The organism is Campylobacter concisus (assembly GCF_002165815.1).
Taxonomy (GTDB): Bacteria; Campylobacterota; Campylobacteria; order Campylobacterales; family Campylobacteraceae; genus Campylobacter_A; species Campylobacter_A concisus_BH.
This window is the reverse complement of sequence record NZ_NDYN01000006.1, coordinates 1-57671: the sequence shown is the minus strand read 5'-3', so window position 1 is coordinate 57671 and position 57671 is coordinate 1. Positions and strand designations below refer to the sequence as shown.

General features: G+C 41.0%; 43 protein-coding genes and 1 pseudogene (1 of these 44 running past the window's edge). 34 read left to right on the top strand and 10 right to left on the bottom strand.

All coding sequences use genetic code 11. The features are described 5' to 3' along the window. The 4 genes in view from B9N65_RS06930 to rsmA are tightly spaced (at most 9 nt apart) and all read right to left on the bottom strand, a layout consistent with a single transcriptional unit that may run on beyond the window. On the bottom strand, window positions 1-578 hold the 5' portion of the coding sequence (locus B9N65_RS06930; protein WP_087583340.1) for a pseudouridine synthase. Its footprint begins 196 nt before the window's first position; the window shows 578 of its 774 coding nt (coding positions 1-578); its start codon is at window positions 576-578; its stop codon lies off the left edge, out of view. A gap of 1 nt (window position 579) precedes the next feature. Further along, window positions 580-1533 carry a KpsF/GutQ family sugar-phosphate isomerase gene (locus B9N65_RS06925; RefSeq protein ID WP_087583339.1) on the bottom strand — a complete coding sequence of 318 codons (954 nt, stop codon included), beginning with the start codon at window positions 1531-1533 and terminating at the stop codon, window positions 580-582. A gap of 9 nt (window positions 1534-1542) precedes the next feature. Next, window positions 1543-3696 carry a ribonuclease J gene (locus tag B9N65_RS06920; RefSeq protein WP_180385136.1) on the bottom strand — a complete coding sequence of 718 codons (2154 nt, stop codon included), beginning with the start codon at window positions 3694-3696 and terminating at the stop codon, window positions 1543-1545. Next, window positions 3662-4504, bottom strand: a complete 843-nt coding sequence (gene rsmA / locus B9N65_RS06915; protein ID WP_087583461.1) for a 16S rRNA (adenine(1518)-N(6)/adenine(1519)-N(6))-dimethyltransferase RsmA — start codon at window positions 4502-4504, stop codon at window positions 3662-3664. The genes B9N65_RS06920 and rsmA overlap by 35 nt, the downstream gene beginning before the upstream one ends. Before the next feature lie 106 nt (window positions 4505-4610). On the opposite strand from rsmA, the gene B9N65_RS06910 reads away from it, so the two are divergent. The 4 genes from B9N65_RS06910 to rlmN are packed head-to-tail and all read left to right on the top strand — an operon-like array spanning window position 4611 to window position 10469. Continuing rightward, entirely contained in the window at window positions 4611-7889 is a 3279-nt protein-coding gene (locus tag B9N65_RS06910; protein ID WP_087583338.1) for a DEAD/DEAH box helicase, read from the top strand. Window positions 7890-7891: 2 nt separating this feature from the next. Next, entirely contained in the window at window positions 7892-8647 is a 756-nt protein-coding gene (gene hisF / locus B9N65_RS06905) for an imidazole glycerol phosphate synthase subunit HisF (RefSeq protein WP_021087091.1), read from the top strand. After that, on the top strand, window positions 8647-9327 hold the full coding sequence (locus B9N65_RS06900; protein ID WP_087583337.1) for a purine-nucleoside phosphorylase: 681 nt from the start codon (window positions 8647-8649) through the stop codon (window positions 9325-9327). Before hisF ends, B9N65_RS06900 begins: the two co-directional genes overlap by 1 nt. Continuing rightward, entirely contained in the window at window positions 9324-10469 is a 1146-nt protein-coding gene (gene rlmN / locus B9N65_RS06895) for a 23S rRNA (adenine(2503)-C(2))-methyltransferase RlmN (RefSeq protein WP_087583336.1), read from the top strand. The genes B9N65_RS06900 and rlmN overlap by 4 nt, the downstream gene beginning before the upstream one ends. Before the next feature lie 293 nt (window positions 10470-10762). Here the strand turns inward: rlmN and B9N65_RS06885 are convergent, their stop codons facing one another. Then, window positions 10763-11686: a pseudouridine synthase family protein gene (locus B9N65_RS06885; RefSeq protein WP_087583334.1), complete on the bottom strand. Its 924-nt coding sequence runs from the start codon at window positions 11684-11686 to the stop codon at window positions 10763-10765. Between the two features lie 187 nt (window positions 11687-11873). Here B9N65_RS06885 and purB point away from each other — a divergent pair, with 187 nt between their 5' ends. From purB to B9N65_RS06865, 4 genes are all read left to right on the top strand, one after another. Then, window positions 11874-13205: an adenylosuccinate lyase gene (gene purB, locus B9N65_RS06880; RefSeq protein WP_087583333.1), complete on the top strand. Its 1332-nt coding sequence runs from the start codon at window positions 11874-11876 to the stop codon at window positions 13203-13205. A 349-nt stretch (window positions 13206-13554) separates the two neighbouring features. Continuing rightward, window positions 13555-15930, top strand: a complete 2376-nt coding sequence (locus B9N65_RS06875) for a ribonucleoside-diphosphate reductase subunit alpha (RefSeq protein ID WP_087583332.1) — start codon at window positions 13555-13557, stop codon at window positions 15928-15930. Beyond that, window positions 15921-16568: a hypothetical protein gene (locus B9N65_RS06870; protein ID WP_141083841.1), complete on the top strand. Its 648-nt coding sequence runs from the start codon at window positions 15921-15923 to the stop codon at window positions 16566-16568. Before B9N65_RS06875 ends, B9N65_RS06870 begins: the two co-directional genes overlap by 10 nt. Window positions 16569-16677: 109 nt before the next feature. After that, window positions 16678-17136 carry a hypothetical protein gene (locus B9N65_RS06865; RefSeq protein ID WP_257640039.1) on the top strand — a complete coding sequence of 153 codons (459 nt, stop codon included), beginning with the start codon at window positions 16678-16680 and terminating at the stop codon, window positions 17134-17136. A gap of 99 nt (window positions 17137-17235) precedes the next feature. On the opposite strand, the gene B9N65_RS06860 is transcribed toward B9N65_RS06865, so the two are convergent. Next, window positions 17236-17475 (bottom strand): hypothetical protein, encoded by a 240-nt coding sequence (locus tag B9N65_RS06860; protein WP_087583330.1) that lies wholly within the window; start codon window positions 17473-17475, stop codon window positions 17236-17238. 291 nt (window positions 17476-17766) lie between these two features. Between B9N65_RS06860 and B9N65_RS06855 the strand changes: the two are divergent. The 11 genes and pseudogenes from B9N65_RS06855 (at window position 17767) to B9N65_RS06805 (ending at window position 28608) form a co-directional block, all read left to right on the top strand. Further along, window positions 17767-20049: pseudogene (locus tag B9N65_RS06855) on the top strand (ribonucleoside triphosphate reductase). A 100-nt stretch (window positions 20050-20149) separates the two neighbouring features. Beyond that, entirely contained in the window at window positions 20150-20824 is a 675-nt protein-coding gene (locus B9N65_RS06850) for an anaerobic ribonucleoside-triphosphate reductase activating protein (RefSeq protein WP_087583328.1), read from the top strand. 83 nt (window positions 20825-20907) lie between these two features. Then, window positions 20908-22053: an iron-containing alcohol dehydrogenase gene (locus B9N65_RS06845; protein ID WP_087583327.1), complete on the top strand. Its 1146-nt coding sequence runs from the start codon at window positions 20908-20910 to the stop codon at window positions 22051-22053. Window positions 22054-22082: 29 nt separating this feature from the next. Continuing rightward, entirely contained in the window at window positions 22083-22724 is a 642-nt protein-coding gene (locus B9N65_RS06840; RefSeq protein WP_087583326.1) for an NAD(P)H-binding protein, read from the top strand. Continuing rightward, a complete protein-coding gene (locus B9N65_RS06835; protein ID WP_087583325.1) occupies window positions 22721-23491 on the top strand; it encodes an SDR family NAD(P)-dependent oxidoreductase in 771 nt (256 codons plus the stop codon). Before B9N65_RS06840 ends, B9N65_RS06835 begins: the two co-directional genes overlap by 4 nt. A 70-nt stretch (window positions 23492-23561) precedes the next feature. Then, a complete protein-coding gene (locus B9N65_RS06830; RefSeq protein WP_087583324.1) occupies window positions 23562-24998 on the top strand; it encodes a subtype B tannase in 1437 nt (478 codons plus the stop codon). A gap of 16 nt (window positions 24999-25014) precedes the next feature. Further along, the gene (locus tag B9N65_RS06825) at window positions 25015-25518 is read left to right on the top strand and encodes a hypothetical protein (RefSeq protein WP_257640038.1); all 504 of its coding nucleotides are present in this window, start codon (window positions 25015-25017) and stop codon (window positions 25516-25518) included. Between the two features lie 13 nt (window positions 25519-25531). Continuing rightward, window positions 25532-26212, top strand: coding sequence for a putative quinol monooxygenase (locus B9N65_RS06820; RefSeq protein WP_087583323.1), 681 nt, complete (start codon window positions 25532-25534; stop codon window positions 26210-26212). 8 nt (window positions 26213-26220) lie between these two features. Further along, the gene (locus B9N65_RS06815) at window positions 26221-27792 is read left to right on the top strand and encodes a tannase/feruloyl esterase family alpha/beta hydrolase (RefSeq protein ID WP_087583322.1); all 1572 of its coding nucleotides are present in this window, start codon (window positions 26221-26223) and stop codon (window positions 27790-27792) included. 28 nt (window positions 27793-27820) lie between these two features. Then, window positions 27821-28381, top strand: coding sequence for an NAD(P)H-dependent oxidoreductase (locus B9N65_RS06810; RefSeq protein ID WP_087583457.1), 561 nt, complete (start codon window positions 27821-27823; stop codon window positions 28379-28381). Further along, the gene (locus tag B9N65_RS06805; RefSeq protein WP_012140638.1) at window positions 28378-28608 is read left to right on the top strand and encodes a DUF2798 domain-containing protein; all 231 of its coding nucleotides are present in this window, start codon (window positions 28378-28380) and stop codon (window positions 28606-28608) included. The genes B9N65_RS06810 and B9N65_RS06805 overlap by 4 nt, the downstream gene beginning before the upstream one ends. A gap of 38 nt (window positions 28609-28646) precedes the next feature. On the opposite strand, the gene B9N65_RS06800 is transcribed toward B9N65_RS06805, so the two are convergent. Together B9N65_RS06800 and B9N65_RS06795 are read right to left on the bottom strand one after the other, a co-directional pair. Then, on the bottom strand, window positions 28647-28937 hold the full coding sequence (locus tag B9N65_RS06800) for a DUF5339 domain-containing protein (RefSeq protein ID WP_012140637.1): 291 nt from the start codon (window positions 28935-28937) through the stop codon (window positions 28647-28649). A gap of 112 nt (window positions 28938-29049) precedes the next feature. Then, window positions 29050-29694 carry a ferritin family protein gene (locus B9N65_RS06795; RefSeq protein ID WP_002940712.1) on the bottom strand — a complete coding sequence of 215 codons (645 nt, stop codon included), beginning with the start codon at window positions 29692-29694 and terminating at the stop codon, window positions 29050-29052. A 136-nt stretch (window positions 29695-29830) separates the two neighbouring features. On the opposite strand from B9N65_RS06795, the gene B9N65_RS06790 reads away from it, so the two are divergent. The 11 genes from B9N65_RS06790 (at window position 29831) to B9N65_RS06740 (ending at window position 43289) form a co-directional block, all read left to right on the top strand. Beyond that, entirely contained in the window at window positions 29831-30028 is a 198-nt protein-coding gene (locus B9N65_RS06790) for a hypothetical protein (protein WP_012140635.1), read from the top strand. Then, window positions 30021-30290, top strand: a complete 270-nt coding sequence (locus B9N65_RS06785) for a type II toxin-antitoxin system YafQ family toxin (RefSeq protein WP_087583321.1) — start codon at window positions 30021-30023, stop codon at window positions 30288-30290. Before B9N65_RS06790 ends, B9N65_RS06785 begins: the two co-directional genes overlap by 8 nt. Before the next feature lie 134 nt (window positions 30291-30424). Further along, the gene (locus B9N65_RS06780) at window positions 30425-31081 is read left to right on the top strand and encodes a thiol:disulfide interchange protein DsbA/DsbL (protein ID WP_087583320.1); all 657 of its coding nucleotides are present in this window, start codon (window positions 30425-30427) and stop codon (window positions 31079-31081) included. Between the two features lie 8 nt (window positions 31082-31089). Continuing rightward, window positions 31090-31710 carry a protein-disulfide oxidoreductase DsbI gene (gene dsbI, locus B9N65_RS06775; protein ID WP_087583319.1) on the top strand — a complete coding sequence of 207 codons (621 nt, stop codon included), beginning with the start codon at window positions 31090-31092 and terminating at the stop codon, window positions 31708-31710. 47 nt (window positions 31711-31757) lie between these two features. Beyond that, window positions 31758-33407 carry a sensor histidine kinase gene (locus B9N65_RS06770; protein WP_087583318.1) on the top strand — a complete coding sequence of 550 codons (1650 nt, stop codon included), beginning with the start codon at window positions 31758-31760 and terminating at the stop codon, window positions 33405-33407. A gap of 3 nt (window positions 33408-33410) precedes the next feature. Further along, window positions 33411-34100 carry a response regulator transcription factor gene (locus B9N65_RS06765; RefSeq protein WP_087583317.1) on the top strand — a complete coding sequence of 230 codons (690 nt, stop codon included), beginning with the start codon at window positions 33411-33413 and terminating at the stop codon, window positions 34098-34100. A gap of 60 nt (window positions 34101-34160) precedes the next feature. Continuing rightward, entirely contained in the window at window positions 34161-34343 is a 183-nt protein-coding gene (locus B9N65_RS06760) for a hypothetical protein (RefSeq protein ID WP_087583316.1), read from the top strand. A 270-nt stretch (window positions 34344-34613) separates the two neighbouring features. Beyond that, entirely contained in the window at window positions 34614-37511 is a 2898-nt protein-coding gene (locus B9N65_RS06755; protein ID WP_087583315.1) for a retention module-containing protein, read from the top strand. Window positions 37512-37641: 130 nt separating this feature from the next. Continuing rightward, the gene (locus B9N65_RS06750; RefSeq protein ID WP_087583314.1) at window positions 37642-41781 is read left to right on the top strand and encodes an Ig-like domain-containing protein; all 4140 of its coding nucleotides are present in this window, start codon (window positions 37642-37644) and stop codon (window positions 41779-41781) included. Between the two features lie 149 nt (window positions 41782-41930). Continuing rightward, entirely contained in the window at window positions 41931-42467 is a 537-nt protein-coding gene (locus tag B9N65_RS06745; protein ID WP_087583313.1) for a hypothetical protein, read from the top strand. A gap of 87 nt (window positions 42468-42554) precedes the next feature. After that, entirely contained in the window at window positions 42555-43289 is a 735-nt protein-coding gene (locus tag B9N65_RS06740; RefSeq protein WP_087583312.1) for a hydroxymethylpyrimidine/phosphomethylpyrimidine kinase, read from the top strand. A 35-nt stretch (window positions 43290-43324) separates the two neighbouring features. On the opposite strand, the gene ilvD is transcribed toward B9N65_RS06740, so the two are convergent. Beyond that, entirely contained in the window at window positions 43325-44998 is a 1674-nt protein-coding gene (gene ilvD / locus B9N65_RS06735; protein WP_087583311.1) for a dihydroxy-acid dehydratase, read from the bottom strand. A 92-nt stretch (window positions 44999-45090) separates the two neighbouring features. Beyond that, a complete protein-coding gene (locus B9N65_RS06730) occupies window positions 45091-46125 on the bottom strand; it encodes a type II asparaginase (protein WP_087583310.1) in 1035 nt (344 codons plus the stop codon). Between the two features lie 361 nt (window positions 46126-46486). Between B9N65_RS06730 and B9N65_RS06725 the strand changes: the two genes are divergently transcribed. The 4 genes from B9N65_RS06725 to B9N65_RS06710 all read left to right on the top strand — a co-directional run. Beyond that, window positions 46487-49687, top strand: coding sequence for a retention module-containing protein (locus tag B9N65_RS06725; RefSeq protein ID WP_087583309.1), 3201 nt, complete (start codon window positions 46487-46489; stop codon window positions 49685-49687). 173 nt (window positions 49688-49860) lie between these two features. Then, entirely contained in the window at window positions 49861-51267 is a 1407-nt protein-coding gene (locus B9N65_RS06720) for a hypothetical protein (protein WP_087583308.1), read from the top strand. A 160-nt stretch (window positions 51268-51427) separates the two neighbouring features. Then, complete coding sequence (locus tag B9N65_RS11005) at window positions 51428-55879, top strand: hypothetical protein (protein WP_087583307.1); 4452 nt, start codon at window positions 51428-51430, stop codon at window positions 55877-55879. A 315-nt stretch (window positions 55880-56194) separates the two neighbouring features. Then, window positions 56195-57671 (top strand): retention module-containing protein (locus B9N65_RS06710; protein ID WP_141083840.1); only part of this gene is annotated, 1477 nt, incomplete at its 3' end.

Below are 57671 nucleotides of genomic sequence, written 5' to 3'. Positions count from 1 at the left end.
ACCTTTAGTTTTGTGTAGCCACCGCTTGAGCCAAAGACTTTATAGGCTAGAAATGGCTTAAATTCCATTGATTTTATAGTAGTTTTTGCGTGCGCGCCTTTGGTTGCGTTCTTGGCGAAAAAGCCATTTGTCATCGCCTCTATCACCTCTTTTGAAATTTCGCCCTTTACCTTTAGGTAGTATTCGCGCTCTAAGTCGCTATTCATGAGTGCTGTGGCGATCGCTGGAGCGTCAGTTAGCAAAAGTAGCCCCTCGCTTGCGTAGTCTAAGCGTCCCACGCTAACAAATTTTGCAAATTTCTTATCTAACGTGTCGTAGATCGTCTTTCGTCCGCGGTCATCTTTTTTGCTAACTAGCTCGCCCTTTTGTTTGTGATAAACGATAACAGTAAATTCTTTTTTTAGCTTTATCAAACGGCCATTTATACGCACTTTGTCATCTTCATCCACGCTTGTAGCAAGGTCGCTAACCACACGCCCTGCTATGCTAACCTTGCCAGCTTTTATCAGCTCATCTGCCTCACGGCGTGAGTAGTTTGTGTTATGTGAGATAAATTTATTTAGTCTTGTTTTTTCCATTTTATAGTCCTAAATTTGCAAGGTCGTGGATGTGTAAAACACCCACAGGCACGCCATTTTCTACGACAGCTAGAAGCTGAATTTTATACTTTTCTATTAAAGCTAACGCATCTACGGCTAACATCTCTTTGTCATTTATCTCTTTTGGATGCAAGGTTGCAAATTTCATCGCTGGCTCTTCTAAATCAAAGTCCTCTCTCATAAGCGCACGCCTAAGATCGCCGTCACTTAAAAGAGCGTCTAGCACGCCATCTTTATCGACGATGAGAACCGTGCCAAGCTTGCCATGTGTCATAGTATCGATCGCACTTTTTAGGCTTGCATTCCAGCGGACTATCGGTAAATTTTCGCTTCTCATCACGTCTTTGACCTTTAAAAATAACCTCTTGCCAAGGCTGCCACCTGGATGAAAATTTGCAAAGTCCTCTTTTTTAAAGCCGCGCTTTTGCATCAAGCAAACAGCTAACGCATCGCCAAGAGCTAACGTTAGCGTGGTTGATGCCGTTGGGGCGGCATTTAGTGGGCACGCCTCTTTCTCTACATTTATATCTATAAAAGCGTCGCTAAATTTACCAAGCGAGCTTGTCTTGCTTCTTGCCATGGCGACGATTTTTACGCCAAAGCGCTTTACATGAGGCAAAATTTTGATAAGCTCATCGCTCTCGCCACTAAAGCTAATGGCTAACAAAATGTCGTCTTTTTCTATCATGCCAAGGTCGCCGTGCATGGCCTCTGTCGGGTGTAAGAAAAAGCTTGGCGTGCCAGTGCTTGCAAGCGTAGCAGCGATCTTTGCGCCCACGTGACCGCTCTTGCCCACGCCTGTGACTATGACTTTGCCTTTTGCGTTATATATCAAATTTACAGCATCTTCTATCTCTACGCTTTTAGCGTGTCTTAAAAGCTCGTTTGCCTCTATCTCTAAGACTTCAGCGGCGATTTGGTTGGCTTTTTGCATAAATTTTCCTTACATTAGATAGATGATCGGCACGATAGTTGGGTACTTTTTGACCTTTCTAAATATGTGCTTTCTGATCACTTGGCGCACTTGTGACTCGAGTAGTCTGCTATCTTTTAAAAGCTCCTCTTTGACGTTGCTTAAATACTGCTCTAGCACGCCCTCCATCTCTTTTCTAAACTCGGCGTCTTGCTTGTCGCCCACAAGGCCGTAGCTGATGACGCGAGGCTTGTTGATGAGTTTTGCGCCGTGACGTGAAATTTGAGCGATTATCATGACGACGCCTGCTTCGGCAAGGTTTTGTCTGTCGATGACGACGTCGTCTGAAATTTGTTTATTTATTTGATTATCTATGAAGACTTTGCCAGTTTTTACAGTTTTTACACGTTTTAGGTATTTTTGACAAACCTCCATCTGATCACCGTCGCTCATTAGATAGATATTTCTCTCATCCACACCACAGCTAATGGCCGTCTCTTTATGCTTTGCGATGTGGTTGTACTCGCCATGCACTGGCAAGAAAAATTTTGGCTTTATGAGGCGAAGCATCAGCTTTTGCTCTTCTTGCGCTGCGTGACCGCTGACGTGGATCTCGCTAAAGTCTTGGTAAGCGACGCTCGCACCTGATTTTAGTAAGAAATTTAGCACCGTTGAGACGCTGTTTTCGTTGCCTGGGATCGCTTTTGAGCTGATTATGATCTGATCGGTCGGCTTTATCTTTATATATTTGTGCTCATCTGTCGCCATGCGGTAAAGCGCGCTCATGGTCTCGCCCTGGCTGCCTGTGGTGACGATAAGTACCTCATCATCTTTAAATTTACCAACCTCGTTTGCGTCGATAAAAATTTTCTTATCAAGCTTGATGTAGCCAAGCTCCATCGCGGTGTATAAATTTCGCTCCATTGATCTGCCGATGACACAGACTTTGCGGTTGTATTTTAAACCCCATTCGATCGCTTGATAGACGCGGTGGATGTTTGAGCTAAATGTGCTCATGATGACGCGGCCTTTTGCTTTTGAAAATATCGCATCAAAGGTCTTGCCAACGCTACTTTCACTCTTTGTAAAGCCCTCTTTGTAGCTATTTGTGCTATCGCTCATCAGACAAAGCACGCCACGCTCGCCATAATACGCTAGTCTGCCAAGGTCTGTTGGGTAGCCATCTATCGGCGTGTGGTCGATTTTAAAGTCGCCTGTGTGGATGATCGTGCCAGCCTTTGTCGTGATGGCAAGTGCAGAAGCATCGATGATAGAGTGCGTTATATGTATCCACTCGACTTCAAAGTCGCCTATGAGATATGGCTTTCTCTTTTCAACTGAGCGAAAGAGTGAGCGCTCTTGCTTTAGGCCGTGCTCTTCAAATTTATTATTTATCATGCCAAGCGGTAACGGTGTGGCGTAGATAGGAAATTTAAACTCTTTGTAAAAATAAGGCACCGCACCGATGTGATCCTCGTGTGCGTGAGTGATGATGACGCCTTTTATCTTATCTTTTATCTTTCTAACGTAGTCGAAGTCTGGGATGAGGATATCCACGCCGTGCATGCTCTCGCTTGGAAAGCTCATGCCGATATCAACGATGATAGCGCTAGTTTCAGTCTCAAAGACAGTCATATTGCCGCCGATCTCGCCAAGACCGCCAAGTGGTGTTATACGAATTTTATGTTCGCTTGAGTTTAGATATTTTAGTGGCTCAAGTCTTAGCTCGTGAGTGGCTTTATTTGCCTCCATCGCGCTTGCGATATCTTGCTGCCACTGCTCGTTGCCATTTAGCTTTGCTGGTAAATTTTTCTTTGGTTTTTTAGCCTTTTTTGGCTTTTCTTTTGGCTCTTTTGTCTCGTTTTTAGCTGAAGCTTTTGGCTCTTGCTTTGGCTTTTCTTTTTGCTGTTTTTGCTCTTTTGGCTTATTGTTTTCGCCAGTTTTGTTTTGATTTTTGTTATTTCTTTGCTTTTTTGGGCGAGGATTTTGACTTTTTGGCTCGGCATGCGTTTTGGCTTCAGCCTGCTCTGCTGCAAAGAAGTTATCTATCACGCTTTTGCTTGCTAGTGATGTTTGCTCGGTAGTTTCGCCCTCTTGTTTTGGCTTGTTTTTTGGTCTAAATCTTCGTCTTTTGTTGTTTTTACTTTGATTAGTTACAACTTTCTCTTCGTTTTTGTCGTTCATTATCTTCCTTTAATCTTTCAAATACTTTTAGATAAGAATCGACATCTAGTTCGTGTGGACGTAAATTTTGAGCTAAGTCTAGGTCTTCAAAAATTTCTTCTAACGCCTTTTTGTCAAAATTTGTGGATAAATTTTTCAAAAGCGTCTTTCTTGGCGAAGCAAACGCAGCTCTTAAAAATGCTTTAAAAGCCTCGTATTGTTTTGCATCTTTGAAAATCCCGTCTTTGCCAAAAATCTTTTTTGTTTTTTGTAGTTTGATGACTGATGATGTGACCTTTGGAGGTGGATTGAAAAGCTTTGCATCCACGTCAAACAAAAGCTCGCACCTGCCTTGAAGTGAAGCGAGGATCGATAAAGCGCTAAATTCTTTATCCTTGCTCTTTGCACTAAATTTAAGAGCAACCTCTTTTTGTATCATCACAATAAGCCCAAGGCATTTTTCGTCATCTATCGCATTTAGTATCATCTTCGTAGCAACGTAATAGGGCAAATTTGCGACTAAAAAGTAGTTCTGGCTACTTAGTCCGCCCTCTTCTTGCCACTGCTCTAAAGCATCTTTACAAAAAAGTTTTAATTGTCCATTTTGGATCTCATTTGCAAATTTGACCTTTAAAATTTGAAACAGCTCACAATCTATCTCAAAAGAGGTCGTCTTGTAAATTTGCAAAAGTCTAAATGTCAAATCACCTAAGCCAGGCCCAATCTCAACGACGTTTTCTACGTCCTTGGGTATCGCTTGGATGATCTTATCTAGTGTCGCTTTGTCTTGTAAAAAATTCTGTCCAAAGTGCTTTTTTGCCTTTATCATAGCCGCGATATTAGCCAAAGATTACTTATACTATGATTACAAGTTTAGTTTAATCATATATAAAATGGACTATAATCACTAAATAACAACAAAATAAGGCGTAAATTTGAGTAGGGCAAATACCTTAAAATACTTTTTATTATCACAATATTTAGAGCCAAAAACCTTAGACGAGCCAAAAAAGACAAATAGCAAATTTAAAAAATCAATGGACCTTGAGATCGCAAATTTTGATGAGAAATTTATGCAAATTTTAAGGGCATTTGATAGGTCACTTTTAAAAAATGGCGTAGAAATTTCGATTTATGGCGGCATTTTTGAGACAGACTTGCTCGCCCTTGCGATATCAAAGCTAGCAAAGGTGAAATTTGAAAAAGAGCAAATTTTAGAGGAGCTACGCTCTGAGCAAACGAGCTTTGAAAAGGCATTTTGCTATAAGCTTAAGCTCTCTGGCGATCTACTCTTTTGCAAAAATGAGCAAAATTTTGCTCTAAAAGATGCAAATTTAGATGATGAGCTAAGCCTATTTTTCACGCCAAACTCATCAAATGAGCTCTTTATTCCAACGGCTCCTTGGGCGATGGTGCGCCTAAACCACCTAAAAGAGATCAGCCAAAACGACTTTAACAAAGAGTGCGAGCACATCAAGGATAAAATTTCTATCCATAAAGAGAAAATGCGGCTTAGCGACTATGTAAAAGCGGTGCATGAGGAGCTAAAAAGCTCGCTAAAGACGCCATTTTGTAAAGACGTGATCAGGCTTGAAGTAAGGATCGCTGACCCAAATTTTAAAGAGAACGACGCCCTTTTAAATAGCTTTTTTATAGATGATATAAATTTACTTATCAAATTTTACGAGTCAGGCAGGACGCACGAGCTGACGGATCAGTTTTTAGACGAGGGCAGTGAGAATAAATTTGAGAGGCTTGATGTTAGAGATGAGCTAAATCAAAGGGCGGTGAGGGACTTTTTTAAGGCTGAGCGCTACCCAAGATCGGCTTTTGCAAGTGATTTTGCCCTAAATTTCTCACAGCAAATGGCGCTAAATAACATCATAGAGAAATTTAAAGAAGGTAATGGCGGGATTTATAGCGTAAATGGCGCTCCAGGCACGGGTAAAACGACGCTTTTAAAGGACGTGATGGCTGAAGTGGTGACGCTTAGGGCGATGAAGCTTGCGCAAATGAGCAGGCACGATATCTTTGAGCCAGTTTATGACAGCGATGAAAAGGCGCTTTATTTTAGACTAAATGACGAGCTGCAGGGCTACGAGATGGTCGTTAGCTCTTGCAACAATGGCGCGGTTGAGATTTTGAGCAAGGAGCTAAGTCAGCTAAAGAGCATAGGGGATTATGCGGGCGAGATTGATTATTTTAAATTTATAGCCACAAGGTTGCTCTCGGCTGATGAAAAGAGCAAATATGGCGAGAAATCCTTTGTCTCAAAGCCAGCTTGGGGGCTATTTTGCGTGGCGCTTGGCTCAAAGCAAAATAAGTCAAATTTTGTTTTTAACGCAATTAATGGCGTAAAGATCGAGCCAACTCACAGCCAGTTTGACAAGATCGCAAGCGAATACGGCGAGTTTTTGGAGCAAGATGGCTTTTTGATGGGGCTTGGCAAATATCTGGCAGCGGGCGATGGGGGCCATGATTTTGACGAGGCAAAGGAGAAATTTAACCTTGCGCTTCACGAGGTAAATTTGCTTTTTAGTGAGATCAGGATCAAAGAAGAGGAGCTAAAGAGCCTAAAAAGTGAGCTAGCTGACGTCGATAGAAGGCTTGAGAGCTATAACTCAGCCAAGCAGATAGAGGAGCTTTTATCTCCGCTTGAGAGCGAGCTTGCCAGTGTTAGTGACGAGCTTGAAGATAAAAAGGCAGAGGCAGAGGAGCTAACAAGGCTTGTTAGTCAAAATGAGGCCTTGCAGGAGTATCTAAATTTACCGCAAAAGCCAGCATTTTTTGCCTTTCAGCAAATTTTTAAGACAGAGGCCTTTGAAAAGTATAATGACGAGGCGCTAAAGGTTGGTGAGATAAACCGCCAGATAGCCGAGCAAAATTTAAAAGCAAGCAAGCAAAATGGCGAGAGCAAAGAGAAAAATGAGACAAGGCTAAATGAGCTAAAAAACGAGATAGCAGAGCAGCAGAGCAGGGCGGCAGAGCTTGGTACTAAGATAAATCTTTACAAAAGGCTACAAAGTGACTTTGCTAGACGCCAAAAGATACTTGGTAGGAGCGAGGAACTAGATGGCTATCTAAACGGCAGCTTTAGCGAGAGTAATGACGAAATGCAAAAGAGTATGCCATTTATGATGGAATTTGGCATAGACAAAAAATTTCACAAGACAAAGCTTTTTAGAGCTAGGATAGAGCTTTTTAAAGAGGCACTAAATTTACACAAGGCAGCGATCTTTGCCTGCAAAGAGGCTGTTAGGACAAATTTGCGTGCCCTTAGTGTTATCTTTAACGATGAAAAGATGGCTGAGAAAAACGGCTTAGAGGCAAAGCATAGACGTGAGATCATCAAGGGGCTATTTTTACTAACGCCAGTTGTTAGCTCGACTTTTGCCTCGTTTAATAACACTTTTAAAGACCTTTTAAATGGCGATATAGGCATGCTTTTGATAGATGAAGCAGGGCAGGCAAATTTGACTAACGCGTTAGGTGCACTACTTCGCTCAAAGATGGCTGTGGTAGTAGGCGACCCGCTTCAGCTTGAGCCCGTCGTAACACTACCTGTTAGTTTAAATAATGCGATCATTAGCTACTGCGAGGCAAAGGAGGAGTTTAACTTGCTTAAATCCTCTGTGCAACTAAGAGCCGACAAAGCTCAAAAGATCGGCACATATATAAAAGGTAGCGGCGAGAGTATTTGGGTTGGCTCGCCACTGATTGTGCATAGAAGGTGCGCTAACCCTATGTTTGAGATATCAAACGAGACTACATACGATGATATGATGATACTTGGCAGAAGTGCGGCTAGTAAATTTGCAAACACTAACGTGCAAACAAAGTGGATAGACGTTAGAAGTGAAGAGTGGATAGGCAACTACAACAAAGCCGAGGGCGAGGTTGTTAAAGAACTCTTGACAGGTGAGCTAGCTGATGAGAAAAATAACATCAGGATAATAACGCCATTTAAAGATGTTTGTAGAAATTTAAAAGGTGCTGGCACTATCCACACTATGCAGGGCAAAGAGGCTGATGTTATTGTCTTTGTGTTAGGCGGTGCGACAAAGGGCGCTAGAGCGTGGGCTGCTAGCAAGCCAAATTTACTAAACGTGGCGCTAACAAGGGCAAAAGAGGTTATTTATATAGTTGGAAACCGAGAAAATTGGGCGAGTTTGCCATATTTTGAGGTGGCAGCTAGAAAGATAGACAAAGGATAAATTTGAATCATTTTGCAAAACGCATAATCCCATGCCTCGACGTAAAAGACGGCAGGGTCGTAAAAGGTGTAAATTTTGTTGGACTTGTCGATGCTGGAGACCCAGTCGAGATAGCTAAAAGATATAACGACGAGGGCGCTGATGAGCTTTGCTTTTTGGATATCACAGCCTCTCACCTTGGTCGTGATACGATAGTTGATGTGGTAAAAAAGGTCGCAAGTAAGCTTTTTATACCGCTAACCGTTGGCGGTGGCATACGCACGATCGACGACATCTCTCGCCTTTTAAATGCAGGCTGCGATAAGGTGAGCCTAAACTCATCGGCGATAAAAGATCCAAATTTGATCGACGAAGCGGCTAAGAAATTTGGCTCGCAATGTGTTGTCGTGGCGATTGACGCTAAAAAGATCGAAAATGGTTATAGTGTTTTTATAAATGGCGGCAGGATCGATACGAAAAAAGATGCCTTTGCTTGGGCAAAAGAGGTCGAGTCGCGCGGAGCAGGGGAAATTTTACTAACATCTATGGATAATGACGGCGTCAAACAGGGCTTTAGTCTGGAGCTAACAAAGATCTTTAGTGCGCTTTCTATACCGACTATCGCAAGCGGAGGTGCAGGGAAAATGGAGCATTTTAAAGATGCTTTTGAGGCCGGGGCTGATGCGTGTCTCGCTGCTTCGATCTTTCACTTTGGTGAGATCGAGATAAAAAAGCTAAAAGAGTATCTCAAAGCAAATGGCGTTGAGGTTAGGCTCTGATGTTAGTTATCTCAGCTGGAAAAAATGAAATTTTTGACTTTGCCTTGCCGATGGGGGTTGGGCTAGTCGATATGGCGATAAATTTGACAAAGTTTTTGCAAAAAAGATCGTGCGTGGAAGCAGATGAAAAGAGCATAAATTTAAAAAATATTGACCCGCGCTATCTCGCAAAGATCGAGGCTAAATTTGCAAACTCATCAAACCCAGAGCTACAAAATCTAAGCCAAAATTTGTCAAAAAATCCTGATCAAAATTTATACCAGATGCCAGAAAAGATAGTTTTTGTTGGCTCGGCAGGTCTATATAAAGATGGTGAAATTTTGCAAATTTATGAAAGCTCAGTTGGAGCAAATGTTGAAATTTCTAGCATAGAAAATAGATCTTATTCGCCTATCGAGTGTGAAATTTCTTCTATCGTTTCACGTGGAACTATCAAAACAAATTCATCAAATTTTATAACAACAGATAAAAATTTGGCTTATAAGATGTTTGAAAAGGGATATTTTTTAGAAAATATGGAGTTTTTTTCTGTTCTAAAAGTGGCTCAAATTTTTAAAATTCCAGCTTACGGAATTTTTGTAGCGACAAATTTTTGCGATAAAAATGCGCATGCTGATTTTATAAAAAATCACTCTGCGGCTAAAGAGCTACTAACAAAATATGTAAAGGAAAATATGTGAAAAATTTGCTTGATCTTAGCATCGAAGAGTTAAAAGAGCTTGTCTCTCCCTCTTTTAGAGCGACGCAAATTTATGAGTGGGTATATAAAAAAAATGCGACTGAATTTAGCCAAATGCTAAATTTACCAAAGGATATGCGTCAGGATCTAGCTGAGAAATTTTATCTTGATCCTATAAAATGTGTGAAATTTGAGCAAAGTAGTGATGGCTCGATCAAGTATCTTTTTGAGCTAAAAGATGGTCTAAAGATAGAGAGCGTTTTGTTACCGATGAAAGAGGAGATTAGCGACGAAGATGGCAAGATCAGTCGCCATGCTCGTTATACTGTTTGTGTTAGCTCGCAGGTTGGTTGCAAAATGGGCTGTGCTTTTTGCCTAACAGCAAAGGGCGGGCTTGTTAGAAATTTGACTGCTGGCGAGATCGTAGGGCAAATTTTGTGGATAAAAAGAGAGAATAACATACCATACGAGAGGCGCATAAATGTCGTTTATATGGGTATGGGTGAGCCACTTGACAACCTTGCTAACGTTAGTAAAGCGATCAAAATTTTAGCTCTAAATGAGGGTCTAGCCATATCGCCACGACGTCAAACCGTTTCAACTAGCGGCCTTGGTAGTCAGATAAAAAAGCTTGGCGAGATGGACCTTGGTGTCTTGCTGGCCATATCGCTACATGCTGTTACTAACGAGCTTAGAAGCCGCTTGATGCCGATAAATAAGGCGTATAATATCGAGGCTGTTATGGATGCTGTTAGGGGATTTCCTATCGATATGCGAAAGCGTGTGATGTTTGAGTATCTTGTTATCAAAGACTTAAACGACAGCGTTAGTGATGCGAAAAAGCTGGTTAAACTGCTGCATGGTATCAAGGCAAAGGTAAATTTGATCTACTTTAACCCGCATGAAGGTAGTGAATTTGGACGGCCTGAGCTTGCTAGTATGCTAAAATTTCAAGAATATCTAAGGGATCATGGTGTCACTTGCACGATCAGACAGAGTAAAGGGCTTGATATAAGTGCTGCTTGCGGACAACTAAAACAGCGAAATGAAAATCCAAAATTCAGAGCTAACGTTAGCGATAAGAACGCAGCTAAAGCAGAAGAAAAACCGACTAACGATAAAACTAACGTGAGTAAAAAATGACAGCTCTTGATATCGCTGAGATAATTTTTATAGTGCTGGTTGCTGGCATTGGACTTGGGCTGATCATAAAAGTTTTGAAAGAGGAAAATAAAACTTCAAAATAAATTATAAAATTTGGCATGAAATTTTGTGGGTTAAAAACTAAAACACAAAGTTGATTGCCAAAATTTAATTCACAATGCGGCGACACTAAAAATCTAATTCTACTTTTCAATAAAAACTCTATTTCAAATTTAAAAGCAAAATTATGAAATTTTTTATAGATTATTTTCACTAGAAAGATTTTTTGAAATTTAAATAGTTTGATTATTTGCTTCTCTCGCAAATTTATAAAACTCACTTTCGGCGTCAAATTTGCTTTTTATCTTGTAAAAAAATTCATCAAATTTAAATGAAATTTCGTCCGAGTGAAGTAAGAGCCTTTTTGCTCCAGTTAAATTTATCCGTTCACGCTCGCTCATCTCTTTGTCTAAAATTTTCTCGATCTGCGGACGTGACAAACCATAAAGTGGTTCGCCAAGGATCTTGTGTTTCACATGAAACAAATGCAATCGAATTTGATGCTGCCTGCCAGTGAGTGGGATAGCTCGAATTAAAGTCGTATCGATATCGTCAAAATACTTTATAGGCAAAATTTTAGTCACAGCACTTTTTCCATTTTCACAAATTTGCATTCGCATTTTCACATCGTCGTAGTTGTTTGCCAGATCCATCTTAGCATCTATCGTGAATTCTCGCTCGATCTTGCCTTGCACCATCGCGACATAGCTTTTAGAAACCTCTCTGTTTTCAAAGATTTTCTTTAGCTTTATCGTAGAATTTCTATCTTTGCCCACGACTATCACGCCACTTGTTTCGCAGTCTAGCCTATGTGCCACGCTCGCTTCTCGCCCAAAAAGTGTGTAAATTTCATCATTTAGCGAGTAGTCGCAGTGCCTGCCATTTGGATGACTGAGCACGCCGCTTGGCTTGTCAAATACCGCAAAGCTCTCGCACTCAAAGATGGGCTTTAGTCCCTTTGGATTGGCCTCATAGTCGATCAAAAAGACATCGCCACACAAAACGGCATTTTTCTCGCTCACGACATTGCCACCACAGATCAGCCTGCCTTTATCGATGAGGCGCTGGGTTTGGCTCATATTAAAGCCATTTTGCAGTAAAATTTCGTAAGCTTTTTGATGATCTGCAGTAATGATAAATTTATTTACATAGGGCAAAAATGATCCTTTTGAAAAATGAGCGAGCTATCTTAAGCCCAAATTTATAAGCGTATAACCGACATTTCAGCCCGGATTTTATATAATCAAAACTTAAATTTAGAGAAATTGCACGACGTGATTTCTGGCCCAAAAAGCCAAATTTATACTTTCAGGACAAAAGCAAACTAACACAAAAGGTTCAACAATGGTCGAAAGATACTCACGCAAAGAGATGGCTGAAAAGTGGAGCATACAAGCAAAATACGACGCTTGGCTCAAGGTAGAAAAAGCTGCCGTTAAAGCTTGGAATAAGCTTGGCTTCATAAGCGACAGCGACTGCGAGAAAATTTGCAAAAACGCTAAATTTGAAGTGGCTCGCATCGACGAGATAGAAAAGACGACAAAGCACGACGTCATCGCATTTTTAACAAGCGTCAGCGAGAGCCTTGGCGAGGAGAGCAGGTTCGTACACTACGGCATGACCTCAAGCGACTGCATCGACACAGCCGTCGCACTTCAGATGAAAGAGAGCCTAGAGCTCATCATCAGCGACGTAGAGGAGTTCATGCAGGCGGTCAAAGACAGAGCAAACGAGCACAAACACACGCTCATGGTCGGCAGAAGCCACGGCATCCACGGCGAGCCGATAACTTTTGGCCTTGTGCTTGCCGTCTGGTACGACGAGATCGCAAGGGCGCTTAAGCTCATCAAAGACGCAAAAGATACGATCAGCTACGGCAAACTCTCAGGCGCTATGGGAAATTTAGCCCACGCTCCGATGGAATTTGAAGAGCTAACGTGCGAGGAGCTAGGTCTGAAAGCTGCCCCAGCGTCAAATCAAGTGATCCAGCGCGACCGCTATGCCCACGTGGTGAGTGCTATGGCTATCTTAGCTTCTACTTGTGAGAAGATCGCAGTTGCCATTAGGCACTACCAAAGGACTGAAGTTTATGAGGCGGAGGAGTACTTTAGCCCAGGACAAAAGGGCTCAAGCGCTATGCCACACAAACGCAATCCTGTCCTTAGCGAAAACATCACCGGCCTTTGCAGGGTGCTACGCTCATACGTCACGCCTTCTCTTGAAAACGTCGCACTTTGGCACGAGCGCGACATCAGCCACAGCTCGGTTGAGAGATTTATCCTGCCAGATATGTTTATCACGGCTGATTTTATGCTGGTTCGTATCAAAAATTTGATAGCAAATTTAGTCGTCTATCCAGAAAATATGATGAAAAATTTAAATTTAACAGGCGGTCTGGTCTTTTCACAGCGCGTGCTTTTGCAGCTGCCACAGCGTGGAATCTCTAGGGAGGACGCCTACAAGATCGTTCAGCGCAACGCCATGAAGGTCTGGGCGGACTTGCAAGAGGGCAAAAAAGCGATTGACGAGCAAGGTCACAGCCTATTTTTACAAAATTTGCTAAACGACGAGGACCTAACTAAGAGCCTTAGCAAAGATGAGATCAAAGAGTGCTTTGACTACAACTACTACACCAAAAATGTAGATAAAATTTTCGCCAGAGTTTTTGGCAAATAAATTTAAACGCAAGGGGTAAATTTAGCCCCTTGCAAATACTCTAACACAAAATCCACCTTAAATTTAGCTCGCAAAATTTATTAGCTAAGGGCGGCACTTTTCAAGTAGCTTTTACAAGTGCCAGCAAAATTTAGTGGCAATTTAAATTTTGATCTTCAAAGCTAATCCAAAAGCTCATCACGTTTAACGCCTTCGTCGCTCTCTCGCACTAAAAATGATAGTTTTAAAAGCCTTTATCTTTCTCATTTTGGCTCTGAATTTTATATTTATTGAGTAGTTTTTGGCAAAGAGAATTTTTATCTCTTTTTGGATAAAATCTCAAATTAAAATTTAAAACGGAGAGACATTTTTGAAAGTTATAAAACGTAATGGCAGAACAGAAGAGCTTGATATCAGCAAGATCAAAAAATACACAAACGAAGCGGTCCTAGGCCTTAGCAACGTAAGCCTTAGCGAGCTTGAGGTAGACGCGAAAATTCAGTTTAGAGATATGATAACGACTGAGGAAATTCAGCAAACTCTTATAAAAACAGCAGTCGATAAGATCGACATCGACCGCCCAAACTGGACATTTGTCGCTGCAAGGCTATTTTTGTTCGACCTTTATCACAAAGTGACTGGCTTTAACGGCTACAACCACCTAAAAGACTACCTCGCAAAGGGCGAAAAGGTAGGCCGCATCATCCCTGGGCTAAAAGAGAAGTACGACTTAGAGGATCTAAACGCATACATCAAACCAGAGCGCGACCTTCAGTTTGCATACCTTGGTATCAAAACGCTTTATGATCGCTACCTCATCAAAGACAAGAGCGGTATGCCTATCGAGCTGCCACAGCACATGTTTATGGCGATAGCGATGTTTCTTGCGCAAAACGAGCTAGATAGTCAAGGCTGGGCTAAGAAATTTTACGACCTTATCTCTAAATTTGAAGTGATGCTAGCCACGCCAACGCTCTCAAACGCAAGGACTACACGTCACCAGCTAAGCAGCTGCTACGTAGGTAGTACGCCTGATAATATCGAGGGAATTTTTGATAGCTACAAAGAGATGGCTCTGCTTTCAAAATTTGGCGGCGGTATCGGCTGGGACTGGAGCAAGGTGCGTGCGATGGGCGGCAGTATCGACGGACACAAAAACGCAGCTGGCGGTATCATACCATTTTTAAAAGTGACAAACGACATCGCAGTAGCAGTCGATCAGCTAGGCACTAGAAAGGGCGCGATCGCTGTTTATATAGAGCCTTGGCACATGGACGTGAGTGATTTTCTCGATCTTCGTAAAAACTCAGGCGAGGAGAGACGCCGTGCGCACGAGCTTTTCCCTGCGCTTTGGATAAACGACCTATTTATGAAGCGTGTCAAAGAAAATGGCCGCTGGAGCCTCTTTGACCCAGCTCAAGTAAGCGACCTTTGCGACCTTTATGGCGAGGAGTTTGAGAAGAGATATTTGGAGTATGAAAACGACGAAAATATCCAGAAAAACACCATCCTTGCAAAAGAGCTTTGGAAGAAAATTTTAACTAGCTATTTTGAAACTGGCATGCCATTTTTGTGCTTTAAAGACAATGCCAACAAGGCAAATCCAAACGACCACGATGGCATCATCAGAAGCTCAAATTTATGCACCGAAATTTTCCAAAACACAGCGCCAAACTACTATAAGATCAAGATCACTTATGAAGATGGCGGCGAGGAGCTATTTGACGAAGAAGAGGACGTCACTGTAGATAGTGGCATAACCAAAAAAGCCAAAAAGCTTAGCGCGCTTGATAGCCTAAAAGGCAAGCAAATTTTCATCGTAGAAAAAGAGAGTATCGAGGGCAAAACTGCAGTTTGCAACCTTGCAAGTATAAATTTAAGCAAGATAAACAGCAAAGAGGACATCGAGCGCGTCGTGCCGATAGCTATCAGGATGCTTGATAACGTTATAGATCTAAATTTCTACCCGCACAAAAAGGTAAAACACACAAATCTAGCTTCTCGCTCGATCGGCCTTGGCGTCATGGGCGAGGCGCAAATGCTAGCTGAGAAAAACGTAAAATGGGGCAGCTATGAGCATTTGGCGCTCATTGATAGCATAATGGAAAACATAAGCTACAACGCGATCTATGCTAGCTCAAATTTAGCCGTAGAAAAGGGCATCTATCCAAAATTTGAAGGCTCAAAATGGAGTAAAGGCATCATGCCGATAGACACCGCAAACGAGAACGCAAAGGCTCTTTTAAACGACAAAGGCGGACTATTTGATGAAAATGTCTGCGACTGGGACAAGCTAAGAGAAAAAGTCAAGCGTGACGGCATGAGGAATGGCTACCTAATGGCGATCGCACCAACTAGCTCGATCTCGATCCTTGTTGGCACTACTCAGACCATCGAGCCAGTCTATAAACGCAAGTGGTTCGAGCACAACCTAAGTGGTATGATCCCAAATGTCGTGCCAAATTTAAGCCCTGATACTTGGCAGTTTTACACGCCAGCATATGAGCTTGATCAGAGGATTTTGATAAAAGCAGGCGCGATCCGCCAAAAATGGATCGATCAAGGTCAAAGTCTAAATATATTTATGAGCTTAGACAAAGCAAGTGGCGGATATCTAAGCGAAATTTACACGCTTGCATGGGAGCTTGGACTAAAATCAACCTACTATCTACGCTCTGAAAGCCCAGATAGCGAAAAACTAAACGACGTAGCTGACCGCTCGATCGAGTGTGAGGGATGTCAGTAGTTAAATTTAAGATGGTCTTTTGCTTTGGCAAACTAGCCAAGGTAAAAGACCTATTTGTAAGCGAAAAAACAGAGAGAAGCTCACGAGGCATCTCAGGTCTTATCGGCTACGTAAGTGCATCATACCTATATAAGATAGTTCTAGACTATATGCCTTTTACGGTTGGCATTGTAGCTGGAGCACTAGCCTTTATAAGCTATGTTATAGAGCTAGCTAAGTTTTACTACATCTCACCATTTGTTACAGCTTTTGCTGTCACTATGGGTAAAACAAACAAGATAGTTGACTTCTTAGTGGGGGCACTATCTATATTCTTTAAACCTATCTTGATAGTTATATTTATCTACTTTGGTCTATTTGTCTATGGTATATTTAAAGATATATTCTTACTCTATGCCGAAGAGCAGATGAATATGATGTATGAACTTCAAAGCCAGTTCTTCTTAACAATTATGCTTCATATATTTATGGCACTACTACACATCATAGGTGCAATAGGTGGTGCTTATATGCTTTGGAAGATCATACTTCATGCACCAACATGGGTTTTAAAGATGGTAGGTCTAAGTGATAGTGGAGCAAGCTTCGCTTCTCAAGAGCTAGCACGCAACCTAGAGAAATATACCTTCCACATGTAACAAAAATGAAATATTTATCTAAAAAAGCTACAATGCTTTGATACCAAACTAGAAAGGAAAGAGATGAGTACAAAAACTTTACACCAAACAAGAAGAAAGGAAAAATAAGATGAGAAATAAAGCATTACTCTATGTTTTACTACTTAGTCTGTTTTCATCTATTAGTTTTGCAGCCGTTGACTGCTCTGACCCTAAAAATAGGCCTCGCTTAATTGCAGGTATGCTTATTGGAGGAAAAAAAGAGTGTTATATAAATACTGGTAGTGCAAAGGGTGCTAAACGTAGCCTCGATGGAACTATCGGTAGAAACCCAGTTACTGGTAAAGTAACCTCAAAGGCTGAGCTACTAGGTGGCAATAAAGCTACTAACAACCTTGAAAAAGCTCAAATGAACTATGGTAAGCGTAAAATGGAACTTGAGGATGCAGAAGAACTTTATGCCGATGATCCAAGTGTCAAAAACTCTAACCGCTTAGAAAAAGCACGTAAAGCCTTTAAAAAAGCACAGCTTGACCTAGAGGCTGCAGAAGAGATAAAAGCTAAAGACGATAGAAGAAACACAAAATAGTAGTGATGTGATCTTTTACGCCTTTGGAGTAAATTTTTAGAGAGTAGAATTTTAAAATCTTTTCAAGGTCTGATTGAAAGCGTTTGCTTAATAAAAGCTTCATTTAGACCTTTTTCTTTTTAAAAATGATCTCATCTCTAGGTCAAATTCATCTAAATTTACGCACTTTAATTCACCACGTTTTTTAGCGCTTATTAGCTCAGCCAAATCCTTTTGATCTGCTTCATCTAAATATCCGTCGTCATCATAAGAAAGTATCGTTTCAGGATCAAGCGCAACAATGGCTTTGATAGCTTCTATGATGCTATCATTTGCGGTTTGTATATTCATCGAAGTCATTTTTATCCTTTAAATTTTTGAGATTATACCCAAATAAGCTTGATTGACCTGTAAAATTTCAAATCTACTATTTTAAAAACTAAAATTAAAATAATTATTTAAGTAAAAATAGTCAAATTTTATTTTAAAATACCTAAAATACGTAAAATAATATTTAAGAAAACTCTATAAAATTTTATATTTTTTGATAAATATTATTAAACAAAATAAAATAAGTTTTCTATATTTTAAGCTTTCTTGTCCTATACTTTTAAACTCTATATCAAAAAAATAATCAGAAAAGAGCAAGTGATGCGTGAAATTTTAAAACGAGATGGCACAAGGCAAGAATTTGTAGCATACAAGATAGTAGATGCTATAAAAAAGGCATTTGCCAGCGAAAATAAAGTTTATGACGAGCAAGTTTTTACAAATGTAGTCCAAGATATCTTTCAAAAATCAAGTGCGATAACAGTCGAAGACATCCAAGATGCGATAGAAAAAGAGCTATTTGACGGCGGACATTTTGAAGTTCTAAAGAGCTTCATGCTCTACCGCCACACTCACAAGCTCCAACGCGAGCAAATTTTAGGGCTAAACGAAGATACGACCTATATAAACTCAACCCAAACTATAAATGAGTACATAAACGGCACTGACTGGAGAATTTCTGCAAATTCAAACACAAGCTACTCAAACGCAGGGCTTATAAACAACACCGCTGGCAAAGTCATAGCAAACTACTGGCTAGACGCTGTTTATAGCAAAGAAGAGGGTCTTGCTCACAGAAACGGCGACTACCACATCCACGACCTTGACTGCCTTACAGGATACTGCGCTGGCTGGAGCCTAAGGGCTTTGCTAAACGAGGGCTTTAACGGCGTTCGTGGCAGGGTCGAGAGCAAGGCGCCTAAGCACTTTAGAGAGGCGCTTTATCAAATGGCAAATTTCTTAGGAATTTTGCAAAGCGAGTGGGCTGGCGCTCAGGCGTTTTCTAGCTTTGACACCTACCTTGCGCCTTACGTTTTCAAAGACGATCTAAGCGACGCCGAGATCAAAAAGGCGATAACTAGCTTTATATTTAACCTAAACGTCCCTGCACGCTGGGGACAAAGTCCATTTACAAACGTAACCATAGACATCACCTGCCCAAGCGACCTAAGAGATCAGATCCCAACGAGCGATGATATACACCTCTTTACAAACGTAAAAGATGAGAAAATTTTGAAAAAAGCAAACGAGCGTGGCAGGAAAAATTTGATCGATATGACCTACAAGGACTTTGAGCCTGAGATGGCGCGCATAGACAAAGCATTTTACGAGGTCTTGACAGCTGGCGACAAGTGCTCGCAGCCTTTTACATTCCCTATACCAACGGTAAATATCACAGAGGATTTTAACTGGGATAGCGAAGTAGCAGACGTGCTCTTTGAAAATACCGCAAAAATGGGCTCAAGCTACTTTCAAAATTTCATCGGCTCACAATACACTTACGACGAAAATGGCAACAAGATAGAAAACGAAAACGCCTACAAACCAGGCCACGTGCGCTCTATGTGCTGCCGCTTACAGCTTGATCTAAGAGAGCTTTTAAAACGCGGTGGAGGTCTTTTTGGAAGCGCTGAGATGACTGGCTCGATCGGAGTTGTGACTATAAATTTAGCCCGCCTAGGCTATAACTACAAAGGCGATAAGGTCGCACTTTACAACAGACTAAGCTACCTTTTAGAGCTAGCCAGATCAACCCTAGAGAAAAAGCGTAAATTTATCCAAGAGATGTATGACAGAGGGCTTTATCCTTACACAGCTAGGTATCTAAAGCACTTTAACAACCACTTTAGCACGATAGGCATAAATGGCATGAATGAGCTACTTAGAAATTTTACTGGCGACAAAGAGAACATCTCAACTAAATTTGGACGAGAATTTGCCCTTGAGATGGTTGGCTTTTTGCGCGATAAGATAAGGACATTTCAAGAAGAGAGTGGAAATTTATATAACCTTGAGGCCACACCAGCTGAGGGCACGACGTATCGCTTTGCCAAAGAGGATAAAAAGCGCTATCCAGACATCATCCAAGCAGGCGAGGGCGATAACATCTACTACACAAACTCAACCCAGCTACCTGCAAATTTCACAGATGACGCTTACGAAGCGCTTGATCTGCAAGATGAGCTACAAAGCGCCTACACTGGTGGCACCGTCTTTCACCTATATATGAAAGAGCGCATCAGCTCGGCTAAAGCTTGCAAAGAGCTTGTAAAGAGTATAATCTCAAACTACAAACTCCCATACATCACGATAACGCCAGTCTTTAGCGTCTGCGCAAAGCATGGCTACATAGCTGGCGAGCATGAGTTTTGCCCACTTTGTGATGCAGAGCTGATAGAAAATGAAAAGAAAAAAACCAAATAAGGAGAGAAGATGACAGAAAAAGAAATCTTAGAAAAAGTGCAAGACAAACGCACAAGATGCGTGGTTTATACTCGTGTTATGGGTTATCATAGGCCAGTTGAGAGCTTTAATCTCGGTAAAAAAGGCGAGCACAAAGAGCGTGTTAAATTTGACGAATACGCAAGTTGTTGCAAGAGATAAATTTCTTGCCTAAAAACAATAATAAATTTAAAAAAATAAACTAAAATGCAAGCCAAAGGCACGCCCCTTGTGCCTTTTAGTTTAAAAAAGGGTCAAAAACTTGCAAAGAGTCTTTAGTATAACGCCATTTACGACGCTTGACTATCCAGACAAAGTGGCAGCTGTCATTTGGTTTGCTGGGTGCAATATGCGCTGCGGATACTGCTATAACGTTGAGGTCGTAAAGTCAAATGGCACTATAAGCTTTAGCGAAGTTTGCGACTTTTTAGACCGCAGGGTCGGCAAGCTAAATGGCATAGTCTTTAGCGGTGGCGAATGCACAGCAAACCCTCTTTTTTTAAGGCTAGCACGCGAGGTAAAGGCGCGCGGCTTTAGCTTAAAGGTCGATACTAACGGCTCATATCGTGACGTCTTGAAAGAGGCGATAGATGAGGGGCTGATTGACTACATCGCGCTTGATTTTAAAGCTCCAAAAGAGAAATTTATAGGCATCACTGGCTCAAATTTATATGAGAAATTTGCTGCCACGCTTAGATACCTGCTTGAGATAAATTTTAAATTTGAAGTTAGAACGACCGTGCATGCGGACTTGCTAAGCGAAAAGGATATCTCTGAGATGTCTGAGCTACTTTACGAGCTTGGGTATAGAGGGGATTATTTCTTACAAAAATTCTTTAACACTGGCGAAAATTTTGGAGGCTTAGGCGATCCAAAAAACAGCTTCGATCCAGATAAGATCACATCAAAACTACCTATCAGACTAAGAAATTTCTAAATTTAGCGCAGATAAAAATAGCTAAAAATAAGAAAATTTAACTAAAATTTACCCCAAATCACAAAAGCAAACAAGGAGAAACTATGCAAAATTTTAGCTTTTTAAACCCTACTAAAATAGAATTTGGCAAAGACAAAGAGCAAAACATCGGCAAATACATGAAAGAATTTGGCGTAAAAAAGACGCTCATCATCTATGGCAGCGACAGGATCATGAAAAACGGACTTTTTGACGTTGCCACAAAGAGCCTAAGCGCAAATGGCATCGAGTTTTGCAAGATAGGCGGCGTGAAGTCAAACCCAGTGCTAAGCAAGGTAAATGAGGCTATAAATTTAGCTAAAAAACAAGGCGTCGATAGCGTGCTAGCCATAGGCGGTGGCTCGGTGCTTGACACGGCCAAGGCGGTGGCTGCTGGCGTGAAGTATAACGGCGATGTTTGGGACTTTTTTACTGGCAAATGTCCAAAAGAGGCGCTTATGATCTTTGACATCATAACGCTTGCTGCAACTGGCTCAGAGATGAACGGCGGAGCAGTCGTCACAAATGAAGCCACAAAAGAGAAATTTGCCATGCACGGCGCTTGTCTTTACCCAAAAGTATCGGTGATAAACCCGCTTCTTCAAGCAAGCGTTAGCAAGGAGTACTTGGTCTATTCAGCTTCAGACATCATCGCTCACAGCATCGAGGGCTACTTTACGGCGAGCGTTCAGCCTGAGATCATAAATTTATACATCGAAGCAAACATCAAAACAGTCATGAAAACGACTGAAATTTTACTAAAAGAGCCAGAAAACTATGGCGCTAGAAGCGAGTTTGCCTGGGCTGCGACGATGGCGCTAAATGGCCTAACTTACGTTGGCACGGCTGGCTACTCTTATCCAAATCACATGATCGAGCACGCCATAGGTGCGGTGGTTGATTGCGCGCACGGGGCTGGGCTAAGTGTCGTTATGCCAGCTTGGATGAAGTGGTATAAGAGTAGAAATTTAAAGGCATTTAAGCGCTTTGGCAAAGAAATTTTTGGCGTAGATGACGCAGATGCAGGCATCGAAAAGCTAAAAGAGTGGTTTAGCAAGATCGGCACACCAACAAGCCTCATCGAAATCGGCGTAGATGAGTCAAATTTAGACGAGATCATGGCGCTAGTTTATGACTACGCCAAGGGCAGGGGCTTGGAGCAAATTTATACAAAAGAGGCCATAAGCGAAATTTTTGCCTTAGCGAGATAGAATTTATCCAAAATTTACAAAGGATAAACATGAAAAAAGTCGCCCTTATAGCAGGAGCCAGCGGCGCTGTGGGAAGTGAAATTTTAAAGGGTCTTTGCGAGAGTGAGCACTACAACAAGGTGGTCGCCCTTGTTAGGCATGAGCTAGAATTTACCCATGAAAAGCTTGAAGTAAAGATAGTAAATTTTGATGATTTTAAAGATGAGGTGCCATTTATCGCTGATGACGTTTTTTGCGCGCTTGGCACGACGATGAAAGCGGCAAAGCACAAAGAGCAGTTTTATAAAGTCGATGTGACCTATCCGATAAATTTCGCCAAATTTGGCTTGGAGTGCGGCGCAAAACGCTTTGTCTTGCTCTCAGCGGCAGGCGCAAACAGAAAGTCAGGCTCATTTTACCTAAAGGCAAAAGGTCAGGCAGAAGCAAAGATAAAAGAGCTTGGATATAGCTCATTTCATATCGCCAGACTGCCACTTATCGAGGCTGAGAGAAAGGAATTTAGACTTGGCGAGTATCTAGCGATAAAGGCGTTTAAATTTATCCCAAAAGGTTTTTTTGACGAGTATCGTCCGATGAGGGCGGCTGACATCGCTAAAGTGATCGTTCAAGTAGCGCAAGATGACCACAGTGAAGGTGTGAAAATTTATAGTCCTATGGAGTATGCGAAGTGAAAAGATACATCGCCATCACTGGGGCAAGCTCAGGCATAGGAGCGGCCGTGGCAAAGGCATTTGCAAGGCGCGGGGAGAATTTGATCCTTGTTGCAAGACGCAGGGAGCTTTTAGAGGAGCTAAAAGGCGAGATAGCTAAATTTGCAAATGTCGATGTGGTTATAGAGCTTTGCGATCTCTCAAAGCAAGAAAATGCCATTTCTCTTTGGCAAAAATTAGAAAAATTTGAGCTAAAAGCGCTTATAAACAACGCTGGCTTTGGCGACTATAACAAGGTCGGCGAGCAAAATTTAGAGAAAGTGACGCAGATGATAAATTTAAACATCATCTCTCTTGTGACGCTCTCAACGCTTTTTACTAAAAAATATAAAGACAAAGATACGCAGCTTATAAACATCTCTTCGATAGGAGGCTACAATATCGTGCCAAACGTCGTGACCTACTGCGCTAGTAAATTTTTCGTAAGCGCCTTTAGTGAGGGGCTTTACCACGAGCTAGCACAAGACAAGCAGGCAAAGATGCAGGCTAAAGTGCTAGCTCCAGCTGCCACAAAGACAGAATTTGGCATGGTGGCAACTAGCAAAGAGAGCTACGACTACGACAAGGCGTTTAAAAAGTACCACACGAGTGAAGAGATGGCGGAGTTTTTGCTTCGTCTTTATGATAGCCATTACTGCGTTGGCGCGGTGGATAGAGATAGCTTTGAGTTTAGTCTAAGCAAGCCAAAATTTGACTATGCTATCAAATACGAGCCAAAAGATAACTAGGCGTTAAAGCCCTGGTAGCCTACGCCAAGGTTAGTAAAGCAAAAAGTAGGACAAAATAAAAAGGCAGATCATGAAATGCGTTAGGGTTGCTATTTTAGGGGTTTGTTTGGTAGGCGCTTGCTTTGGGGGCGAGCTTAAATTTGATGAAAAGAAATTTGAGCTAAAAAGCGTGCAAGTTGGCGATAGGACGCTTAAATTTAGAGCTTATGAGGGCATAGTCTATGTGGCAAAGCCAACGAGCGACTATGAGGTGCTAAATTTCTACGTGCCAGAGGGTAAATTTGACGATAAAACTACGGCTATTTTTATGCCAAACGCTATCGGCGGCTACATGCCAGCAAAACCCCAAAAGCCAGAAATCCAAAACGAAAAGCCAAATGCCACCCTTGAAGCGCTTCTTAGAGGTTACGTCGTGGCAAGCGTTGGCGCTAGGGGCAGGACGCTAAAAGATGGCGAGCGATTCATCGGCAAAGCCCCAGCTGCGATAGTCGATCTAAAAGCGGCCGTTAGATACCTTAAATTTAACGATAAATTTATGCCAGGCGACGCAAATAAGATCATCTCAAACGGCACGAGTGCAGGCGGAGCGATGTCAGCACTTCTAGGCACTAGCGCAAACGCAAAAGAGTACGAGCCATATCTTGACGAGCTAGGCACTGCGCAGGCGGACGATCAAATTTATGCCGTCTCAGCCTATTGTCCTGTTACAAATTTAGAGCATGAGGACGAGGCGTATGAGTGGATGTTTGGGGATTTGGATAAATTTGAAAGGATAGACTTTTCAAGTCTTGACGCGGCTAGCTTTAACGACAGGAGCAAAAAGCCAAAGATGATAGTAGGCGAGCTAAATGCCACACAAAAAGAGCTCTCACGTGAGCTAAAGAGTAAATTCCCAGCCTATCTAAACTCGCTAAATTTAAAAGACGCCAAAGGCCATGCACTAAGCCTTGATGAAAATGGCGAGGGCAGCTTCAAAGAGTATATAAACGCCCTCATCTCAAAGGCATTTACCGCTACAAAAAACAGCGATAAAAGCACGCTCACGCCTAAATTTATAACTCTTGACACGCAGGGTTGCGAGCTTGGATATACGTTCAAACTAGAAGACTTCATCGCCTCGCTAAAACGTGCCAAAGCACCAGTTGCCTTTGACGGCCTAGCTCTTGAAAATGCTGAAAACGACCTTTTTGGAGATAGCAAAACGCCTGCAAAGCACTTTACTAAATTTGCAAAAGAGCGAAGTATTGGCGAGATGGCGGAGGCTAGCGTCATAAAGATGATGAATGCGATGAACTACACCGCAAACAAAAACGGAGCGAAATTTTACCGCATAAGGCAGGGCACAAACGACACCGACCTAGCCCTTGCCGTGCCTGGTATGCTCGCACTCTCGCTCAAAAATGCTGGCAAAGAGGTTGATTTTGAAGCGGTCTGGGGGCAAGGACACGGTGGCGACTACGACCTAGACGAGCTTTTTGCTTGGATAAAAAGAGTGGTTGAGAGATAAATTTAAAGGAGAAAATATGAAAAATTTAAAAATTTTCAAGGAGAGTAAAATGAAATTTATAAATTTATTGGTAGTAGCGGCTCTGGGAGCTACATTTGGCTATGCAAAAGAAGAGGTTGATTGTAGTGACCCTAAAAATAGACCTGATATGATTGCAGGTATATTAGTGGGAGGGAAAAAAGAGTGTTTTGTTAATCGTGGAACCGCTGCTAGAGCTAAACGAGAACTAGATATGACTATCGGTAGAAACCCAGTCACTGGTAAGGTCACCTCAAAGGCTGAGCTACTAGGTGGCGACAAAGCTACAAATAACCTTGAAAAAGCTCAAATGAACTATGGCGACAAGAAATTTAAGCTAGAAGAGGCAGAAAAAGCCTATGCTGATAACCCAAGTGTCAAAAACTCTAACTGCAACTCTAACTGCTTAGAAAAAGCACGTAAAGCCTTTAAAAAAGCACAGCTTGACCTTGAGGCAGCAGAAGAGATAAAAGCTAAGGCTGATATGAAAAAGGCGAAGTGATAAGGGGAATTTGATGTTTAAAAAGCTATTTTTACTAGCGGTTTTGGCGGCTTTTGCCTTTGGGGCGGAGGCGAAAGTGAGCTTGCAGGAGCTGCTTTCAACGCCAAATAACAAGACTTTGTTAAAGCAGCTTGGCAGGGAAAATATACTAAGCTCAAAGAGCGAGCCAGGCACGCAGGCGATCTTTTTTGCGAGCGCAAAGAGCAAGCCAGAGCTATTTTACCTGCTTGAGTTTTACAAGGACGAGGCGGCTTATAAAAAGCATATAAGCTCGGCACATTTTAAGAAATTTGCAAGTGCGAGCGCTGAAATTTTAGCTAGCAAAAAGGCTATAAACGTGAAAAAGCGGGTTGCGTTTTCTAAAAATTTAACGCCAGAGAGGCTAAAAGATGCCTACTTTCACATCACAAATTTAAGCCTTTTAACAAAGAGCGATGCGAAATTTGAAAAGATCATCAAAAAATATATGCAAAAAAGCGTAGATGAGGGCGCTTACGCGCAGTTTGCCTTTAGTCAAAAAGAGGCACCTAACAAATGGGTGTTGGTTGAAATTTACAAAGACGAAGCTAGCTTTGAGAGCTACCGCCACAGCGAAAACTACAAGGCTTACGCCAAAGAGCGAGCTGGGCTGATAGATGAATTTGACGGCTTTGCTCTCAATAACGAGACCTCATTTAGCAAGGTAAAATTTTAGGAGATGTTATGAAGAAAATTTCACTTTTTTGCGCACTTGCACTCATTGGCAGCACGGCTTTTGCCCTTGATAGGGCTGGATGTGAGAGTTTAAAAGATGTGAAAATTTTAAACAATGAGATGATAGATGCGGTGTGGAGTGAGAGTGGCGAAATTTCAGCCGATAAGATGTCTGCGCTAACTGGTGGCAGTAAAAATAATATCAAAGCAAAGCCTCACTGCGTGGTGCATGGCAAACTCTATAAGCGCACTGGCAGTGATGGCAAAGAGTATGCGATAGACTATGAGCTAAGGCTGCCAGAGCAGTGGAATGAGAAGTTTTTATTTCAAGGCGGAGGCGGCATGGACGGCTTTGTAGCGCCTGCTCTTGGCGCGGTGCCGATACGCACAAGCACAGCCACGCCAGCGCTTCTTAGAGGCTACGCGGTAGTTACTACAAACTCAGGACATCCAGAGCCAACGGCTGAGTTTGGGCTAGATCAGCAAGCAAGGCTAGACTACGCCTATCAGGCGATCGGCAAGGTCACGGACGCAGCTAAGCAAATTTTAGCCGCCGCATACGCCAAAAAGCCAAAACATAGCTACTTCATGGGCTGCTCAAATGGCGGCAGGGCAGCACTAATCGCAGCCCAGCGCTATCCGCTAGAATTTGACGGCGTCATCGCTGCAAACCCTGGCTTTAGGCTATCTCGCGCGGCGATCGCTCAGCAGTGGGACAACCAAGCTCTTATGAAGATAGCTCCGAAAAATGAAAAAGGCGAGAAAATTTTTGCAAATGCCCTAACGCAGGACGACCTTAACAAGCTAAGCCACGCCGTGCTAGAAAAATGTGACGGCTTAGACGGACTAAAAGATGGGATCATCAATGCGTGGGAAGCGTGCAAATTTAATCCAAAAAGTCTAAATTTAGATAAGCAAAAGATAGCAGCGATAGAGAAAATCTTTAATGGAGCCAAAAACAGTAAGGGCGAGCAAATTTATAGCGGTTGGTTTTACGACTCAGGCGTGAGCGCTGAGGGCTGGAGACAGTGGAAGCTAGGAGACTCGCAAAGCGCTAAGCCAAACGCTAGAAACATCACGCTTTCAAGCGGCTCGGTGAATTATTATTTTTTAACGCCAGCACAGCCAAATTTTGACACGATAAATTTTGACTTTGACAAAGACACGCCAAAGACTTTCGAGACCGCGGCGATAAATGACGCCATCTCAACAAGCCTTAGCACATTTAGCGCAAATGGCGGCAAGATAATCATCGTAACTGGCGTCTCAGACCCAGTTTTCTCGGCAAAAGATCAAAGGGATTGGTTTAAAAAGCTAGAGGCTGATAATAAAAATAGCCAAAATTTTGCGGCATTTTTTGCGCTACCGGGGATGAACCACTGCGGTGGCGGAAACGGCATAGATGACGTCGATCCGCTTAGTGCGCTTGAAGCGTGGCACGAAAAGGGCGAAGCGCCAAAGAGCATGCTAGCAAAAAGCAAAAGCTACGCTGGCAAGGAATTTCTAGTGTGTGCCTATCCAAAAGTGGCTACTTACGTGGGCGGAGATGCTAGCAAGGCAAGTAGCTTTGTTTGCAAGTAAATTTAAGAAAGTAAATTTAAGGGGCAAAATGAGTGAAATTTTAGTAGTATCAGGTCACACTGACCTTGAAAATTCTTTTGCAAATAAGATCATCTTAGGCGAGCTAAAAAAGCACTTGCCAGAGGCTAAATTTGACATACTAAGCGAGCTTTATAAAAACTACGCTATCGATGTAAAAGCCGAGCAAGAAAAGCTAGTGAAGGCTGATGTGATCGTGCTTGTTTATCCATTTTTCTGGTACGGCGTGCCATCACTTTTACAAAAGTGGCTTGAAGATGTGCTAATTCATGGCTTCTCTCACGGCAGCAAGGGAGATAAGCTACATGGCAAGAAGCTAGTGCTTTCATTTACCTCTGGTGCGCCTGAGGAGCTTTATAAAAAAGAGGCACTTCAGCGCTACGAGATAGAGGAGTTTTTGCCGCCGCTTAAGGCGCTAGCAAATATGTGTGGCATGGAGTTTGCAGGCTATGTTTATAGCGGAGGGCTATCATATCAGAGCAGGCACGATGAGGCAAAGCTTGCTTTGATGAGGCAAAAGGCGCTTGATCATGCAAAGAGGCTAGAGGAGCTGATAGGTAAAATTTCATGATACCAGCGAAATTTTATAGATATGTTTTTGCGTTTATAATGTCAGCATTTATGGCGTTTTTTATGTCGTTTGTGCTGACATATCTTAACCTTGGTTTTGTTGATGGCTTTGTGAAAATTTGGCTAATCGCTTATGTAAAAGCCTTTGTAGTGGCGTATCCTGTGCTTTTGCTAGTTTCGCCGTCTGTTGCAAAGATCACGCAAAATTTATGTAAAAAAGAGAGTTAAATTTAAAGTGTGGCTAGAGAGCCTAGCCACATGGAGTTTTATTTTAAAAGACCTTGTTTTTTCATTTGATCCATTACTTGAGCAAACATCTCTTTAGCTTGTTTGCAAGTAGCGTCTTGTTGCTCTTTTGGAAGTGCAGCAAGTTGATCCATTGATTGTTTCTTTTGATCTTCATACATTTTTACTTGTTGCTCTTGACCAGCTTGTTTGTAAGCTTCTACCATTTTGTCGATGTCTGAGAAGTAAGACTTGCAAGTATCTGTAAGATCTGCAGCGTTTAGGCTTAGTGCAAAGCCAAGTCCAGCTAAAACTAAAAGTGATTTTTTCATCTCTTTCTCCTTGTTAAAATTTTGGAGAAGTATAACATTTAAAATGGTGATTTTGTGCTTAAAAAATTATAAATTTAGCCAAGACAAGCGCCTTGGCTAAATTTTGGCTTTTTTAGCCTAAGAATTCGCGCTTGAAATACTCTTTTGGAGCTTTGCAAAGTGGGCAAGCGCCTGGAGCTTTTTTGCCTCTGTGAACGTGTCCGCACACCTCGCAAACCCAGATATCTTCTTCGTCGCTTTCAAAAAAACCCTCTTCATCAAGCATCTTTTTAAGCTCTAAATACTCCCTCTCATGCTCAACTTCAACCTTGCCGATCGCGTTAAATAGCCTTTCAACATCTCTTAGCTCTTCTTCTTTTGCGATCTTTGCAAAGTCTGGATACATCGTCGTATGCTCGTAGTTTTCGCCAGCTGCAGCATCAAGCAAGTTTTTATCCATCTTATCGATCGGATCGTTCATCATCTCGTGATATTTTTTAAATTCAGCCCTTGCGTGCCATTTCTCGTTTTCAGCTGCCTCATAAAAGTGTCTAGCTATCGCGTGATAGCCTGCTTCTTTAGCTAGGTCGCCGTAAAGCTCATACTTGTTTCTAGCTTGTGACTCGCCAGCAAATGCCTTCATCAAATTTACCGCTGTTAAATTTTCAGTAACGCATTTCATCTCTTCGCCGCAACAGGTTAATGTGCCGCCGCCAACTTTTTGAACTTCGATCTCGTTGCCGCATTTTTCGCATTTGTATGTTTCGTACTGTCTCATTTTGACTCCTATTTTGATAAAATTTGAGGCGATTATAACTCAAAAAATAAAATATGTAAATAATAATTTTTATTGATAACGTATATTATTTTTATAAATTTGAAGTTATAATAAGACGAAAATTTAAAGGTGTAAGATGACTACAACTATTGATTTTAAAAATGCTGACTATGGATTTATCGAGCTTATAAAAGAGATGGCTAGGCAGGCAAATGTAGAATTTGAGCAAAGAGATAAAGTCTCAAGGCTTGACAAAGCTATCAAAGAGATCGAAAATGGCGAAGTAGAGAGATTTAAAACATTTGAAGAATTTGAAAAGAGCCTTGATGCTTGAGATAGAGTATTCAAAGAGTTTTAAAAAAGCTTTTAAAAAGCTAAATGAAAATGAAAAAAAATTAACTAAAGATATCATCTGGCAGTTAGCAAATAACGAAGAATTAGCGTCAAAATATAAAGATCACGCTCTTATTGGAAGCTATAAAGGATTTAGAGAGTGCCACATTAAGCCAGACTTGCTCTTGATATATAAAAAACAAAACGAAATTTTACTTCTTACGTGCGTTGAAGTAGGAAGCCACAGCGAGCTTTTTCAATAAATTTAACAAAAAACCAAATCCATCATCATAAATTTAAAATAGATAAATTTCAGCCAAAATTTATTCTAGCGTTAAAAGTGCGGTTGAGCTTGGTTGTAGAATAACTCAAAATAAATCATCCAAAGGAGATCATCATGAGTTTTCTATCTAAATTTAGTAAGGCTATCTTTGCCGTTGCAGTAGCTGGTGCGATCAGTGCAAGTGCATTTAGTGAGGGCGAGGACTATGTCAAGCTTGAAAAGCCACTAAGTGTGGGACAAAATACGCTAGTTAAAATTTTTAGCTACGCTTGCCCATTTTGCTACAAATACGACAAGAGCGTCACTCCAAAGGTAGTTGAGAAAATCCCTGGACTAAAATACGAGCCATTTCACCTAAAGACAAAGGGCGATTACGGCGAGGTTGCAAGCAAGGTCTTTGCCGTGCTTATCGTTATGGACGAGGCAAAGGGAGTGAGCTTGTTTGATGAAAATTCGCTATTTAAAAAGGCTAAATTTGCCTACTACAAAGCTTATCATGACAAAAAAGAGCGCTGGAGCGATGGCAAAGACGCTGAGGGCTTTTTAAAGACCGGACTTGATGCAGCTGGCGTTAGTAAAGCAGACTACGAAAAAGAGCTGGCTAATCCAAAAGTGACTGAGCTACTTAAAAAGTGGGACGAGAGCTATGAGGTGGCTAAAATTCAAGGCGTGCCAGCATTTGTCGTAAATGGTAAATATCTCATCATGACAAAATCAATCAGCTCGCTTGACGGCATGGCAGCACTCATCGAAGAGCTTCTTAAAAAATAAGGCGCCACATGAGCTTTTTTAAAAAAATGGCTAAATTTCAAGACTCACGCATCTCTTGGGCGATCCTAGTCTTTGTAAGCGTCGCGCTTGTCGTTATCGCGCACTCGCTCTTTCAAAACTACGCCTATATGCCTCCTTGCGAGCAGTGTGTCTATATACGTTTTGCCTTTTTGTGTATGGCGCTTGGCGGCGTGATCGCTATCATAAATCCAAAAAATTTACTCTTTGCTCTAGTTGGCTACGTCTTTGCCTTTTGGGGAGCGGTGCAGGGCATAATGTATAGCGTGAAGCTAGCCAAAATCCACGACGCGGTGCATGGCGATGATCCATTTGGCGTGCAGGGCTGCTCGACTGAGCCACACTATCCATTTGGCTTGCCGCTTGAGAAGTGGGCGCCTGACTGGTTTATGCCGACAGGCGATTGCGGCTACGACAGCCCTATGGTGCCTGACGGCGCGGTGCTAAGTGATCTGCAAAAGAGCATAGTGGATCTTTACGCAGATGGCTGGTATCTTGTGCCGTCTTCTAAATTTATGTCGATGGCGGATTGTACGCTGCTTGGTTTTGGCATTTGCTTTGTTGTGCTTGCACTTATGCTTGTTTCAAAGCTCTTATCTTTTAAGAAATAAATTTTAGTTAGCCCTATTTTTGGGCTAACTTAGGATATACTGCGCGCATGGGTATTAATTTAAAATCACAAAATATTAAAATTTATGCGATCATCTTGCTAGCAAGCCTCTTTGTCGTGCTTCTTGGGCTAAATAGCTACAACAAAGCAAAAGAAAAGATCATCGAGCTATCTGATAAAAACAACATCGCAGTTAGTAAAAATATCGTTAGCAACTTTCAAATTTGGCTTGATGAGCGCTTAAATTCGCTCATCCGTGCGTCAAAATTTATCCAAAACTCTGGCATCATTGATGACGATACTAGGGTGGCAAATTTCATAAAGCTCTTTAAAGAAAATGCAAAAGAATTTGATCTCATGCAGCTTCTAAGAGAGGATGGCGAGATCTTTGTAAATGGGCAAAAGATCTCAGAAGAGGTGATGTCAAAGCGCGAGCGAGCGGGGCTTATCTGGTATGTCGAGACAAAAAATACAAATGCCTCAAGCGTAAATTTCATGCAAAATCACAAAATTTTAAAAGACTCTACTTTAAATTTATGCGTGCCAGTTGAAAAGGATGATAAATTTGAGGCGGCACTTTGTGGCGTCGTGCGAATAGGCACTATCTTTGATAGCATCAAAAACTTTAGTCTTGCGCCAAATTCTTACTCATTTTTGGTAACTCACAGCGGCGAGATCCTCACATCGATGGCTGATGCGACGCTTAAAAGAGAGATCGAGGAGAAATTTAAAGAGATATTTTTAAAAGATGAGGACATCACCAGCCTAAAGATAGGGCAAAATTTGATCCAAGTAGCCGAGATACCGACGATGAACTGGTTTATCGGAGCTGGCACAAACAACGAAGAAGAAATTTTAGCCATGACAAGAGAGGCGCTAAAAAACGCCCTAAATTTACTCTTTGCCTTCGTCGCACTTGCATTTTTGGCAAACAGCCTGCACAACTTTATGTATAACAAGATAAAAAAGGTGCAAGATGAGTATGAGACCTTGCTAGCGCACAGAGCCAAGATGAGCGAGGCTGGAGAGCTCATAAGTGGCATAAGTCATCAGTTCATCCAGCCAGTAAATTCGCTAAAACTTATGCTAAGCTCGGTGATAATGCTAAAAAAAGAGGACAAGCTAAGTGATGAGGAGCTTTTAAATTTATTAAAAAAAGGGCAAAGCTCGATCGAGCTACTTTCAAAAACAATCGAAATTTTTAGAAATTTTTACAAAAACGCTGAAAATGTGAGCGAATTTGACATCCAAACAAGTGTTAGAAATTTAATAACACTTATGCACACAGAGCTTAGCCGTGCAAACGTGAGCGTGAAATTTAGCGGATTTGAAGAGATGAGGGTCTGCCAGATAGAAAACATCATCCAGCAAATTTTACTAATCCTAATCCATAACGCAAAGGACTCACTCGTTGAAAGCTACAAAGATGAGCCGCTAAAACGCGTGATAGAGCTAAAATTTAGAAGCTTTGAAGATAAGTGCTACATCGGCGTTTATGATAGTGGCGGCGGCGTGAGCTACGAGATGAGTAAGAAAATTTTTACCTGGCTAAACACGACTAAAAAGCAAGGAAATGGCATAGGACTTTACTTTGCTAAAAAGCTCGCGCGCGAGAAGCTAAATGGCGACATCACGCTTGCGCACAACCTAAAGCCTACGATTTTTGAGCTAAGCTTTGAGAAGAATTTAAAGGGTTAAAAGATGCAAGAGGCACTAGAAATTTTAAAAAAAGTATCTATCTTAGTAGCTGAAGATGACGAGATGGCAAGGGAGCTCATCATCACTGGGCTTAAACCATACTGTGGTCAGGTCGTAGGCGCAAAAGATGGGCAAGATGGGCTGGAGAAATTTAAAAAACAGGGCTTTGACATCGTGATGAGTGACATTCACATGCCAGTGTTAAATGGCTTTGAGATGATGAATGAGATAAAAAAGCTAAAGCCTCATCAGAAATTTATCGTCTTTACTTCGTATGATAGCGATGAAAATTTGATCAAAAGCTATGAGCAGGGGGCGACCTTGTTTTTGAAAAAGCCTATCGATATAAAGGATCTTAGATCGATGTTAATAAGCCTAAGCTTCGAGCGAGATGAGAAGCTAGTGCGCCTAAGTGATGAGGTGAGTATAAATTTAAAAAGAGAGAAAATTTATAAAAATGGCAATGAGCTATACCTTAGCTTTTTGCAAAATAAGATATTTTGGCTATTTGCTTACAACCTAAACAAGCTTGTCACCTATGAGATGATAGAGGAATTTGTCTATGATAGCACCGAGGTGAGCAAGGCTGCGATACAAAATGTCGTTTTGCGCCTAAAACGCGAGCTTGGCGTGAAATTTAAAAATATCAGCGAGAGTGGGTATATCTTAGTCGCTGAATGCGAAAAAGCATAAATTCCAAATAGCAAAATTAATATTTTTATCTAATAATATCTTAAGAGTAGTGATAAATTTATGTCACTACTAGCTAAAATTTATAGAAAAAGAGATGAAAATTTGCAAAATTTGATAGATAAACTTAAGAAAATTTATGTCACAAGTGGGTATAAATTTATGATAGTTATAAATAAAAAACATTTTGATATAAAAAGGCTAAATTTAGTGATAATAAGGCTAGATAAAGGCTTCTTTGGTTAAGAATTTATACGCTTAAAATGAAAATTGTTATGTGACATTTTTGGGTTATTTTATCAACTACTATGCTATTTTGATGAACAAAAGCTTAAAAATTTAAAATTTATAATAGATAAACATAAAAAATTTCACATATTTATAAAAAATTACACATTATTAACCCCTAAACTTAGGCTTTTCTTAAGGGTATTGTACCAAAGTACAATATAACTAATTTTTTTTCTTAGCTAAAATCTTGATATAGATCAATAAAATCCAAAGGGAGGCACTAAGATGCAAAAGTTAGGCGTTATCAAAAATATCCTAGGCGGTGAAATCGTAGCTGTTGATAAAAGCGGCAACGAAAGAGTCTTGAAGGTGGGCGATAGCATTTTTGAAGGCGAAACTATAAAGGCTAATGGCTCTGCAAAAGCAGTGATCGCAGCAAACGACGGAAAAGAGGTCAGCTTGCAAAACGGCGAAAGTCTGAGCCTAGATAAAGAGGCAAATGCACTTAGTGACAACCCAGAGATAGCCTCTATCCAAAAAGCCTTGTTAAACGGCGCAAACATCACAGACCTTGAAGAGACTGCAGCTGGTGGCAACCAAGGCGGTGGCAATGCTACTGGAGATGGCGTGAGCTTGGGAGCCGCAAGCTTTGCTGAGGGCGGCCACTACTCAAATATCAATGAAAACTATAGAAATTTAACCGACGCAAATAGAGCTTTTCAAACTCCAGAAAACTCAATAGGTGGCTATAACGATGCAGGCACAGATGCGGATACGACAACTCCTATCTCACCAGCTACGCCTGTCACGCCGAGTACCCCAGTAACGCCACCAACTCCAAGCACACCAAGCACTCCTGGCGTCACTGTAACTCCAGGCACTCCTTCACCTGCTAATCCTCCAGTCATCACGCCTCGTCCTGGCGCAGTAGAGATCACTACTAGCATCGATCCTGCTACTAGCGAGGTAAGAGAGAGCGGCGCAGGGGCAAACGGCGAGGGCGGACACTACCTTGTTTATAAACTAGGTCTATCAGGCACTCCAGTAAGCCCAAGCGGTGAGACTACAGATCTAGGTTTAAATTTCCTCGGTGGCACTAGAGGAGAGGATTATTCAAACGTGGTTGAATACTCAACTGACAATGGTGCGACATTTCATCCACTATCAGGCTACACGATAACTGGCGTAAATATAGAAGATATCTCAAAAGTGCAAGTAAGGATAAAGGTGCTTGACGATAACGGCCAAGATACCACAAAAGGTCCTTTGCATCATAACCAAAACGAGGGTGAGAACACTGGTCCTCAAGGCATGACTATCGACAACGTACAAAAAACTGATATGGTTGATAATTTTGCTGTATTTAAAGAGGGCGTGAAACTAAGTGTCACGCCAAGCAGTAGCTACCTGCTACCAACAACTAATGCAAATATGACTGAAGGCAAAATAATAGATAATGACGACAACATCGAGCTAAATAAAGATATCAAAGGCAATATCGCAAACTATACAAATTTAAATACAAATGATGGTGATGATACAGTTAGTATAAAAGCAAATTTAGAAAATTTACACTTAGATACTGGCTCTGGTAACGACGTGGTAAATTTTGATAAAGAGGTTACTATTAGTGGCACAGCAAATAGCGGCTCAAACGCTAATAGTACAAGTATAGATCTTTATAGTGGCGATGATGTGGTAAATATCAATGCTAATCTAACCATGAACAAAGCTTCAATTAATCTTGGTGCAACAACAAATGATCCAAGCTACAACGCACATGATGCCTCAGGCACTAATGAGCTAAATATAAATGCAAATATTACCGGCATAGGCTCTGACTGGAGAAATAAAAACACTGTTTCTATGGGAGATGGCGACGACAATGTAAATTTTAAAGATGGCGTAAAAGTTGAAAAAGTATTTATAAATATGAACGCTGGAGAAAATACCGCCAAGGGAAGTCATGTGACCTTAGAAGATGTTCGCTTAGATACTGCAACTAGCTACACAAAAGCTGGCGAAACTAGTAATATAGAATTTTCAGACTCTACATTTAGAAATGTAGAGATAAATTTTGGCGTAAATACCGCCGCAGACGTCAATCTTGGCGTGCAAAATGTCAAACTTACTAATATCATAGGAGATCACGTCACAGCTAATGCACAAGATCATCTTGAAGTAAAAGGCGGATCATATACTGGGGGCGCTAACTACTTTTCATCTAAAGATATCGTTATAGATGATATTACAGTAGATCAAGCTAGTATTGGTTCATTTAGCGGCGTCTCATCAGTTGCAAACATATCAAATTTAACCGCTACAAATAGGGTTGGTTTAAGGTACGGAGACGGCGACGATACGATAAATTTAAATGGTGGTAATATTCTAAGCAAGGCTGACGCTTCAAGCTATGCCGATATAGATACCGGAAAGGGCAATGACACCATAAATTTCAATGGCGAAAACAAATCTGGTGGCTTAAGCATAGATACTGCTGATGGCAACGATACTATAACATTTGGTGCAGGCACTACACTTGGTGGTACTTATACGAGTAGCGATAATAACCTAGTTAGCCACTATGTTGGCGTAAGAATGGGTGCAGGAGACGATACACTAAATATCGACAAGGGGGCTGTGCTTAAAAATGCTGGTATAGAAATGGGTGATGGTAATGACGTTGTAAATTTAAATGGCGGTCTAGAAAAAGCAGGGGGCGGTATGTATAGCCCTGGCGTAAGTGCTATTAACCTAGGTAGTGGCGATGACATCATACATATCGGCAAAGATGCAGTTGTTAATGACGATGCTATGTCTTTTAGAGGCGGATCTGGCCATTTAGAACGTGACGGCATCATCATTCAAGGTGGAGCAGGCACTGATACGCTAGATCTTGCTGGAAATATCGACTTTAGCAAGGTAGCTGGCTTTGAAAAACTTACTCTTGGTGGCAGCGAAAACAACGTAACGCTAAATTTAACTATAAATGACGTGCTAAATATCACTCGCGGAAATCTTAATAACACTCTTAGGATAGATGGCGAGGCGGGTGATCAAGTAGATATGTCAGCCTTTAGCAAAGGTGGGGTAAATTCTGAGGGATACAGAGAATTCTCAGCAACGTCTAATGGCACGACATTTACCATCGAGATAAAAGACGAAATAGTCTTACACTCTTAAATTTCATGCCCTAGTATCCCAAAACTAGGGCAAATTCTTACAAAATTTCAAAATTTAGTACCATAGTACAATAGACAAAGCTCTTTCAAGATATTAAAATACGTTCAAAATTTTTAGATAAGGAAGTAAAATGGCAACAAGGATAGGCGTAATCAAAAGCATCTCACAAGGATCAAGCGTAATCGCAACTGCAAAGGATGGCACACAAAGAGTGTTAAAAGTAGGCGATGAAATTTTTCTTGGTGAGACTATACAAACAACTGATATTGACTCAAAAGTAGTCATAACTGCAAACGATGGCAAAGATATCGCGATCATCGGAAAAGATACCCTAAATTTAGACAAGAGCGTAGCTCACAACGATAGCTTTGGTGATGATAGCGTAGCTGATGTAAGCGCTATCCAAAAAGCACTTCTTGATGGTGCAAACATCACTGATCTTGAAGAGACTGCAGCTGGTGGTAACCAAGGTGGCAACGCTGGTGGAGACGGCATAAGCTTAGGTGCTGCAAGCTTTGAAGAGGGCGGTCACTACTCAAACATTACTGATGATTATAGAAATTTACCTGATTCAAACAGAGCTTTTCAAACTCCAGAAAACTCAATCGGCGGCTACAATGATGGCAATGACGCAGGCAATGCAACTCCTGTTGCGCCAGTCATACCTCCAATCAGCGTTGATATCAAAACTTTAACTGATGATTTTGGCACTATAACTGGGGATTATAGCTTAGATGCGCCAAGCGTACCTCGCACAAATGACGCTACTCCAACTATAAGCGGCACAGTTGAACCTACTGCTGTAAGAGCGGTTGTTAGCGTACTTGATAAGAACGGACACGAAGTCTTTACAAAAACTCTAAATCCAAGCGACTATGCTGATGGTAAATTTAAATTTACAACTAATGAGTTAAGCGTAAATGGTAGCCATGATGGCGACTATGAAGTAAAAATAGTAGCAACTGGAAGAGACGGCAATACTGCAACCGATACTGGTAATTTTGTGCTTGATACAGTTGCAAAAATAACTATAAACGTTGAAACAGAGATGAGCCTTGTTAAAGAGTCTGAGATGAGTAGCGGACTAAAAGGAAATTTCTGGTTTAACCACATCTATGAAGAAGGCGTAAGCGGTACTGAGCTAAGACCTTATGCCTTTAATAATACAACATACGCTCATAACGGCATGAAGCAAAATGATTTTGTCGAATACTATATGAACAACACTAAGCCTTGGGCAAGCTTTAAAGCAAAAGAGCTAAATTTCCAACAAGGTAAAGGTGGAGATAGGGATAACACTGATAACGATGCTGGAACAGTCTCAGGACTTGACGGCGCTCATAATATGATAGGCAAGGTCGATCTTGATGGTAATGTAGTAACTCCAAATAATGAATGGGTAGCTCCAAATTTCAAAGCGCTTGAGTACTTTATCGACAACGCAAAAGGTAGCGATATTCATATCGTAAGAGATGCTCCTAATGGCAAAAACACAACAGCTGGTGCGATGGTAAATTTAAAAGGCACTATGTATCTTGAGCCAGGGGATTATAAATTTGACGCAAAAGGCACTGATGATAGCGTGAGATTTAAGGTTGATGGCGTTACTATGGTTGATTATGACACTATCCACTCGGGAAATAGAGCCACAGTTACAACTTTACATGTTGATAAAGCAGGATACTATGACTTTGATATGAGCTACGCAAACTATATCTTTTGGGGCAGGTTAAAACTAACAGTTTCAAAAGATGGCGGACCTGAGAGCATACTTGGCTCAGAGGCAAGTGGTATAAAACTAAATTCAACCGACTTTGACAGCTACGTAGATACAGTAACAAGAAATGTCTATAAAATAACTCAAAAGATCACAGGAACTGTGGATAATGTAGAAGACGGACAGATCGTAACTGTCACGTCAAGTACAGGCGAGAGCCATACAGCTAAAGTGGTAGATGGCAAATATGAAGTTGAGTTTAAAATAAGCGATCCAAAAGCGACATATACAGCTAAAGTTAGCGACTTTGTAGGCAACGAGGCGCAGGCAGAATCAACTAATAAGATAAATGTCGCGACAGACCTAATAGACGCGATAGATAATGACACAAGCGGTAGTGCTAACAACAAAGATGCAAATACCGGCATAAATGACGCAACTAAATATTATGAGTACACAACTAAGGATATAGAGCAAACTGGTAAATTTTCAACTAGCTCCCCACTACCAGTACTAAGCGACAAGACTCCGACATTTACGGGCAGTATAGATAAAGACGCAGCTAGCGCTGAGATCGTTGTGCTTGATAAAGACGGACATAAGGTCTTTACAAAAGTGCTTAGCAAAAGCGAATTTTCAAATGGTAAATTTGAAGTCACATCTGATATCTTAGAGGATGGCAACTACAAGATCAAAGCAACTGCTGTCTTTGCAAATGGTGATAAGAGCACGATAGTTAGCGAATTTGTAGTTGATAAGACTCCAGTTACTGTAGAAAACATCAAGATCATCGAAAATGATGAAGAGGGGCAACACCATACGATCAATTTTAACCTCAAAAACTATGAGGATGGCGATAAGATCGAGAGTATAAAAATTGTAACAGCTGATGGAAATACTAACGTAATCTCTGTTGGCACAACTAAACCAACCAATGGTGTGCTAAGCTTTGAGTACGATCACAAGATAAAACTAGGCGATAAGATAGAAGTTGAGATGACTGATAAAGCTGGTACAAAATATACTCATGTAAATGAAATTTTAGTTCCAACTATGACGCAGTTTGAAAACGGCAACGATACAACTACAAACGCAAATAACCGCTCAGCTGAGAAGTTGTGGGGCACTATGGAGATGAGTGAGAGTGGCTTTAGGGCTGATGGTTCAAGGATCGTTTCAAACGACGCTATCCCATACCTAAGAGCTGTTATCCCAGAGGACACAACAGCTGGTAATGCTAGCCAAAATCAAACTGTAAGCGAGTTTTTAAATAGCGGTAGAGGCATAACATGGGGCACTGGTGATGTTAGATTTGTAGCAACTAACGTTGATAAAGGTGTTTCAAAAGATCTATTATCTCAAGCGATAGAAAAACCAATAGGCAATGTAACGCCTGATCACTACAATAGACTTACAGGCTATAACAACAGACTTGATGCCGCTGGCAAAATGGCTGATGGCGTTTATAAAATTTCTATCGATGGTAAATATCAAGGTGGAGATGAGCTGCTTTACAACTCTATTAAATTTACGATCGATGCAACAGCTGCAACGATAAATGAGTCAAAATTACACTACGATGCAGCTGCAAATAAAACCACATGGAGTGGAAATTTAAGTGAAAATGGAGTTGGTGCAAGCTACACATTAAGAGAACACTTTGAAGAGGCAGTAAAAGGCATAGCTCTAAAAGATAGCATCACACTAAGAGGTGCTGATGGACACATCATAACTGCAAATTCTGTAACGCTTGATGATAATGGAAATTTCGAAGCAGTATTTAACGGCGATGTAAAAGCAAGTGATGTCTATCTACAAATTTCTGATATCGCTAAAAATACAATAGTAGATGCAAAAAATAACAACAATAACAATGTCATCACAACAAGTGAAGGCAATGACATCATCAATGTTGGAAACGGCGATAACGTCATACATGCAGGACGCGGTGAAAATGAAATTCGCACAGGCAATGGCAACAACGTAATCATCACTGGCGATAACAACGACGTCATAACCACAGGAAGTGGCAACGACTACATCGACGCTGGCAGAAGTGGCTATACTGGCATGAACAAAGGCGATCTAGTAAATGCTGGCGCTGGCGATGATAAGGTTGTATTTACCTTTGATAATCCAAGAGTAGCTCTATCTCAAAGCCTAGATGGCGGCACTGGTACAGATACACTTATCATGCGTCCAGTGGCAAAGGATGGCACTATCGACTTTGATAAGATAGATAATAAGTCTTTAACTAATGCGATCAAGAGTTTTGAAGAGATCCAACTTGGCATGGATGAGCATGGCAATGACAACCAAGCTGTTAAGCTACTAAATTTAAAAGCAGATAATGTATTTAGCATCACTGATGATGTAAATACTATCTTAAAAATAAGTGGCGATAACAAAGATAGCGTTTCATTAAAAGGATTTACTGAGGCTACAGATCAAAGTGGTGTTGAGCATGGATATACAAGATATGAGGGTCAAACAAGCACAGCAACAACTATCTATATAGATGTCGATAACGACATAAACAAACAACTTGTATAAAATTTGGGCTTTTTAGCCCAAATTCTTCTTTTAAATTTCTATTTTTACTCCCAAAAAACGCTCTTAAAACCATCTTTGTACCAAAGTACAATATACAAATTTAATAAAAAACACTAGAATAAATCAAAAAATAAAAGTAAGGAATAAAGATGGCAGCTGTAGCCGGTAAGGTAAAAAGCGTCACATCTGATGTTATAGCGATAGATAAAAACGACCGTGTAAGAGTTCTAAACGTAGATGATGAGGTTTATATAGGTGAGAGTATAAAGGGTGAGAGCCAAAGTGCTAGCGTGACTATCACAGCAGTGGATGGTAGCGATATATCACTAAATGGATATGACACGATATGGCTTGATAGTAGCGTGGTAAGTGCTGATACTAGCGCTGAAAATAGCATCGATACTGACGCGCTTTTTAGAGCGCTTCTTGGAGAAAACTACGCTGAGATACTTGATCAGATGAATGAAAAAGTAGAAGATATGTTTGCAAAAACGCAGCCAAATGAGGCTGAAAATAGCTCAAATAGCCTTGAGAGCAGTGAAAATTTAGCGCACAAGCATAGCACCAATGATGAGATTTTATCTGACTCAAACGAGCTAAAAGTAGATAACTCTTACGAGCATGCAAATTTTGATGCAACTACGATATATATCGAGATCGATAACGATCTAAACAAACTTTCATAAATTTGAGCCTCTTGGCTCAAATCCTTTTAAAAACTCAAATTTAACTAACATATCTTATAATAAGCCAAAATTTACAAAAGGAAAACGATGAAGAAAATTTTAATCATCGCAGGCTCTTGCAATAGCGGCACGGCAGGGCTTCAGGCTGATATAAAGACATGCGCTAGGTTAAATTGTTACAGCGCAACGGCAGTCACTTCGCTAGTTGCTGAGACCACAGACGCGATAAAAAGCGTAGTTTGTTTAGAGCCTAGCTTTGTTAAAGATGAGCTTAGCACGCTTGCGGAGGAATTTAGCTTTGATGCCATAAAGATCGGTATGCTCTTTAGCGAGGAGATAATGGATGTGGTGCATGAGTTTTTGCTCACTCAAAAGTGCAAGATCGTGCTTGATCCAGTCTGCGTCTCAAAGAGCGGCCACAAGCTCATAAAAGATAGCGCAGTAGAAAAGCTAAAAGAGCTAATGAAGCTTGCCACCGTCGCCACGCCAAATTTAGACGAGGCAAATGTCCTTTTTGGTGGAAATTTCAAAGATCTGCCTTGCGATATCATCGTGAAAAAGCGAGTGAGCGAGGGAAATAGCATAGATACGCTTTATAGAAAAGATGGCTCGCTGCAAAATTTCAAAACTCCACTTGCTAGTCCGCTTGTGATGAGCGGCACTGGTTGCACTTTCTCAACGGCGCTTGCTTGCTACCTTGCAAAGGGCAAGAGCTTGGAGGAGGCCATAGGGCTTTCAAAAGAGTATATCTGCTCCATTATAAAAGAGAGTATCGACACAAAGCTAGGCAAAAACCGCCTTCTTTGGCATGGAGCGAAGTAAATTTAAGCCTAAAATTTAGGCTTAAATTTGATAATTTATGCCTCTAGTATCGCTCCGTTGCTTGCGTTTGTGACTAGTTTTTGATACTGCCTTAGCCAGCGAGAGGTTAGCGCCTTATCGACTGGCTTAAATTCCGCTCTTCTTTTTGCGATCTCAGCTTCGCTTAGGCGAACGTTTATCTCGTATTTATCGACGTCTATATCGATGATGTCGCCGTCTCGTAGCAAGCCTATCATGCCGCCCTCAGCCGCTTCTGGGCTTACGTGGCCGATGCTTAGACCCCTTGTCGCCCCGCTAAAGCGACCATCTGTGATGAGCGCCACGTCCGCGCCAAGGCCTCGTCCCATGATGAGCGAAGTAGGGCTTAGCATCTCTTGCATGCCAGGGCCTCCGCGTGGGCCTTCGTAGCGTATGACGACGACGTCACCTTTATCTACTTTGCCACTTGAGATGCCAGCTATAGCTTCATCTTGTGAGTTAAAGCAGACCGCTTTGCCGCTAAATTTACGCTCGCCAACGATGCCAGCTGTCTTGATGACACAGCCTTGCTCGGCTAAATTTCCAAACAAAATGGCAAGTCCGCCAACTTGAGAATAGGCATTTTCTACCTTATGAATGATGCTTTCGTCTTTGATGTCGCTGGCACGTACGCGCTCGCCCAAAGTCTCGCCGCTAACTGTTAGGTTGTCCAAATTTAGCATGCCGTGGTCTCTTCGTGAAATTTCTTTTATCACTGCATTCATACCGCCAGCTCTGCCGACATCCTCCATATGCACGTTTGGCAAGCTTGGGCTGATCTTAGCGATGTGAGCGATGTTTTGGCTGATCTTATTTAGCTCTTTTATATCTAAATTTACGCCAGCTTCTCTTGAGATGGCTAGCATGTGAAGGACGGTGTTGCTACTGCCGCCCATCGCCATATCAACGACAAGCGCGTTGCGGATCGCCTTTTCATTTAGTATGTTTCTTATCTTAAATTTCTCATCAAGGGCGATCTGGCAGATCCTGCGAGCAGCTTGCCTGATGAGCTCCTCACGCTCTGGAGTTAGCGCTAGGATGGTGCCGTTGCCAGGGAGCGCTATGCCCATCGCTTCGCAAAGCGTGTTCATAGAATTTGCCGTAAACATACCGCTGCAGCTGCCGCCACTTGGACATGCGTTGCACTCGATATCTCTTAGCTCAGCCTCGTCTATCTCTTTGGTCTCAAATTTGCCAACCGCCTCAAACGCAGTCGCAAGATCGATCGGCCTGCCATCTTTTGTGTGACCTTTTTTCATAGGGCCGCCGCTTACGAAAATGGTTGGGACATTGACCCTTAAAGCGCCCATAACCATGCCAGGGACGATCTTATCGCAGTTTGGCATACAAACAAGCGCGTCAAGTGCGTGCGCGTTCATCACGGTCTCAATAGAATTTGCGATGATCTCGCGGCTAGGCAAGCTATATAGCATGCCCTTATGCCCCATCGCTATGCCGTCATCCACGCCGATGCAGTTAAACTCAAACGGCACACAGCCATTTTTGCGAATTTCATCTTTTAAAATTTGTGCGTATTTGTTTAAGAAAAAGTGCCCAGGGATGATCTCTATAAAGCTGTTTGCAACACCGATAAATGGCTTAGCAAAGTCCTCGTCTTTTAGCCCAGTCGCACGTAAAAGTGAGCGGTGTGGGGCTCTTGTGTAGCCTTTTTTGATTATATCGCTTCTCAAATTTGATCCTTTTTTAAAATTTGAGAGGATTTTATCACATCTAAAGTATCAAAAATTTTAAAGCTTGGCCGCGCATGGCAGCCAAGTAAATTTTAGTATTCATCAAAGAATTTTTGAATTTCTTTGGTGTCGCTCGTCTTTGTGAGAGCTAGCATGAGTAAAATTCTAGCCTTTTGCGGGTTTAGATCGCTTGCTGTGATGAAATTTCCATTATCATCCATCTTTTTACTGCTATCCACGTAGCCGCTGCCAACGATAGCGCTTCTTACTATTTTTATGCCTTTGGCATTTGCCTCTTGAAGCACGGTAAATACGTTGTTGTGGACGCTGCCGTTACCTGTGCCTGCGTGGATGATGCCCTTTGAGCCGACATCTATCAGGTGTTTTGTGATATCGCCGTAGTCATTTGCGTGTGAGTAGATGATATCAACCCTTGGTAAGGCCTCTAGCTTGCTTACGTCAAAGACGCTGTTTGCGGTGTGTTTTTTGAGGCTTTTTGTGCTGTAAACGACCTTACCATAATAGACCCTGCCGATGGCGCCGGTGTTTCTTGACTTAAATGTATCGACTGATGAGGTGTTTGTTTTTGTAACCTCTCTAGCGGCGTTGATCTCGTCATTTAGCACGACTAAAACGCCAATACCTGCGCTTTCTTTGCTAGCTGCTACGCTTACAGCGTTATATAAATTTAGCGGACCATCAGCGCTCATAGATGTGGCACTTCTCATAGCACCTACCAAAACTACAGGCTTGTCTGACTTGACGACCAAATTTAAAAAGTAAGCAGTCTCTTCAAGGGTGTCGGTGCCGTGAGTTATGACGATGCCATCCACGTCTTTGCTGGCAAGTAGCTCATTTACGCGTTTTGCAAGCTTTAGCCAAATTTCATCAGTCATGTTGTTTGAGCTGATGTTGGCGACTTGCTCGCCTTTTACATTTGCTAAATTTGCTATCTCAGGCACGGCTTTGATGAGGATATCGACGCCAAGTTGGGCCGCGTCGTACTGGGCATTTGTCGCGCCACTAGCACTTCCTGCGATAGTGCCGCCTGTGGCTAAGATGACGACGTTTGGCTTTGCATAGAGCGAAGCAACTAGAATACATATCAATAAAACTAGCTTTTTCATAGCTATCCTCCTAGTAAGAAATTTTACGCATTTTTAAATTTTCGTAATACCAAACCAAGCAAATAGACAAAAAATAAAGTAGCTCAAATAAATTTCTAAAATATTTTTATAAATTTAAAAAATATTATTTTCGCTCATTTTATCACAAAAAGCACACGTTAAATTTAACTCTCTCTTAAAAGATAAGACAGATAAAATGAAATTTGCCTTATTTTGATCAAAATGATATAGAAATTGATAACGTAAAATTGTCATATATGTGTCATAAATACCGAATTTAAGGGCCTTATTGTACCTGGGTACAATATACATGAATTATAAAATTCATTAAAATGCGAGAAAAAATTTAACAAGGATGAACATGGCAGCAAAACTAGGAAGTATAAAATCAATTTCAGGTCAAACTGAAGTGATCGCAGTTGATAAAAGTGGAAATGAGAGAATTCTAAAAGTTGGCGATAGCTTGTACGAGGGCGAGAGCATAAAGACAACTTCAGCTGATGCGAAGGTAGTCATCGTTGCAAATGACGGCAAGGAAGTCTCAGTAGTAGGCGAAGATACTATCTCGCTTGATCCAAAAGAGGTAGCAAACGCACAAAGTGCTAACCCAGAGATCGCAGCGCTTCAAAACGCTCTTTTAAATGGCGCAAACATCACAGATATTGAAGAGACAGCAGCTGGTGGTAACGCAGCAGCTGGTGGAGCTGGCGGAGATGGCGTAAGTCTAGGCGCTGCTAGCTTTGCTGAGGGTGGCCACTATGCAAATATCAATGAAAATTTTAGAAATTTAACCGATGCAAACAGAGCTTTTGACTCTTTTAATAGCCTAATCGGCGGTTATGCTGATAATAACGACAATGGCGAAGGCGATAGTGTTGCACCGCAAAATCCAGCAAATCCAGCAAATCCAGTAACCCCAGTGGCTCCAGTTAGCCCTATTACTCCAGCAACACCTGCAACACCTGTTGTACTAAGTGTATCACTTGATGGCAACGGCGAGGCAAGAGAGGCAACTCCAAACGAGTATCTAGTCTATAATCTAGGCTTATCGGCTGCTACAAGCTCAACTACACCTACTGATCTAACACTAAATTTAAGTGGTGCAAGTGCAGGCAGAGACTACTCAAACGCTATGGAGTACTCACTTGATGGTGGAAATAGCTGGACTGCGATACAAAATGGCGGCACGATAAGTGGTGTGGCACCAAGCGATATCGCAAATGTAAAGGTTAGAGTGCAGGCGCTAGACGACTACGGTCAAGCAGCTGGCAACCAAAACGAGGGCGCAAGCAGCGAGGATCTAGGCGCAAATATCGCTCCTGGCATAAAAGACTACGGCGTTTATAAAGAGGGCGTAACTCTTAGCGTGACTACAAACAACGCTGCTATCACATCTGGCGAGGCTGAGGGCAAGATCATCGATAATGATGATAATGTAAATATCACAGAAAATATAGATGCGACTACAGAGGGTTTAAACCCTGCGCTTGTAAATTCTGACCCAGACAATGGCGATAGTATGAAAACCATCATAGATACAAAAGATGGTGATGATACTATAACTATCAAAGAGGAAGTCTATTTTTCAAGTGGGTTATATGATCTAAAAGAAAATGCCAATGATGTCATAAAAATGGGTGATGGCGATGATGTGTTTAATACAGAAAAAGATGCTGTTGTAGAAAACACTAGGATAGACCTTGGAAACGCTGGCGGAGAAAAAAATCAAGATACACTCAATATAAATGGAACTGTTATAACAGATACAAGATTTACAAGTCATGATGGCAATGATGTATTTACTATAAAAGATGATTCTGGTCCAAGCCTTGGTAGTACTATTTTAGACAATGTCTTGTTTAAAACAGGAAGTGGCAACGACACTGTAAATATCGAAAAAAGCGATAATCATCAGCTTATAAAAAATACAAAAATAGATACTGGTGCTGATAACGACACCGTAAATATTAAAAGCGACATGTATGCTTACGTTACTAATAACGGAACAACTGACGAGACTGAGTATGCAGGAAGCAGAACTGATAGCTTTATAAAAACAGGTGAGGGCGACGACACTATAAATGTAACTGATGCAAGCATTAGGAGAGTTGATATCGACTCTGGCGACTCAGATACAGGCGACATGCTAAATTTCATCAGCGCAGGCATATATAACTCTGAAATAAAAAGTGGCAATGGCAATGATAAAATCGTACTTCAAGATGCTAAAGCAGATGTCATGGATATCTACACAGGCGAGGGCGATGATAGCCTAACTATCAAAGGTAGCACTGAAATAAAAAATAATAGCGCCGTACATAATGACCCTATAAGCTCACCAGCTCACGTGGCAAATCCAGTAGCTAATCAAGCTGGAATTTACTCAAACTACATAGAGATGGGCAAAGGTAGAGATACATTAACTATCGAAAGAGGCGCTGAAATTTCAAACACCAAGATAAACACTAGCTCAGCTGATGCTGGAGTAAGTGACGATAGAGACAGCGTAGATGTTACTGGCGCTAAATTTAACAACGCTGCCATTGAGACTGGATATGGCGATGATGAGATAAATTTAAAAGATGTCACCATGATCTCAAATGATGGATATAGCACATATATCGGCGCAGGCGGCGGAAATGACACTATTAACGTCTCTGGAAATAGTTCATTTGACAAGGCTATCATCTACACGAACGGCGGAGATGACCGTGTAAATGTCGATGGTGACGTCTCTATGGTGGATTCAAACATTATGCTTGAAAATGGCAACGTAACGCTAAATGTCGCAAAGGCTACTGGTCTAGTTGATACAAACATAGAGGGTGCAGGTGTTGGAAATGCTGGTGTAAAAACCGTGACTATTGATAACGCTGAGCTTAGAAGGGTTACTATAAATACCGCAGATGACGGCGATAGTGTGACTATCGGAGCTGGCACTCATGATAATACTGATGTTAAAATCTTCACTCAAGGTGGAGACGATACGATAAATATCAACGCTGATCTAACTGGCACATCAAATGTAAATTTAAGTCCAGCTGCAGGCGAAGCTGCGCATGACTATGATACATCAAACATCAACTCAGGTAAAGGCAACGACACTATCAATATAGCTGATAACGTGACACTAACTAACACCTACCTTTCAGGTGGTGACGGCAGCGACTTAGTCGATCTTGGCAAGGACGTAAGCCTAAATGGCACTGCTATAAATGGAGGTGACGGCATAGATACGCTAAAAGTTCATGACGCATCATTTAATACGACAAATGCCGGCAAGATAAGTGGCTTTGAAGTGCTTGATATGTCAGACGCAAATGAGGACTTTACATTTCACCATACTTCAGATATTGTAGATTTTATAAAAAATGTCGGTGGTGAAGGTGCAACATCGCTAATCGTAAAAGGGGTAAAAGGTGTTGGTACATTTACAGAGGGTTCATCTGAAGTAGCAGATGCTTCTACTGAAATTAGCAACGGATATGTATATAGCGTAAATGATGGCGGTCAGACATTTACGCTTACTATACAAGACGTTAACGTAAACGAATTAATGTAAAATTTAGACCCATTTTTTGGGTCTAAACCCACCTTGCTCCATTTAATAAAATTTTTTATACAAAAAGCCTAAATTTAGGCATTTCTTTTGATGATCAATATATTTTATATTTCAATGTGATTTAAAAACGCTTATTAAAATCCAAAAGTCAATTTTTTTAAGAAAGGATTAATATGAGCGTAGAAGTAGCCGACAAAGAGGGGTTAAATTTAAGTGGTGGCGTGATCCAAAATGGCGGACAAAATGACCCTCACGTGAGGATCATAGAGGAGATAAAGTCGCTTGAGATACTTGAGTCCAAGAATTTTCTTGCTGAGCTATACGGACAAAGGGTGGCAGACGCGAGGCCAAAAGCGCAGGATCAAATTTTAAACATCGCAGACGCAACCACGAGCGCAAACGATGTGCGTTTTGACAATGGCAACGACATAGTCGATATGACAAGATCTATCGTAAATGATGCCAAGATAGACGCAGGAGATGGCGATAATAAGCTAAGAATTCACGATAATATCGAGGTTAGAGGGCTGAGATTTGACGCTGGGGCTGGCAATGACGAGATAGAGATAAGAAACAATGTCGGCATAAAAGATCATACGCTTTTATACACAAATAACGGCGATGATAGCGTGAAAATTTATGGTGCGACGATGGAAAATGCTGCCATTCATACAGGTCTAGATAACGATGTCATAGATATCCAAAGATGTGAAATCAAAAATGGCGCAGATATAAGGCTTGGCGGAGGAAATGACACTATAAATACCGACTGGGTGGGCTTTTTTGGTGATACGAAAATTTCTCTTTCTAGCTTTACTAATCCAAACGAAGTAGATACGCTAAATATGGACAACACTATCTTTAACGGACACACTACTATCGAAGCAAACGACGGCGAAAAGACCACTATGAATATAAAAGTATGCGGTGGAGACGGCGAGATAGATATAAAAGGCTCGCACGCAAATTTAGTCCATACGCCTCTTTTTGATATGAATTTTCTTGGGCCAAAATTTATGGGTGACGTTAAATTTGACGGCAGAAACAACAAGGTCAATATGCATATAGACGACTCAGAATTTCATGGTAAAAATAACGAATTTTACTTCTCAGATAATCAAAATGATACTTTAAATGTGACATCAGCTATCATAAAAAATTCTAAATTTTATCTAGGTGGCGGAGACGATACAGTTAGTTTAACTATGACAAGAACAGATATAGATAATAATACTCAAATATTTGGCGGCAAGGGCTATGATACTCTTGTACTTGATAATAATATCGACTTCTCAAAGGTCTCTGGTTTTGAAGAATTAAAAGTAACGAGCGGTGCTTATGTGACATTAAATGGCAATGATGTGGCTCATTTGAGTGATATTTTAGACAATGGCTCTAATGTAGTTAAATTTAGTGAAGCCCATGGCACTGTAAAACTTAATGGTTTTAGCGAAACTAGCGGAGCAGAAAATGGCTACCACAGATATGAAAGTGCCTATAATACGCACTTAGCAGACGGTAGTGATCGTCAAGGTACAGTCTATATAGATATAAAAGAGGACATTCACGTCGATCTTTAAATTTTAGATCCCTTTTGGGATCTTATTTAAATTTATCAAAAATTTAATTTTTAAAACCCACTGCAACAGCGTAATTTTAAGAATTAACATCATATTTACATTACTTTATATTTAAAAGAAATATTTATAATGTGTCAAATTGATTTTAAAGGAGGCAGCGATGGCTGTTAAAGTAGGTGTTATTAAAAACATTCTTGGCTCCAAGGAAGTAGTAGTTATAGACAAAAATGGCAACGAAAGAGTTGTTGTCGCGGGAGATAGTTTATACGAGGGCGACGTTGTTAAAGCAAACGGCGCAAAGGTAACTATCGCATCAAACGACGGCAAAGAGTTCGAGCTAAAAGATGGCGAAACTCTAAATTTAAATAACGATCTTAGTTCAGACAAAGAGGTAGCAGCTATACAAAAAGCCCTTTTAAAAGGTGAAAATTTAGCAAATCTCGAGGAGAGTGCCGCTGGTGGTAATAGCGGTGGCAGAGGCGGAGACGGCGTGAGCCTTGGCGAGACGAGGTTTGAGCATGGTGGTCATGAGAGCTCTGATGTATCAGCTAGCTTTAGATCACTTTCAGATACTTTTGGCGCTGTAAAACTAACTAACCAAGAGGTAAAAGGTGGCGGTAGTGATGTTTTTGATGGTTCAGATAGTGATATAAATTCTGCCATTGCACCTGTAGCCCCAGTTGAGCCATCACAACCAGAAAATCCAACTCCAACTCCGCAGCCAAAGCCGGTTGAGCCAGTAGAGCCAAAACCAGAACCAAAGCCAGAGCCACAACCTAAACCTGAACCAACTCCGGAGCCACAGCCTGAGCCTAAACCAGAACCTAAGCCAGAACCTAAACCTGACGAGAGCAAAGATATAGTTAAAAATATCTCAGTTGAAGATAAGTCAGAATTTGGCTATGAAAAGAGCTCAGACCCAAGAAGCTCAAATGACAAATCATACCTAGAGTACAACCTAAAAGGCGAAGTAGCGGAGGCTGACGCTGATAAAAAGGTAGATGTGACGCTTAAATTTAGCGGAGAAGCAACTGCTGGCAAAGACTATGAAAACGCAGAGTACTCGCTTGATGGTGGCAAAACTTGGCAAGCGCTTGATAAAAGTGGCGTGATAAAAGACGTTAGAGCAGGCGATATCAACAACGTAAGCGTGCGTGTCGCTGTGGCAAACGATCACGATCAAAACGAAGGTACGCTTGATACTACAAACAAGATCTTCAAAGACGCGGACAAAGGCGTAGAAAATAATGGCGACTTTAAAGAGAGCGTGACTTTAGAATTTAGCGTCGGTAGCGCAAAAGCTACAAATAGCGAATATATAGTAGATAACGATCACAACGTCACAGTTACTAGCGAATTTCACAATAACTCATCTTTTGACGCTAAATTTAAAGATAACGGCGACAATACATTAAATTTCAAAGACGCAACCATAAGCCACAAAGCTGGCGACGTGGCTAGTGCTATAGAATTTGGTGAAAATGTATATTACAACAATGGAAAAGATGTTATTAACGCCGATAACTCAAATTTAAACTGGCTAAATATCAACACTCAAGGCGGAGATGACACCATAAATATAAATGGCGGAAGACACGAGAGACTTCACGTCGAAACTGGCGCAGACAACGACACTGTAAATTTAAACGGCGGAACTTACATAGGCACCGATCCTTATCAAAGTGGCTTCACGCTTGATAGCGGAAACGATGTATTAAATTTAAATGGCACAAAAGAAGATCATGTAAAAATGACAGATATGTACCTAAGAACTGGCTCAGGCGATAGAGATGAGATAAATATCAAATACGCTGATATCGACTCAACATACAAAAATTCAGCCAACCACATCATCGCCGAATCAAAAAACAATACCGTAAATGTTGAAAACTCAACTTTAAAGGGCATCAACATAGGCACAGAGACCAACACAGGCACCGATGTAAATAGAAATCCACTAAATTTCGATCTAAATTTAAAATCATCTACTCTTGATGATGTAAATCTCAACACTATCTACAAAACTCACGTAGTAGTTGAAGATACAAAGGTAAATGGCAACTTCCCAGAAAATGCTACAAAGTGGAATTTCGCAGATACAGATGATACTTTAGAGCTAAAATCAGGCACTTTAAATGATATGACGGTTAATCTTGGCAACGGCGAAGATAAAGTCGTCGTCTCAAAAGCTATGAAGCTTGATGGATACACTACGATAAATGGTGGCACCAACTACGAGACCGATACACTTGTGATCGATGGCAATGTTGATTTTAATAAATTTAAGAGCTTTGAAGAGCTACAAGTGACTGGCAAAGAGAAGGTCAGCCTAAAACTAGAAGATCTATATGATATGCTTGACATTAAAAATAATGATAGCAAACATATCTTGACAGTTACAGAGGCAGCTGGCGGAGTAGAGCTAGCGGGCTTTAAGCTTTCAGAGTATGGAAGAGGTCTAAAAGAAGGCTTTACAAGATATGAGGCCGACTTTGGTCTTCAAGACAACGGCAGATCTTATACTGTCAAAGGCTATATCGATGTAAAAGATGGTATCAATGTCGATCTTGGCGCTAAGCCAGAGCCTACGCCAGTCGAGCCAGTAGAGCCTGTAAATCCAGCTCCACAACCAGAGCCAAAACCAGAGCCAAAACCAGAACCTAAACCTGAGCCAAAACCAGAACCAGCTCCGCAACCAGAGCCAAAACCTGAGCCAACTCCACATCCTACGCCTGATCCAGAGCCAGAATATATAAATGAATATGACTCAAAATATGTAAAAAACATAGGCATATATGGCAAACAAGGCTTTAATATCGAAGACCCTGAAATAACGAATATGTGGGAACATAACAATTTAATATTTGAGCTAAGGGGTGATGTAGCAGATGCCGATGTGGATCAAAAAATCGATGTAAAGCTTAAATTTAGTGGCGAGGCGACTTACGGCAAAGACTACGATAAAATTCAGTACTCAATAGGCGGGAAAGAGTGGATAGATCTAGATAGTAGCGGCATCATAAAAGGTCTAAGAGCGGGCGATATCAACAAAGTAGTTGTTCGTGCAAATGTAATAGACGATAAAGAGCTAAATGAAGGCAAGCTTTTATCTGAAGATGAAGATAGTGGAATATTTTATTATCAATGGGATAAAGAAAAGTTATTTAAAGATGCAGATAAGGGCGTTGAAAACAATCACTACTACAGCGAGAGTGTCATCTTAGAGTATAGTATAGATAACGCTAAATATACGTATAATGGTGGTATCATAGATAATGACCATATAACAACTGTAAATAGCGAATTTCACAACGACAAACGCTTTGATGTAGAGTTTTTTAAAAATGGAGATAATGTCTTAAATTTCAACAATGCAACCGTAAGTCATAAAGAAGGAGAAGATCCTAGTAAGATCTATTTTGGTGAAGTATTATATGGTATATCCGGAGACAATGAGGTCAATATCAATAGTTCAAATTTAAATTGGCTTGATATTGGAACTAATATAGGAAAAGATAAAATTGATATCAAGAGCTCAAATTTAAATAATGTCACTATCAACACCTATAACGGAAACGATACTATAAATATAAATGGCGGAACGCACGAAAAAGTTGAGATCAATACAGGCTTTGACAATGATGTCATAAACATAAATGGTGGAGTTTTTAACAAAGAGACCATCTATCTTGGCATTAACAGCGATATCTTAAATATAACAGGTACAAAAGCTGATCATGTAAAAATGACAGATATTCACATAAGCACTAATACTAATAAGTTTAATGGTGCCATACAATGGGTTAGTAATGAATTAATTAAAGGCGATGAAGACGTTATAAATATCAAATACACCGACATTAACTCAACAACATCAGCAGAAAAAAGTGCGATCTATGCAGGATCATCAAAAGGTACTATAAATATAGATAGCTCAAACCTTGATAATGTAGAACTAAATGGAGGCAGTAGAGTCCCTTCATTTGGAGAAACTTATCATACAGATATAAATTTAAAGTCATCTACCCTAAAAGATGTAGATATCATGGCTTATATAAATGAAATGCATGTGGTAGTTGAAGATACTCACGCATCAGCTAGTGGTTTGCCAGCTGAACACCATGCGAACTGGATTTTGAGTGGACATGAAAATGCAAAAGATTATTTGGAGCTAAGATCTGGAAGCTTAACTAATATTAAAATAGATCTATCGGATGGCAGTGATAGTGTCTTTATATCTAAAGATATGAAGCTTGAGGGTGGCACTAGCATTCTTGGTGGATACTCAGACAATAGAAGTCGCTATGATCACGATACGCTTTTGGTTGATGGTCAGATAGACTTTACAAAGGTTAAGAGCTTTGAAGAGTTAAAGGTTACTAGCAATGAAAAGGTCACTCTAAAAGCTCTTGATATAGCTGATATGCTTGATGTCGGACACGAACATAGTAATAATTTGCTTCAAATAACTCAAGCAAGTGGCGGAGTAAAACTTGAAGGCTTTAGTAAATCTGCTGCCAACGCAGTAGATGGCTTTGAAAGATATGAAGCGAATTACGGCACAACTACAGCTTATATCGATGTAAAAGAAAACATCCACGTCGATCTTTAAAATTTAGACCCTTTTTGGGTCTAAATTTCTTTCTATATAAATTTGCAAATATTTTTTCTATAAATTCTATTATTCTTTTAAAATTTACTACGATCAAATAAAACATTTGTAACTTAAAATATCATTAATCAATTCTTACTAGAAAATTAAAATTTATATAAGCGTCATAGAAATATCATCTATTAATTATAAAAAATTCTATAAATGTAACATATAATAAAATAATGTAACTATATTGTACCTAGGTACAATTTACAATTTCTCCTAATAGTTATAAAATAATGCTAAAATTAATTTAGCCCTAAAGGAATTAACATGGCAAAGAAACTAGGCACAATTAAGTCTATATCAGGTTCTGCTGAGGTTATCGCGGTAGATAAAAGTGGCAACCAAAGAGTACTAAAAGTTGGCGATAGCCTGTATGAAGGTGAGAGCGTAAAAACAACTTCAGCTGATTCTAAGGTTGTGATAGCAACAAATAATGGAAAAGAGCTATCAATGATCGGCGAAGATACGCTAAGCCTCGATCCAAAGGCAACTGCAGGTGATTCACAAGTAGCAGCACTTCAAAAAGCTTTATTAAATGGCGCAAATTTAGGCGACTTAGAGGAAACAGCAGCTGGCGGCAATAGCGGTGGTCGTGGTGATGGCATGAGCCTTGGTGAGACAAGATTTGAGCATGGCGGACACTACTCAAACATAAGTGCTAGCACAAGTGCGATAAATTCGTTGGGCGGTTTTGGTTTTGCTAGCCCAGAAACAGGTGTAAGAGGCGGCCTAGATAATGGCGGCACTGGCGGCGGCACAGGTTTTTACATCGACACTACAGCTCCAGTAGTAACTATAAATTCTATTAACCCAGTAGACACAAACGAAAAAGCTGATGGCAACCCAGACAAAGGAATTGTAAAAGGTCATTCAGATGAGCCAAATGCTCCAGTGGTAGTTACTAAAGATGGTAAAACAATTGGTACTGGCACAACTGATGATAAAGGAAATTTCGAAGTTACAACTGATCCAATCAAACCAGGTGATAAAGTAACAGTAGAAGTAACTGATAAAGCTGGCAACACAGGTAAAGGTGATGGCACAGCTGGTAATACAGTTTACACAGATACAACTCCTCCAACAGTTGAAGACGTTAAAGTAACTCCAGTAGACACAAACGAAAAAGCTGATGGCAACCCAGACAAAGGAATTGTAAAAGGTCATTCAGATGAGCCAAATGCTCCAGTGGTAGTTACTAAAGATGGTAAAACAATTGGTACTGGCACAACTGATGATAAAGGAAATTTCGAAGTTACAACTGATCCAATCAAACCAGGTGATAAAGTAACAGTAGAAGTAACTGATAAAGCTGGCAACACAGGTAAAGGTGATGGCACAGCTGGTAATACAGTTTACACAGATACAACTCCTCCAACAGTTGATGTTGAAACAGCAACTCCAGTAGATGTTAATAACCCAGCTGACGGTAAAGCAGATAAGGGTATTGTAACTGGTAAATCAGATGAGCCAAATGCTCTAGTAGTAATTACAGATAAAGATGGTAACGAGATAGGTAGAGGCACAACAGATGGCAATGGTGGCTTTACAATAGAAACCAAGCCATTTAACCCAGGCGATCCAATAACAGCAACAGTAACAGACAAAGCAGGTAATAAAGGTAGCGATACTGAAAATGCTAGTAACTTAACTCATCCAAACGACCATACAGCTCCATCAGAGCCAACAATCACATTTGTTGAAGATATCAATCCAAAAGATGGCAAGCTAAATAAAGCTGAAAACG

What these genes read in the sequence shown, in the direction of transcription:
- B9N65_RS06925 (WP_087583339.1), bottom strand. Translation starts at nt 1,533, where the DNA reads ATGCAAAAAGCCAACCAAATCGCCGCTGAAGTCTTAGAGATAGAGGCA.
- B9N65_RS06920 (WP_180385136.1), bottom strand. Translation starts at nt 3,696, where the DNA reads ATGAACGACAAAAACGAAGAGAAAGTTGTAACTAATCAAAGTAAAAAC.
- rsmA (WP_087583461.1), bottom strand. Translation starts at nt 4,504, where the DNA reads ATGATAAAGGCAAAAAAGCACTTTGGACAGAATTTTTTACAAGACAAA.
- B9N65_RS06900 (WP_087583337.1), top strand. Translation starts at nt 8,647, where the DNA reads ATGTTAGTTATCTCAGCTGGAAAAAATGAAATTTTTGACTTTGCCTTG.
- purB (WP_087583333.1), top strand. Translation starts at nt 11,874, where the DNA reads ATGGTCGAAAGATACTCACGCAAAGAGATGGCTGAAAAGTGGAGCATA.
- B9N65_RS06870 (WP_141083841.1), top strand. Translation starts at nt 15,921, where the DNA reads ATGTCAGTAGTTAAATTTAAGATGGTCTTTTGCTTTGGCAAACTAGCC.
- B9N65_RS06865 (WP_257640039.1), top strand. Translation starts at nt 16,678, where the DNA reads ATGAGAAATAAAGCATTACTCTATGTTTTACTACTTAGTCTGTTTTCA.
- B9N65_RS06860 (WP_087583330.1), bottom strand. Translation starts at nt 17,475, where the DNA reads ATGACTTCGATGAATATACAAACCGCAAATGATAGCATCATAGAAGCT.
- B9N65_RS06845 (WP_087583327.1), top strand. Translation starts at nt 20,908, where the DNA reads ATGCAAAATTTTAGCTTTTTAAACCCTACTAAAATAGAATTTGGCAAA.
- B9N65_RS06840 (WP_087583326.1), top strand. Translation starts at nt 22,083, where the DNA reads ATGAAAAAAGTCGCCCTTATAGCAGGAGCCAGCGGCGCTGTGGGAAGT.
- B9N65_RS06830 (WP_087583324.1), top strand. Translation starts at nt 23,562, where the DNA reads ATGAAATGCGTTAGGGTTGCTATTTTAGGGGTTTGTTTGGTAGGCGCT.
- B9N65_RS06825 (WP_257640038.1), top strand. Translation starts at nt 25,015, where the DNA reads ATGAAAAATTTAAAAATTTTCAAGGAGAGTAAAATGAAATTTATAAAT.
- B9N65_RS06820 (WP_087583323.1), top strand. Translation starts at nt 25,532, where the DNA reads ATGTTTAAAAAGCTATTTTTACTAGCGGTTTTGGCGGCTTTTGCCTTT.
- B9N65_RS06815 (WP_087583322.1), top strand. Translation starts at nt 26,221, where the DNA reads ATGAAGAAAATTTCACTTTTTTGCGCACTTGCACTCATTGGCAGCACG.
- B9N65_RS06810 (WP_087583457.1), top strand. Translation starts at nt 27,821, where the DNA reads ATGAGTGAAATTTTAGTAGTATCAGGTCACACTGACCTTGAAAATTCT.
- B9N65_RS06805 (WP_012140638.1), top strand. Translation starts at nt 28,378, where the DNA reads ATGATACCAGCGAAATTTTATAGATATGTTTTTGCGTTTATAATGTCA.
- B9N65_RS06800 (WP_012140637.1), bottom strand. Translation starts at nt 28,937, where the DNA reads ATGAAAAAATCACTTTTAGTTTTAGCTGGACTTGGCTTTGCACTAAGC.
- B9N65_RS06795 (WP_002940712.1), bottom strand. Translation starts at nt 29,694, where the DNA reads ATGAGACAGTACGAAACATACAAATGCGAAAAATGCGGCAACGAGATC.
- B9N65_RS06790 (WP_012140635.1), top strand. Translation starts at nt 29,831, where the DNA reads ATGACTACAACTATTGATTTTAAAAATGCTGACTATGGATTTATCGAG.
- B9N65_RS06785 (WP_087583321.1), top strand. Translation starts at nt 30,021, where the DNA reads ATGCTTGAGATAGAGTATTCAAAGAGTTTTAAAAAAGCTTTTAAAAAG.
- B9N65_RS06780 (WP_087583320.1), top strand. Translation starts at nt 30,425, where the DNA reads ATGAGTTTTCTATCTAAATTTAGTAAGGCTATCTTTGCCGTTGCAGTA.
- dsbI (WP_087583319.1), top strand. Translation starts at nt 31,090, where the DNA reads ATGAGCTTTTTTAAAAAAATGGCTAAATTTCAAGACTCACGCATCTCT.
- B9N65_RS06770 (WP_087583318.1), top strand. Translation starts at nt 31,758, where the DNA reads ATGGGTATTAATTTAAAATCACAAAATATTAAAATTTATGCGATCATC.
- B9N65_RS06765 (WP_087583317.1), top strand. Translation starts at nt 33,411, where the DNA reads ATGCAAGAGGCACTAGAAATTTTAAAAAAAGTATCTATCTTAGTAGCT.
- B9N65_RS06760 (WP_087583316.1), top strand. Translation starts at nt 34,161, where the DNA reads ATGTCACTACTAGCTAAAATTTATAGAAAAAGAGATGAAAATTTGCAA.
- B9N65_RS06755 (WP_087583315.1), top strand. Translation starts at nt 34,614, where the DNA reads ATGCAAAAGTTAGGCGTTATCAAAAATATCCTAGGCGGTGAAATCGTA.
- B9N65_RS06750 (WP_087583314.1), top strand. Translation starts at nt 37,642, where the DNA reads ATGGCAACAAGGATAGGCGTAATCAAAAGCATCTCACAAGGATCAAGC.
- B9N65_RS06745 (WP_087583313.1), top strand. Translation starts at nt 41,931, where the DNA reads ATGGCAGCTGTAGCCGGTAAGGTAAAAAGCGTCACATCTGATGTTATA.
- B9N65_RS06740 (WP_087583312.1), top strand. Translation starts at nt 42,555, where the DNA reads ATGAAGAAAATTTTAATCATCGCAGGCTCTTGCAATAGCGGCACGGCA.
- B9N65_RS06730 (WP_087583310.1), bottom strand. Translation starts at nt 46,125, where the DNA reads ATGAAAAAGCTAGTTTTATTGATATGTATTCTAGTTGCTTCGCTCTAT.
- B9N65_RS06725 (WP_087583309.1), top strand. Translation starts at nt 46,487, where the DNA reads ATGGCAGCAAAACTAGGAAGTATAAAATCAATTTCAGGTCAAACTGAA.
- B9N65_RS06720 (WP_087583308.1), top strand. Translation starts at nt 49,861, where the DNA reads ATGAGCGTAGAAGTAGCCGACAAAGAGGGGTTAAATTTAAGTGGTGGC.
- B9N65_RS11005 (WP_087583307.1), top strand. Translation starts at nt 51,428, where the DNA reads ATGGCTGTTAAAGTAGGTGTTATTAAAAACATTCTTGGCTCCAAGGAA.